The organism is Klebsiella sp. KE9456 (genome assembly GCF_043832615.1).
GTDB classification, from domain to species: domain Bacteria; phylum Pseudomonadota; class Gammaproteobacteria; order Enterobacterales; family Enterobacteriaceae; genus Klebsiella; species Klebsiella indica.
Genome location: NZ_JBDYQK010000008.1, coordinates 1 through 57,671 on the forward strand (window position 1 = coordinate 1; position 57,671 = coordinate 57,671).

General features: G+C 53.4%; 52 protein-coding genes and 1 pseudogene (1 of these 53 running past the window's edge). 29 read left to right on the forward strand and 24 right to left on the reverse strand.

Annotation, left to right across the window (positions count from 1 at the left end):
• Nucleotides 1–114, forward strand: a pseudogene (locus tag ABK821_RS09630) (IS5 family transposase); the annotation flags it as partial.
• A gap of 200 nt (nt 115–314) precedes the next feature.
• Here the strand turns inward: ABK821_RS09630 and ABK821_RS09635 are convergent.
• Nucleotides 315–2,381 carry a TonB-dependent siderophore receptor gene (locus ABK821_RS09635; RefSeq protein WP_241675627.1) on the reverse strand — a complete coding sequence of 689 codons (2,067 nt, stop codon included), beginning with the start codon at nt 2,379–2,381 and terminating at the stop codon, nt 315–317.
• A gap of 493 nt (nt 2,382–2,874) precedes the next feature.
• Here ABK821_RS09635 and ABK821_RS09640 point away from each other — a divergent pair, with 493 nt between their 5' ends.
• Nucleotides 2,875–3,093 carry a zinc ribbon domain-containing protein gene (locus ABK821_RS09640; RefSeq protein WP_138361061.1) on the forward strand — a complete coding sequence of 73 codons (219 nt, stop codon included), beginning with the start codon at nt 2,875–2,877 and terminating at the stop codon, nt 3,091–3,093.
• A gap of 6 nt (nt 3,094–3,099) precedes the next feature.
• Here ABK821_RS09640 and xseA read toward each other — a convergent pair whose 3' ends face one another.
• Complete coding sequence (gene xseA / locus ABK821_RS09645; RefSeq protein WP_343178893.1) at nt 3,100–4,470, reverse strand: exodeoxyribonuclease VII large subunit; 1,371 nt, start codon at nt 4,468–4,470, stop codon at nt 3,100–3,102.
• 158 nt (nt 4,471–4,628) lie between these two features.
• Between xseA and guaB the strand changes: the two genes are divergently transcribed.
• From guaB to ABK821_RS09675, 6 genes are all read left to right on the forward strand, one after another.
• Nucleotides 4,629–6,095: an IMP dehydrogenase gene (guaB, locus tag ABK821_RS09650; protein ID WP_138361063.1), complete on the forward strand. Its 1,467-nt coding sequence runs from the start codon at nt 4,629–4,631 to the stop codon at nt 6,093–6,095.
• A gap of 68 nt (nt 6,096–6,163) precedes the next feature.
• A complete protein-coding gene (gene guaA, locus ABK821_RS09655) occupies nt 6,164–7,741 on the forward strand; it encodes a glutamine-hydrolyzing GMP synthase (protein ID WP_138361064.1) in 1,578 nt (525 codons plus the stop codon).
• A 308-nt stretch (nt 7,742–8,049) separates the two neighbouring features.
• The gene (locus tag ABK821_RS09660) at nt 8,050–9,258 is read left to right on the forward strand and encodes a site-specific integrase (protein WP_045326133.1); all 1,209 of its coding nucleotides are present in this window, start codon (nt 8,050–8,052) and stop codon (nt 9,256–9,258) included.
• 285 nt (nt 9,259–9,543) lie between these two features.
• On the forward strand, nt 9,544–9,774 hold the full coding sequence (locus ABK821_RS09665) for an AlpA family transcriptional regulator (RefSeq protein WP_000410046.1): 231 nt from the start codon (nt 9,544–9,546) through the stop codon (nt 9,772–9,774).
• Nucleotides 9,775–9,854: 80 nt separating this feature from the next.
• On the forward strand, nt 9,855–10,913 hold the full coding sequence (locus tag ABK821_RS09670; RefSeq protein WP_395033932.1) for a replication initiator protein A: 1,059 nt from the start codon (nt 9,855–9,857) through the stop codon (nt 10,911–10,913).
• Between the two features lie 456 nt (nt 10,914–11,369).
• Nucleotides 11,370–11,480, forward strand: a complete 111-nt coding sequence (locus tag ABK821_RS09675) for a hypothetical protein (protein WP_230964502.1) — start codon at nt 11,370–11,372, stop codon at nt 11,478–11,480.
• Nucleotides 11,481–12,052: 572 nt separating this feature from the next.
• Here ABK821_RS09675 and ABK821_RS09680 read toward each other — a convergent pair.
• From ABK821_RS09680 to ABK821_RS09700, 5 genes are all read right to left on the reverse strand, one after another.
• Nucleotides 12,053–12,379: a hypothetical protein gene (locus ABK821_RS09680; protein WP_049108817.1), complete on the reverse strand. Its 327-nt coding sequence runs from the start codon at nt 12,377–12,379 to the stop codon at nt 12,053–12,055.
• Between the two features lie 2 nt (nt 12,380–12,381).
• A complete protein-coding gene (gene trbL, locus ABK821_RS09685) occupies nt 12,382–14,025 on the reverse strand; it encodes a P-type conjugative transfer protein TrbL (RefSeq protein WP_045325996.1) in 1,644 nt (547 codons plus the stop codon).
• Nucleotides 14,026–14,212: 187 nt separating this feature from the next.
• Nucleotides 14,213–15,004 carry a P-type conjugative transfer protein TrbJ gene (trbJ, locus tag ABK821_RS09690; protein WP_045325993.1) on the reverse strand — a complete coding sequence of 264 codons (792 nt, stop codon included), beginning with the start codon at nt 15,002–15,004 and terminating at the stop codon, nt 14,213–14,215.
• Between the two features lie 268 nt (nt 15,005–15,272).
• A complete protein-coding gene (locus ABK821_RS09695; protein WP_045325992.1) occupies nt 15,273–15,497 on the reverse strand; it encodes a hypothetical protein in 225 nt (74 codons plus the stop codon).
• A 2-nt stretch (nt 15,498–15,499) separates the two neighbouring features.
• A complete protein-coding gene (locus ABK821_RS09700) occupies nt 15,500–15,709 on the reverse strand; it encodes a TraC family protein (protein ID WP_000101767.1) in 210 nt (69 codons plus the stop codon).
• Nucleotides 15,710–16,445: 736 nt separating this feature from the next.
• On the opposite strand from ABK821_RS09700, the gene ABK821_RS09705 reads away from it, so the two are divergent.
• From ABK821_RS09705 to ABK821_RS09715, 3 genes are all read left to right on the forward strand, one after another.
• Nucleotides 16,446–17,522 (forward strand): SIR2 family protein, encoded by a 1,077-nt coding sequence (locus ABK821_RS09705; RefSeq protein ID WP_021241837.1) that lies wholly within the window; start codon nt 16,446–16,448, stop codon nt 17,520–17,522.
• Nucleotides 17,523–17,529: 7 nt separating this feature from the next.
• Nucleotides 17,530–19,320: an ATP-binding protein gene (locus ABK821_RS09710; RefSeq protein ID WP_109231292.1), complete on the forward strand. Its 1,791-nt coding sequence runs from the start codon at nt 17,530–17,532 to the stop codon at nt 19,318–19,320.
• A 61-nt stretch (nt 19,321–19,381) separates the two neighbouring features.
• Nucleotides 19,382–19,579 (forward strand): hypothetical protein, encoded by a 198-nt coding sequence (locus tag ABK821_RS09715; protein WP_023342664.1) that lies wholly within the window; start codon nt 19,382–19,384, stop codon nt 19,577–19,579.
• A 494-nt stretch (nt 19,580–20,073) separates the two neighbouring features.
• Here the strand turns inward: ABK821_RS09715 and ABK821_RS09720 are convergent, their stop codons facing one another.
• Both ABK821_RS09720 and ABK821_RS09725 read right to left on the reverse strand, forming a co-directional pair.
• Nucleotides 20,074–20,973, reverse strand: coding sequence for an SDR family oxidoreductase (locus ABK821_RS09720; protein ID WP_109231291.1), 900 nt, complete (start codon nt 20,971–20,973; stop codon nt 20,074–20,076).
• 60 nt (nt 20,974–21,033) lie between these two features.
• A complete protein-coding gene (locus ABK821_RS09725) occupies nt 21,034–21,771 on the reverse strand; it encodes an SDR family oxidoreductase (RefSeq protein ID WP_109231290.1) in 738 nt (245 codons plus the stop codon).
• Nucleotides 21,772–21,899: 128 nt separating this feature from the next.
• On the opposite strand from ABK821_RS09725, the gene ABK821_RS09730 reads away from it, so the two are divergent.
• Entirely contained in the window at nt 21,900–22,802 is a 903-nt protein-coding gene (locus ABK821_RS09730) for a LysR family transcriptional regulator (RefSeq protein ID WP_109231289.1), read from the forward strand.
• Between the two features lie 17 nt (nt 22,803–22,819).
• On the opposite strand, the gene ABK821_RS09735 is transcribed toward ABK821_RS09730, so the two are convergent.
• Entirely contained in the window at nt 22,820–23,713 is an 894-nt protein-coding gene (locus ABK821_RS09735) for a LysR family transcriptional regulator (RefSeq protein ID WP_395033933.1), read from the reverse strand.
• Nucleotides 23,714–23,918: 205 nt separating this feature from the next.
• Here ABK821_RS09735 and ABK821_RS09740 point away from each other — a divergent pair, with 205 nt between their 5' ends.
• The 4 genes from ABK821_RS09740 (at nt 23,919) to ABK821_RS09755 (ending at nt 28,158) form a co-directional block, all read left to right on the forward strand.
• Nucleotides 23,919–25,244: an amidohydrolase family protein gene (locus ABK821_RS09740; RefSeq protein WP_109231287.1), complete on the forward strand. Its 1,326-nt coding sequence runs from the start codon at nt 23,919–23,921 to the stop codon at nt 25,242–25,244.
• An 83-nt stretch (nt 25,245–25,327) separates the two neighbouring features.
• Nucleotides 25,328–26,479: an arabinose transporter gene (locus ABK821_RS09745; protein ID WP_395033934.1), complete on the forward strand. Its 1,152-nt coding sequence runs from the start codon at nt 25,328–25,330 to the stop codon at nt 26,477–26,479.
• A 57-nt stretch (nt 26,480–26,536) separates the two neighbouring features.
• On the forward strand, nt 26,537–27,331 hold the full coding sequence (locus ABK821_RS09750; protein ID WP_109231285.1) for an SDR family NAD(P)-dependent oxidoreductase: 795 nt from the start codon (nt 26,537–26,539) through the stop codon (nt 27,329–27,331).
• Nucleotides 27,328–28,158: an oxidoreductase gene (locus ABK821_RS09755; protein WP_218018297.1), complete on the forward strand. Its 831-nt coding sequence runs from the start codon at nt 27,328–27,330 to the stop codon at nt 28,156–28,158. Before ABK821_RS09750 ends, ABK821_RS09755 begins: the two co-directional genes overlap by 4 nt.
• 710 nt (nt 28,159–28,868) lie before the next feature.
• Here ABK821_RS09755 and ABK821_RS09760 read toward each other — a convergent pair.
• Together ABK821_RS09760 and ABK821_RS09765 are read right to left on the reverse strand one after the other, a co-directional pair.
• Nucleotides 28,869–29,090: a hypothetical protein gene (locus tag ABK821_RS09760; RefSeq protein WP_395033935.1), complete on the reverse strand. Its 222-nt coding sequence runs from the start codon at nt 29,088–29,090 to the stop codon at nt 28,869–28,871.
• 469 nt (nt 29,091–29,559) lie between these two features.
• On the reverse strand, nt 29,560–29,751 hold the full coding sequence (locus ABK821_RS09765) for a YfgG family protein (RefSeq protein ID WP_185929266.1): 192 nt from the start codon (nt 29,749–29,751) through the stop codon (nt 29,560–29,562).
• Nucleotides 29,752–30,123: 372 nt separating this feature from the next.
• On the opposite strand from ABK821_RS09765, the gene ABK821_RS09770 reads away from it, so the two are divergent.
• Entirely contained in the window at nt 30,124–32,379 is a 2,256-nt protein-coding gene (locus ABK821_RS09770; protein ID WP_343178900.1) for an EAL domain-containing protein, read from the forward strand.
• Nucleotide 32,380: 1 nt separating this feature from the next.
• Here the strand turns inward: ABK821_RS09770 and ppx are convergent, their stop codons facing one another.
• The 4 genes from ppx to purM form a co-directional block, all read right to left on the reverse strand.
• On the reverse strand, nt 32,381–33,919 hold the full coding sequence (gene ppx / locus ABK821_RS09775) for an exopolyphosphatase (protein WP_343178901.1): 1,539 nt from the start codon (nt 33,917–33,919) through the stop codon (nt 32,381–32,383).
• A 3-nt stretch (nt 33,920–33,922) separates the two neighbouring features.
• Nucleotides 33,923–35,983 (reverse strand): polyphosphate kinase 1, encoded by a 2,061-nt coding sequence (gene ppk1 / locus ABK821_RS09780; RefSeq protein WP_138361069.1) that lies wholly within the window; start codon nt 35,981–35,983, stop codon nt 33,923–33,925.
• A gap of 180 nt (nt 35,984–36,163) precedes the next feature.
• Nucleotides 36,164–36,805, reverse strand: coding sequence for a phosphoribosylglycinamide formyltransferase (purN, locus tag ABK821_RS09785; RefSeq protein ID WP_343178902.1), 642 nt, complete (start codon nt 36,803–36,805; stop codon nt 36,164–36,166).
• Nucleotides 36,802–37,839: a phosphoribosylformylglycinamidine cyclo-ligase gene (gene purM, locus ABK821_RS09790; protein ID WP_138361071.1), complete on the reverse strand. Its 1,038-nt coding sequence runs from the start codon at nt 37,837–37,839 to the stop codon at nt 36,802–36,804. Before purM ends, purN begins: the two co-directional genes overlap by 4 nt.
• A gap of 362 nt (nt 37,840–38,201) precedes the next feature.
• On the opposite strand from purM, the gene ABK821_RS09795 reads away from it, so the two are divergent.
• From ABK821_RS09795 to ABK821_RS09810, 4 genes are all read left to right on the forward strand, one after another.
• Nucleotides 38,202–39,632 (forward strand): 6-phospho-beta-glucosidase, encoded by a 1,431-nt coding sequence (locus ABK821_RS09795; RefSeq protein ID WP_308561020.1) that lies wholly within the window; start codon nt 38,202–38,204, stop codon nt 39,630–39,632.
• An 831-nt stretch (nt 39,633–40,463) separates the two neighbouring features.
• Nucleotides 40,464–41,090 (forward strand): uracil phosphoribosyltransferase, encoded by a 627-nt coding sequence (gene upp, locus ABK821_RS09800; RefSeq protein ID WP_138361073.1) that lies wholly within the window; start codon nt 40,464–40,466, stop codon nt 41,088–41,090.
• Between the two features lie 91 nt (nt 41,091–41,181).
• The gene (gene uraA, locus ABK821_RS09805) at nt 41,182–42,471 is read left to right on the forward strand and encodes a uracil permease (protein WP_395033936.1); all 1,290 of its coding nucleotides are present in this window, start codon (nt 41,182–41,184) and stop codon (nt 42,469–42,471) included.
• 95 nt (nt 42,472–42,566) lie between these two features.
• Nucleotides 42,567–43,268 (forward strand): DnaA inactivator Hda, encoded by a 702-nt coding sequence (locus ABK821_RS09810; RefSeq protein ID WP_213799324.1) that lies wholly within the window; start codon nt 42,567–42,569, stop codon nt 43,266–43,268.
• Nucleotides 43,269–43,307: 39 nt separating this feature from the next.
• On the opposite strand, the gene arsC is transcribed toward ABK821_RS09810, so the two are convergent.
• Complete coding sequence (arsC, locus tag ABK821_RS09815; RefSeq protein ID WP_138361076.1) at nt 43,308–43,667, reverse strand: arsenate reductase (glutaredoxin); 360 nt, start codon at nt 43,665–43,667, stop codon at nt 43,308–43,310.
• 9 nt (nt 43,668–43,676) lie between these two features.
• Nucleotides 43,677–45,140, reverse strand: a complete 1,464-nt coding sequence (gene bepA / locus ABK821_RS09820) for a beta-barrel assembly-enhancing protease (protein WP_138361077.1) — start codon at nt 45,138–45,140, stop codon at nt 43,677–43,679.
• A gap of 225 nt (nt 45,141–45,365) precedes the next feature.
• Between bepA and ABK821_RS09825 the strand changes: the two genes are divergently transcribed.
• Nucleotides 45,366–46,433 carry an AI-2E family transporter gene (locus ABK821_RS09825; RefSeq protein WP_343178903.1) on the forward strand — a complete coding sequence of 356 codons (1,068 nt, stop codon included), beginning with the start codon at nt 45,366–45,368 and terminating at the stop codon, nt 46,431–46,433.
• Nucleotides 46,434–46,511: 78 nt separating this feature from the next.
• On the opposite strand, the gene bcp is transcribed toward ABK821_RS09825, so the two are convergent.
• Nucleotides 46,512–46,982 (reverse strand): thioredoxin-dependent thiol peroxidase, encoded by a 471-nt coding sequence (bcp, locus tag ABK821_RS09830; protein WP_138361079.1) that lies wholly within the window; start codon nt 46,980–46,982, stop codon nt 46,512–46,514.
• 3 nt (nt 46,983–46,985) lie between these two features.
• A complete protein-coding gene (locus ABK821_RS09835; RefSeq protein WP_343178904.1) occupies nt 46,986–47,555 on the reverse strand; it encodes a glycine cleavage system transcriptional repressor in 570 nt (189 codons plus the stop codon).
• Between the two features lie 153 nt (nt 47,556–47,708).
• Between ABK821_RS09835 and dapA the strand changes: the two genes are divergently transcribed.
• The 6 genes from dapA (at nt 47,709) to ypfH (ending at nt 54,475) form a co-directional block, all read left to right on the forward strand.
• The gene (gene dapA / locus ABK821_RS09840; RefSeq protein WP_138361081.1) at nt 47,709–48,587 is read left to right on the forward strand and encodes a 4-hydroxy-tetrahydrodipicolinate synthase; all 879 of its coding nucleotides are present in this window, start codon (nt 47,709–47,711) and stop codon (nt 48,585–48,587) included.
• Nucleotides 48,588–48,603: 16 nt separating this feature from the next.
• The gene (gene bamC, locus ABK821_RS09845) at nt 48,604–49,638 is read left to right on the forward strand and encodes an outer membrane protein assembly factor BamC (RefSeq protein ID WP_138361082.1); all 1,035 of its coding nucleotides are present in this window, start codon (nt 48,604–48,606) and stop codon (nt 49,636–49,638) included.
• Between the two features lie 230 nt (nt 49,639–49,868).
• Entirely contained in the window at nt 49,869–50,582 is a 714-nt protein-coding gene (gene purC / locus ABK821_RS09850; RefSeq protein WP_138361083.1) for a phosphoribosylaminoimidazolesuccinocarboxamide synthase, read from the forward strand.
• A gap of 234 nt (nt 50,583–50,816) precedes the next feature.
• Entirely contained in the window at nt 50,817–51,686 is an 870-nt protein-coding gene (locus ABK821_RS09855; protein ID WP_138361084.1) for a neutral zinc metallopeptidase, read from the forward strand.
• Between the two features lie 12 nt (nt 51,687–51,698).
• On the forward strand, nt 51,699–53,699 hold the full coding sequence (locus ABK821_RS09860) for a GNAT family N-acetyltransferase (RefSeq protein WP_343178905.1): 2,001 nt from the start codon (nt 51,699–51,701) through the stop codon (nt 53,697–53,699).
• A 77-nt stretch (nt 53,700–53,776) separates the two neighbouring features.
• Complete coding sequence (gene ypfH, locus ABK821_RS09865) at nt 53,777–54,475, forward strand: esterase (RefSeq protein ID WP_138361086.1); 699 nt, start codon at nt 53,777–53,779, stop codon at nt 54,473–54,475.
• Nucleotides 54,476–54,551: 76 nt separating this feature from the next.
• On the opposite strand, the gene ABK821_RS09870 is transcribed toward ypfH, so the two are convergent.
• The 3 genes from ABK821_RS09870 to ABK821_RS09880 are packed head-to-tail and all read right to left on the reverse strand — an operon-like array spanning nt 54,552 to nt 56,263.
• The gene (locus tag ABK821_RS09870; protein WP_138361087.1) at nt 54,552–54,752 is read right to left on the reverse strand and encodes a YpfN family protein; all 201 of its coding nucleotides are present in this window, start codon (nt 54,750–54,752) and stop codon (nt 54,552–54,554) included.
• Between the two features lie 26 nt (nt 54,753–54,778).
• Complete coding sequence (dapE, locus tag ABK821_RS09875) at nt 54,779–55,906, reverse strand: succinyl-diaminopimelate desuccinylase (protein WP_138361088.1); 1,128 nt, start codon at nt 55,904–55,906, stop codon at nt 54,779–54,781.
• A 3-nt stretch (nt 55,907–55,909) separates the two neighbouring features.
• A complete protein-coding gene (locus tag ABK821_RS09880; RefSeq protein ID WP_138361089.1) occupies nt 55,910–56,263 on the reverse strand; it encodes an ArsC family reductase in 354 nt (117 codons plus the stop codon).
• A gap of 516 nt (nt 56,264–56,779) precedes the next feature.
• Between ABK821_RS09880 and ypfM the strand changes: the two genes are divergently transcribed.
• A complete protein-coding gene (gene ypfM, locus ABK821_RS09885; RefSeq protein WP_100181659.1) occupies nt 56,780–56,839 on the forward strand; it encodes a protein YpfM in 60 nt (19 codons plus the stop codon).
• 133 nt (nt 56,840–56,972) lie between these two features.
• Here ypfM and acrD read toward each other — a convergent pair whose 3' ends face one another.
• On the reverse strand, nt 56,973–57,671 hold the final stretch of the coding sequence (acrD, locus tag ABK821_RS09890) for a multidrug efflux RND transporter permease AcrD (protein WP_343178220.1). 2,415 nt of this gene lie beyond the right edge of the window; only the last 699 of its 3,114 coding nucleotides appear in the window; its start codon lies off the right edge, out of view; the stop codon is at nt 56,973–56,975.

Here is a 57,671-nt window from a genome sequence, read left to right on the forward strand (position 1 = left end):
GCATTGAAAGAAAACAGGCGAATCGCCACACGTTCGGAAAAAACAGCCAGAAACTACCTGAGCATGCTAAAACTGGGGGCGATCAGGTTATTTTTAAGGCGATTGTTAAGTTAAGGGACACAGCCTAATCCTTTTTATCTTGCTATATAAATAATTTAATTGGCAGGATCGCCCATGTCTATTTTTTTAACACAGCGTTATTCACCAATAGTGAAACGATGCCAGTGCCGGAGTGGTAAAACTGAGGTTTTCTTGTTTGTGAGACCGGGGTGAGTAGTAAAGCCAGTTCAAATATAAACTGGCTTTTATGATGGTTAGAATTTCATACTAACGCCAGCGGTAACCGAACGCCCCGGTGCGGGTTGACGTCCCCACGGGCTGGTGTCTATTCCGCGGAACCAGTAATCACGATTAAAGAGATTATTGATACCAATATAACCGTTCAAAACGGTGTTGCCGGATTTGTAGAGATCGCGGCTAACCTGTGCGTTCCATACCCAATAGGATGGCAGTTGTCCTGCTGAGCCGGTGCTATTTTCATCAAGCGTGTTTGCTGCATCGGAATAAGATTTACTGAAGTAGTAACCCGCGAGAGTAAAGGTTGTACCACGCCAGTCATAATTACCGTCGAGTGTTACCTGATTGCGCGAGGCGTATGGCACTTCTTTTCCTCGGTTGACGCCATTACGTTGTTCTGCCTGCAGATATGCGTACCCTGCATGCAATTTTAGCCCGCTAACCACGTCTGGACTCCAGAACCCTTCCAGCTCAATCCCCTGATGTCGGGTACGGCCTATATTGAGATAGCTGTCTGATGTGCTGTCGTAAGAGATTTGATCTTTATAGTCGATCCGGTAAATATCCGCATGCAGGCTGATATTTTTTGTCGGCGTATAGCGCACGCCGCTTTCATAGTTCCAGGCCAGCTCCGAGTTGACATCTCCGCCTTTTACAATTTGCGTGACCTGTACGGGGCGAAGGCTCTTTTGCATATCAGCATACAGGAACCATTGCGGCGTCATTTGATAACCTACGGTCAGCCCGGGTAACCACTGGTCGTCAGGGGAAGAGGTATGCAGACCCGTATTGTTGTCAGTGTACTTTTCGCTGACATGTTCGAAACGCATACCCGGAGTAATAGTTAATGAATCATCGAAGAGTTTTATGGCGTCGCTGATGTAACCGGCCCAGGCCTTATCATTAAAACTCCAGTCGCGGGTTACCGCGGTTGTACCTGTGGCGAGGGTTTTCTGGCGTACCTGATAATCAATTTTTTCACTGACAAAACGACCACCAATGATCCACTGTTGATTGACGTTATCGCCCGTAATATCCATGCTCAGACGTGGCTCCGTACCCCATACCTTAAAGTGTCGCGGAGAGTTTTGTACGATGTCTGCAGGTAGCGAAGGGTTCCATGTCTGCCCGGAGACTTTACTCATTCCGACATGAAAATCGCGATCGGAGTTATGCCCGAAAAATAGCCAGTTAAATTCGGCAGAGTCGATGATTCCCAGGGATCCTAATAGCTGGTTATAGACAGCGCTGTAGCGTTTGGTATGGCCATCATAATCGTCCCACGGACGAGTGCTCTGCCTGCGATCATGCTGATAGTCCTCAGCCGATAGCGCGCCGGCGAGATCTGCATGTGCATCGTAGTATTGGTATGAGAGGTTTAGGGTTGTGTCTTCATTGATGTTCCAGAGACCTCTTATGCGGAAATTTTGCACTTTACTGTCGCTGTGTTCGCGGAAAGAGTTACCTTTTACCTGATTGGCTTCAACCTGCAAGCCAAAATCATCGTTCAACATTCCGCCAGTTCTCAGGTAGGTGTCCCACAGGTTGCGGCCCTTACCATAAAAGGTGGCTCGCTCTGAGATCTCATTCTCCCATTTCAACGGGATGGGTTTACTGATCAGATTTATTACGCCGCCGACATTGTTGGGACCGTACTGTACAGCCGCACCGCCGCGAACCACATCGATACGGTCAATGGTGGCAAATGTCACCGGGAAAAGCGACATTCCCTCTTGTCCGTATGGTGCCAGCGCCAGGGGGATCCCATCTTCAAGGATTTGCGCTCGGCCGCTACGACTGTCGTACAAACCGCGGATCGCGATTTGTGGCAGAATTCCGGTCCCCGTTTCATCCTGAATTTTTACTCCGGGAACGCGCTGTAGGGCATCATCCAGTGTGCGATTCGCCCCTTTTTCTAATTGTTCATTGCTGATAACGGTCCGGCTTCCGGCCCATGTTTTTACCGCTTCAGCGCGAGAGTCACCGAGGATGTTGCCATTAACTACGATTGTTTGTTCAGCAGCGGCGCTGGCGTTTCCTGCCATCAGGAGTGTTATTAATGTTGCTATCTTCGAGTACTGCATTTTTATCCCTGAATAATGGTTGTTATTAATAATGATTTTAATAAACATTATCATTATTAATTGTGGGTCGGTATCTACCCGAAAATGAAATGATGTTGTCAAGGGTTGGTTTGGTGTCCTGGTTAAAGGGCGGATACGGTGTGTAATACGACAGGTTTCAGTGAGAAAAGCAGGAAAGACGCGCCACAGAGAGTGCGATTACTGTTGAACTTAAATAGAGACTTAACCTAAATCAAAATTTTTGATAAAGATGTTTAAAGTTTATGAATAAAACTATTTTATGGGGCAATTATTAGGTTGTTCCGGTCCACTGGACGAAACCGTCGGAAGTGTATCTCTCATCAGCAGGTTGCTGTGCGGTAACGGATACCAGGTGAAAACAAAAAATGCGCTATTTTCACCATATCAAACCGAAAAGGCAGTTATGTACGCAGGCTTTATCAAACCTGAAACATGATAAAATCGCGCAAGACCAACTTCATCAGGAGTCACTATGGAATTTGATTGCCCCGTATGCCGCGCCCGGCTTGAGGTACAGGCCAATAGCATTCATTGTGAGCATTGTGCGAAAGATTTTGCAGTGGAAGCTCGCTGCCCGGAGTGCCATAAGCCGCTGGACGTTTTAAAAGCCTGCGGCGCGGTGGATTACTTTTGTCAGAACGGACACGGGCTGATTTCGAAAAAACGCGTTGAGTGGGAAGCGGTAGAGTAACTGGCCTTACTTCTTTTTTACCCGGGTTTTCTTCACCGGCGTAACCGTTTTTACCTCGCTCTCTACCCAACCATCGTTCAGGCGAGTGGTGAGGAGATCGCCTTCGCGTACCTGTTTGGTCTGCTTCAGCACGGTACCGTTGCTGGCGGAAGTCACGCTATAGCCGCGGGCGAGGGTGGCCAGTGGACTGACGACTTCCAGGTGCGTGACCATATTACCGAAGCGTTCGCGCTGTTCAGCAAGTCGTGCACGGATGTTTTCCGCCAGTCGGTATTCGAGTTGCTGAATACGGCTCTGGGCACGGTGAATACGCGGCTGCGGGTTTTGCTGATTCAGGCGCTGTATGGCGCGCTGCTGGCGCTGGTCGTCGCGCTTCATTTGCGCCTCAAGGGCGAAACGCATGCGCTGACGCAATCTTTCCAGTTCCGTTTGCTGGCGAGCCAGCCGCAACTGGGGATGCTGCTGTTGCAGGCGGTGAAAAAGCTGGGTAAAGCGACGATGGCGGTTGGCAAGGAAGTAGTCCATCGCCATTTCCAGACGCTGCTGCCCGGATTGTATCTGGCGCAGCAGCTCCTGCTGGTTACGGCTGACAATCTCCGCCGCGGCGGAAGGCGTTGGCGCCCGTAGATCAGCGACGAAATCAGCGATAGTGACGTCGGTTTCATGGCCTACCGCGCTGACGATTGGAATTTGACTGGCAAAAATCGCCCGCGCGACCCGCTCGTCGTTAAAACTCCATAAATCTTCCAGTGAACCGCCGCCGCGCCCGACGATAAGCACATCGCACTCCTGACGTGCGTTGGCCAGCTCAATGGCGCGAACGATCTGCCCTGGGGCGTCATCGCCCTGAACGGCGGTCGGGTAAATAATAACCGGTAGCGAGGGATCGCGACGCTTGAGCACCTGCAAAATATCGTGCAGTGCGGCGCCGGTTTTTGACGTAATAATGCCGGTGCAGTGTGCCGGTGAGGGGAGGGGCTGTTTATGCTGCTGATCGAACAACCCTTCTGCAGACAACATCACCTTGAGCTGCTCATACTTCTGCTGAAGCAGACCTTCACCTGCTGGCTGCATACTTTCAACGATGATTTGATAATCGCCGCGTGGTTCGTAAAGGGTAACATTCGCGCGCACCAGCACCTGCTGCCCGTGCTGTGGGCGAAAAGTGACGCGGCGGTTGCTGTTGCGGAACATCGCGCAGCGCACCTGAGCGTTATCGTCCTTTAAGGTGAAGTACCAGTGGCCTGATGATGGCTGGCTGAAATTTGAAATCTCGCCGCTAATCCATACCTGCCCCATTTCACGTTCCAGCAGCAGACGAACCGCCTGATTCAGGCGACTTACCGTGTAAATTGAGGGTGACTGGGATGGAAACATGTGAGCAAGATCAAATTTTAAATCAGCAGGTTATTCAGTCGATAGTAACCTGCTCAGAGGGGATCGCAAGTATTATTTTCAAAAAAGGGTAGATGCAATCGGTTACGCTCTGTATAATGCCACGGCAATATTTATCCACCCTGGTCGAGATATTGCCCATGCTACGTATCGCTAAAGAAGCTCTGACGTTTGACGACGTCCTCCTCGTTCCCGCTCATTCAACCGTTCTGCCAAATACCGCCGATCTCAGCACTCAGTTGACGAAAACCATTCGTCTGAATATTCCTATGCTCTCCGCAGCAATGGATACCGTGACCGAGGCGCGTCTGGCAATTGCTCTGGCACAGGAAGGCGGCATCGGCTTTATTCATAAAAATATGTCCATCGAGCGCCAGGCTGAAGAAGTCAGGCGTGTGAAGAAGCATGAGTCCGGCGTGGTAACCGATCCGCAGACCGTCCTGCCGACCACCACGCTGCGGGAAGTGAAAGAACTGACCGAACGTAACGGTTTTGCGGGTTATCCGGTGGTGACTGAAGACAACGAACTGGTCGGTATTATCACCGGTCGTGATGTGCGTTTCGTGACCGATCTGAATCAACCGGTTAGCGTTTATATGACGCCGAAAGAGCGTCTGGTCACCGTTCGCGAAGGTGAAAGCCGCGAAGTGGTGTTTGCCAAAATGCATGAAAAACGCGTTGAGAAAGCGCTGGTCGTGGATGACAGCTTCCATCTTCGCGGCATGATCACGGTTAAAGATTTCCAGAAAGCGGAACGTAAGCCGAACGCCTGTAAAGATGAGCAGGGCCGCTTACGTGTTGGCGCCGCAGTTGGCGCAGGCGCGGGTAACGAAGAGCGCGTAGATGCGCTGGTTGCTGCGGGCGTTGATATTCTGCTGATCGACTCCTCTCACGGTCATTCCGAAGGCGTATTGCAGCGTATTCGTGAAACTCGCGCTAAATATCCTGATCTGCAGATTATCGGCGGCAACGTTGCCACCGGCGCGGGCGCGCGGGCGCTGGCTGAAGCGGGCGTGAGCGCGGTGAAAGTAGGGATCGGTCCTGGCTCCATCTGTACCACGCGTATCGTCACCGGCGTGGGCGTTCCGCAGATCACGGCAGTATCCGATGCGGTTGAAGCGCTGGAAGGTACCGGTATTCCGGTGGTTGCTGATGGTGGTATCCGTTTCTCCGGCGATATCGCCAAAGCGATTGCCGCAGGCGCGGCGGCGGTAATGGTTGGCTCTATGCTGGCCGGTACCGAAGAATCCCCGGGCGAAATTGAACTTTATCAGGGGCGTTCTTATAAATCTTACCGTGGTATGGGTTCCCTTGGCGCGATGTCCAAAGGCTCCTCCGACCGTTACTTCCAGAGCGACAATGCTGCCGACAAACTGGTGCCGGAAGGTATCGAAGGCCGCGTCGCCTATAAAGGCCGTCTGAAAGAGATCATTCACCAGCAGATGGGTGGCCTGCGCTCCTGTATGGGGCTGACCGGTTGTGGTACTATCGATACACTACGGACCAAAGCGGAATTCGTGCGCATCAGCGGCGCGGGTATCCAGGAGAGCCACGTTCACGACGTGACCATCACCAAGGAATCCCCGAACTACCGGATGGGCTCCTGATTTTCATCGCCCGGCCATGTGCCGGGCGATTTATTTAACCTGTATCACTTGCCTCGGAATTATCGTCAATGACGGATAACATTCATAAACATCGTATTCTTATCCTGGACTTCGGTTCTCAGTATACCCAACTGGTTGCGCGTCGCGTGCGTGAATTAGGTGTCTATTGTGAACTGTGGGCATGGGACGTGACTGAAGCTCAAATTCGTGAGTTCAATCCTAACGGCATCATTCTTTCCGGTGGCCCGGAAAGCACTACCGAAGATAACAGCCCGCGCGCGCCGGAGTATGTCTTCGAAGCAGGCGTGCCGGTATTTGGCGTATGCTACGGTATGCAGACCATGGCGATGCAGCTTGGCGGTCATGTTGAAGCGTCCAATGAGCGTGAATTCGGCTATGCGCAGGTTGAAGTTCAGACCGATAGCGCGCTGATCCATGGTATTGAAGATGCGCTGAGCGCGGATGGCAAGGCTATGCTGGATGTCTGGATGAGCCACGGCGATAAAGTTACCGCCATTCCGTCTGACTTCGTCACCGTCGCCAGCACCGAAACCTGCCCGTTTGCCATTATGGCTAATGAAGAGAAGCGTTTCTATGGCGTGCAGTTCCATCCTGAAGTGACCCATACTCGTCAGGGACTGCGTATGCTGGAGCGCTTTGTGCTTGAGATCTGCCAGTGTGAAGCGCTGTGGACGCCAGCGAAAATTATTGACGATGCCATCGAGCGTATTCGTCAGCAGGTCGGCGACGATAAAGTGATCCTTGGCCTGTCAGGCGGCGTGGATTCCTCTGTTACCGCGATGCTGCTGCACCGCGCTATCGGCAAAAATCTGACCTGTGTATTTGTGGATAACGGTCTGCTGCGCCTGAACGAAGCACAACAGGTGATGGATATGTTTGGCGACCGTTTCGGTCTGAACATCGTTCATGTGGAAGGCGAATCCCGCTTCCTGGCCGCGCTGGCTGGGGAAAACGATCCTGAAGCGAAGCGTAAAATCATTGGTCGCGTGTTCGTTGAGGTATTCGACGAAGAGGCGCTGAAGCTGGAAGATGTTAAATGGCTGGCGCAAGGCACTATCTACCCTGATGTCATTGAGTCTGCGGCCTCCACGACCGGTAAAGCGCACGTCATCAAATCTCACCACAACGTGGGCGGATTACCGAAAGAGATGAAGATGGGCCTCGTTGAACCGCTGCGTGAGTTGTTCAAAGATGAAGTGCGTAAGATTGGTCTCGAACTGGGTCTGCCGTACGACATGCTGTACCGTCATCCGTTCCCGGGGCCGGGTCTTGGCGTTCGCGTGCTGGGCGAAGTGAAGAAAGAGTACTGCGACCTGCTGCGTCGCGCGGATGCTATTTTTATTGAAGAGCTGCACAAAGCCGATCTGTATAACAAAGTGAGCCAGGCGTTCACTGTGTTCCTGCCGGTTCGCTCCGTCGGCGTGATGGGCGATGGTCGTAAGTACGACTGGGTGGTGTCCCTGCGCGCGGTGGAAACCATCGACTTTATGACCGCCCACTGGGCGCATCTGCCGTACGATTTCCTCGGCCGCGTGTCTAACCGCATCATCAATGAAGTCGACGGTATTTCCCGCGTGGTGTATGACATCAGCGGTAAACCGCCGGCAACAATAGAGTGGGAGTGATCCTGCGTCCGGCATCGACCGGCATCAAAGAGCACTAAAACACCTATAAGCCCGCGTAACTGCGGGCTTTTTTCATTATTGGCTTGGCACAGTCTGGCAAATTTTCGCATCGCCAAGCACCCGGTTTCTATGGCATGGTAGATGGTACGATTTGAACCTGATGCCATGTTCAGCAATCGATACCATGTTGCTCCTGATGGAGTAATCATGGTATTGAATTCATATAACGCATTGTTCTGTAATGGTTTTTTATGGAGTGTGCGGGGCTTTTTGAGCATGGTATTTTTGAGAGGAAACCCAACCCGACCATGCTGACTGATACCAAGCTGCGCAACCTCAAGCCAAAGGACAAGCTCTACAAAGTGAATGACCGTGACGGCCTCTACGTGGCCGTCACCCCTGCGGGTTCGATTTCGTTCCGCTACAACTACTCGATCCACGGCAGGCAAGAGACCATCACCTTCGGCCGCTACGGTGTCGGAGGGATCACGCTAGCGGAAGCCCGCGAACGGCTGGGCGAAGCCAAGAAGATGATCGCCTCAGGGAAATCTCCAGCCAAGGAGAAGGCCCGAGACAAAGCCCGCGTCAAGGATGCTGAGACATTCGGCGCGTGGGCCGAGAAGTGGTTGCGCGGCTATCAAATGGCAGATTCCACCCGCGACATGCGCCGTGGAACATACGAGCGAGAGCTAAAGCCGAAATTCAGCAACAGGAAACTGATAGAAATTACCCACGAGGACTTGCGGGCGCTTACTGATGCCATCGTAGAACAAGGCAGGCCATCAACGGCCGTGCTTTGCCGCGAAATTATGATGCAGGTCTTCCGCTGGGCTATCGAACGCGGACAGAAGGTTGAGAATCCGGCCGATCTGGTGCGCCCGTCAACTATCGCCAAGTTTGAGCCACGAGATCGAGCACTGACGCCAGATGAAATTGGCTTGATGTACCAGTACATGGAGCGCATTGGCACCACACCTTCGATCCGCGCGGCTGCCAAGCTGCTGTTGCTAACGATGGTTCGCAAAAGCGAACTGACCAACGCAACGTGGAACGAAATCAATTTCACCGACGCGCTCTGGACAATCCCCAAGGAGCGGATGAAGCGCCGCAATCCCCATTTGGTGTTCCTGTCGAGGCAGGCGCTGGATATTTTCATAGCACTGAAGACCTTCGCCGGCGGTTCGGAGTACGTTCTGCCATCACGTTATGACTCAGACTTGCCGATGAGCAGCGCAACGCTCAATCAGGTGCTTACCCTCACCTATCGGCTGGCCCAGAAGGAAGGGCACTCGCTCGGCAAGTTTGGGCCGCACGATTTGCGACGTACGGCCAGCACGCTGTTGCATGAGGCGGGCTATAACACCGACTGGATCGAGAAGTGCCTTGCGCACGAACAGAAGGGCGTTCGTGCCATCTACAACAAGGCCGAGTACCGCGATCAGCGCCGGGCGATGCTCCAAGATTGGGCCGACATGATCGACGAGTGGACAATCAGGAAGACCCGCCCCAAGAACTGATTCGGAGCCTTGAGACCTGTATTTTGTCGCGAAATGCCCACTTCGGTGGGCTTTTTTTTGTCCGCAAAACGTATGAATTCCCGGACGCGATAAATTGGCTTTAAGTGCCTATTGCAAACCTAATTAAAACAGCGGTTTGCGTTATCAAGATTGTCCGTCAAACGTTGGTTTTTTGGACGATAAGAGATTGATTTAATTGAAAAAATATGAATTTGGATGCTGGAATTTTCCGGGATTGTGTAGCAATAATTAAACCTCGGATGATGACAAAACGAGGTATTCGGTGTGGAAAAAGAATTAAGGAGAGCAAGTAAAGTTCTCATTAGCAAAAAGCAACTGCTGGAGATGATTCCGCTGTGCGAGCGCACGATCTACAACTTTGAAAAGCAGGGGAAATTTCCTCAGCGCATTGCGCTCAGTAGCCGCAAGGTCGTGTGGGATTTGGCGGAGGTCGAGGCATGGATTGATGCGTGCAAACATTCCAGCCCGGCCCCTCGTCCCGGAATGGGGGCCTGAATTGTGGCGGCCAACTTGCAGGCGACATTTACGAGTAGACCGCTTGTACTGGGCTTAATACAGCTCCGGTTGGGCCGTGCATGAGTAGCCGAAACAGCGGTCTTAATCCCATAGGCGCGGTAATAGGCGACTCTGGCGGGCTACTGGAACGCCTTGAAAATATCAGGAAGCGGAACAGTGACCGAACTCCGGCTGCTGAACGCGGTAGACCGTCTAACGTCTCGACCGTGCATGAACAGATGGAAAGGGCAAAAGAGCGGGACAAAGCGTTGTCACTTGTCCGCAAGCCTCCACAAGGCGACGCTCAGCCAGATTTTTTTGCGCCCAGCCTCTATGACGTGGGCGGCCGCGACAATCGCAGCGTCATGGATGTGGCCGTGTTCCGTTTATCCAAGAAGGACAAGCGAGCCGGAGAACTGATCCGCTACGACCTGCCGGATGGATACGTGGAAGTGTCCGCAGGAGCGCACGGAATGGCCTCCGTTTGGGACTACGACATTGTGCTGATGATGGTGTCTCACTTGACCGATGCTATGAACCGCTATCGAGAAGGAAAGGGTGGCAAGCCGGGGAGAGTGTTTCGGCTGCATGTTAGCGACATCCTCAGATTTGCCCGACGTGGTAACGGTAGTAGTCAGGTTAAGGGAGTGGAAGCTGCGCTAGATCGGTTGCGGGGCACTACCATCAAGACAGTGCGCGAAAGCGGCAAGTTCCGGACAACCGAAGCCGAGGGGCTGATCGCGCGCTATCGTGTTCTGTCACGCACGGACACCAAGAAGATAAGTTCTGTCGAGATTGAAGCCCCGGAGTGGATTTATCGAGAAGTCACCGAGGGCAAGCGGCCGGAGGTACTTACAGTACACCGGGACTACTTTCTGATCGAGCCGGGCATAGGACGCTTTATCTACCGACTGGCTCGCCGTGCCGCAGGCAGGGATAGCGCTAAATGGGCTTTCAAGACCCTTTACGAACGCAGTGGAAGCGGTGGCTCGTTCAAAAAATTCTGTTTCTTACTTCGCGGGATCATCAAAGCCGATGACCTGCCTGAATATGCCTTGTGCGAAGAAGCGGGGAAGGATGGCCCTCTACTGGTCATGAGGCACCGCAATTCCTCGTCGGAACCGCTGGGCGGTTCCTAATAGACGGTGAGTGAGATCGCAAAAGAGCCCCGTTGCGGGCTTTTTTCATTTTGATTGACGGACAGTTGACGGACAAAGTGGGAACAACCCGTCACGCTGTGGATAGAGTGTCTATTAGGAACCTGAAACCGTCTATTAGGAACCGTTTCGCCGTCTATTAGGAACCGGTATCCGTCTATTAGGAACCGGCGTCGCGCGTAATTCATTGAATTAAAAGATTAAACCTCCTTATTTTTACGCTAAATCTTTTAAAACTATATATAAAACTGTTTAAAACCCTTTTGCCTGTGCATAAGTCGATGGCCCCCATCCGTTAGTTCGGAACTCCTATTCGTGCGAAATCGCGCCACGATCCAAAAGCGTGGCCCCCTGCGGGGTTCCCACCACTTCGCGGCAGCTCCCCTCCCTCATGAAAGGCGTTCGCTCCGCCCCAAGGCGCTGGCCGAGCTTGCTGCCGTGGGTTGGAGGCTGGACGAGTACGCTAAGGGCAAATGGGAAACGGGCGACCCAAGGCATCCGACCGTAACGCTGCTCCCCCTGTTTAATGGCACCTCACCCCCTGTTTAACAGTACCCAACCCCCTGTTTAACAGTACCCAACCCCCTGTTTAACGGCACCCGGCCAGTTTCTGAAAACCCAGCAACGGCGGGCCTTTGCGGGCTGTTCGCAAATTCCATCCAAGATTCTCTAAGAATCTCCAACATCCGCGCTAAGCGCCGCGCCTTGATGGCGCAGCTCATCGCTTGCTGCTCTTGGTCGGCCTACGGCCGTTGGGCATCAAAAAAGGTAGGGCGGGCCTGCCGTCGTCGATGCGGTTAGTTCCGTGGATTACCCACCGGTCGTAGCACCTGGTCGAGCCGTTGAAACCGGCAAAAAGACATCAGGCACCAAAAAGGGAAGGGCAGGGCCAAAACCGGCATAAGGCCTCTAACGGCCTGCGAAAGCGTCCAAAATTCCTCCCGTATGGGCCGTGGCGGCGTTTTTTCAGTGTCGAAATGGGTTGTGGCTGTCATGTGTGAAAACTTCTCATAGGGCGATACAGGCCGTTTTTTCGGTGTGTAATAGACGGAGAAGCAACGGTAGGAAAACAAAACCCCGCACTCAGGCGGGGTTGTGGGTGATGGAGCTGGCTGTGCGCGTCAGCGATTGATGCCCCTGACTCGCTGCCGTTCTTCCTCTTCCATCTGAAGGATGGCCATTCTCACACGCTCTACCAGTACTACCTGATTCTTGCTGCCGAACAGTGGCATGCGATTAAGCATACCCATGCCGCCGTAAAAATGCGCAGCGGCAGGCAGAGCCAATCGGTTCACACGATGCTGTAGTGCCGTGTATTGCTTATCCAGAGCATCGAGCTGCGGACCGAAGCCTTTGCGTCGCAGCCATTGGCCAAGCGCCCACATACCAATACCGAGACCAAAAAAGCCGCCGAGCATCATCAGGCCAAAAAATATATCGTTCATCATGATTACGCCTCCGATTGAGAGTTAACATTAGAAGCCATGCCGGGCACATTGAGCGCGCCGACGTCTCCGGTGCTAGTGGTGTCCGATGTCGGACGAATAATGTTGGATTCCGCTTGTGCAGTCGGCTCAGCGCCGTCGTCAGGCGTTGGACTGTCACCGCCGGGGACTGGAGGGGGAGATCCGGTGCCCCCGAGCGAAAGCCCGTGGGAGCTTTCCATGCCGGGTACGCTGATAGCGCCCAGCACGCCAAGCGCCCGTGTGGCCACCTCGGCGCCCTGCGCAACAGCCTTGCCGTTGCCGCCAGTCCCTTCTTTTGGTGTCATCTGCCGTTGCTGCGCGACGGCTTGCTGATCCATATCGTCGTCACCACCCTTCGCAGCTTTTCCGACCTGTTTGGCGGCTTGCTTCAAGCCGCTGCCTGATTCTTGGCTAGCAGGCGAAGCGGCCGCCGACACTGGATTCGCCGATCCTGACGCGGCACCACCCCCGACGCGAGAACCTGCGGCCTTTGCGGTCGCACCGCTGCTCCCTCCTGTGGTTGCGCCAATTCCAGCACTGCCGACGCCCGTCGCACCACCGATGCCTCCTGCGGTACTGCCGCCTGCCATGCTGGCGTTCAATGCGGAGGCCAGTCCACCACCCGCGGCACTGGCAGCGCCTCCGCCAGTTCCCGCGGCTCCTAGTGCTCCAGCAGCCGGGGCTGCTGCCCCTGCTGTTGCAACAGTAGCGATTGCGGCCGCCGCACCGGCTGCACCGGCTGCGGCCATGCCCCCAATTGCAGAGCCGCCACCCATCGACGTGCCGCTAATCATGCCACCGATCAGTTCAGGGATGGTTTTGGTCAGGTAGGCGCACACCAAAGACAGGCCGACCAAGGTCATCAACGACGCTTCGTCGTTGGTGTAGGCTGCCGACCATTCTGCGGAAACCTGCATGATCAGCCCCACAATCAGAGTCAGGACAAACAGCTTGGCACCTACTGCAACGGCATAGCGAATGGGAGCCAGTGCATATTCGCGTGTCCATTGAGAGCCACCGAAACCCATGAACAGGACGGCGGCATTGATAATGACGTAGGCCTCTACGAGCGTCACGAACACCAGAGCCGCTATGAACGTAAAGCACATTAGAACGATCAATGCAGACACGGCCACTACAACCGATGTGATTGGGCTAAACATCGACACACCGGCCGTCAGCACCTGCCGTGAAAAGTCCACAGCAGTTGAGAACATATCCCCCGGCATCAGCTCCGCACTACCCAACCCTGCCGCGTGCGCCCCGGCCTGCCGGAAGCTGTTGACGATGGCCCCGCCCCACTCGGTCGCGTGCTCGAGCATCGCATAGAAGAACCCTATCACGAGGATGAATTTCACCAGCTCATGGAGGATGTCTCCCAGTTCAGCTCCGCGTATGACCAAAGGAGCAAAAGTCCAAACTAACTGGATGACGGCAAGGCATCCCAAGAGCCACAAGGCGTAGTCATGCAGGCGCGGTGCCCATTGGTTTGAAGCGTTCTGAATCAGCCGCAGAAGGCTGTTCATAGACGTGTTGCTCTGCGCCAAATCGACCCCGGCAGCCATCGCACTAGTTGCAGATAGCAAGAGCGCCGCGCCGACAAGTGCGAAAACGGTTGAACGTCGCATAGTCAGAACCCCTCAGACGGGCCGCGAGTGTTTGGGCGGCTGCGGAATTGGTCATCCTGATGGCCATTGCCGACCGCTGCGCATTCCGGCGCGGCGGTGTTCGTGACGACTACGGCCGTCATTGCCGACCCACCAAGGGCCGAGACGAGGCAGAGGGCGGCAATCAGCGCCTTAGAAATCATCATGGTTAGAACCCCTCAGACGGGCCGCGTGTATTTTCACGGCTGCGGAATTGCTGTTCGGAGGCATCGCTAACGGACTGTCGTTCGTTTTGCTGCGCCATGTAGTTGCCTTGCAGGGTGATTTGTGTGGCCACCAGATCGCGCAGCTTCTGGAGCTGCTGCACATTCTGCGCCGCAATCTCGTTCCCTGCTTGAATGGCCTGCTGCCGACCAACGGCCGACTGCGAACGGTTTACCAACTGATCCAGCATTGCGTTTTCATCGCCGAAAGTGCTGGTATTTACGCCTGCGGCCTGCAAGGCCGTGCGGGCGTTATCGAAGCCGGATTTCGACCAATCCCGATAGCGCTGCGGAATGTTGTTCTGTCCTTGGCCAATCGAGTTCAGATAGCTGTCATAGCCCTTGAACTGTTGGCGGAACTGTTCATCTAGATTGCTAATGTTACGGCCGAGCGATTGCGCCGAGCTATAGACGCTCACTACACGCTGAAGGTCGCCAGTGATGGTGTTGAACATGCGGCTGGGCAGTGACATGCCCTGCTTAATCATGTTGTCGTACTGCTGGATCTGCGTCTGCAACTGCTGCGCGGTGTTTAGTTGCGTGTTGACCGCTTCGGCGTACTCGTACATCTGCTGATAGAACGTCGAGCAGTTCGAGCAGTAGATGGCATAGGCCGGAGCCGGTGCCATGTAGAGACTTACACCAAGGCCTGCGCTTGCCATTGCCAGAGCGAGCGCCGCGCCTCGACCGAATTTTCGGGCGGCATAAGTCGACGTTTTTTGCGATTCCATTTCCATACCGAATACCTCATTTTGTCATCGTCCGAGGTTTGATTATTGACCGATATGGAGCGGTTTTAAATATGCGGATAATCTTGTATCCGCATAAAATTCAATGATTTATGTCCGTAAACTGTCCGCCAATCTTCACAGATTGTTTCTCAACAGTATGATTTTGATCGCGTTTTTCTTGACGAGCGGACGGGGCTTGGCTGTCCGTTTTGATACGTTTTGCGGACAAAAAAAAGCCCACCGAAGTGAGCTTTTGATAAGGCGGTGCACGGCGTCAGTGGGCCGTGTAATAGGGATTCTGTACGCGATAGAGGTCACGCTCCGGTTCAGGGATGTGTAGCGTTTCAAGGTGCCAATCTTCGAGTAAAGAAGCCAGCTCGGCCGCTATGCGCTGGGCTTCCATAACGCTCTTGCTAGGCCGCCCACTGGCTCGACCGAGGCAGGCTTGCAGTTCGTTGAGTTGATTGGCCAATGCGCTGATGCGGTGAGCTGTCTTCATGATCAATTCCCCTTGCTGATCCTTTCCACTATTTTGTCGAATTCTTCCCGGACTTGATCGTCCGTCAGCTCAAGATTAACCAATCCTGACTTTATTGCAATTCTTCCGATTCTTTCTGCTGCCTCATTGTCGAGTTTTGCCAATCTGGCTTTCGCCATTTCAAGCTCCGAAAGGGCATCAGAACGGCGCTCTGCGAGGGTTTTTCGTGCCATGATTACTCCGTTGTTTCTTGATGATCGAGTTTCGAAAAAAGCGCGTAAACGGAGGCTATGTTCTCACCCGAGTCGAGCAATTTACAAGACTTAGATTTGGCTGGTCTAGTTGATGGTCTCTCAAAGCCCCCTCATTTGGGTGTCAGTCCGTCCTTGATGCTCATGAACTCATTCGGAAACGCGTTTTTATGCGAATGTACGCGATTCTATGCGATTAGAAGAATTGATTAATGCGATGCTACGCGAATGTATGCGAATTAGCGCGAATGTACGCGATTACGCCATATTTTACTGGCGATTCTGCTCTAGTCGCATAGAATCGCATGAAGCAGTACGGCAAGATGTGTGTTGTAGGCCTACGCTGCTACGCAGCTAGGGCCTCCAACACCGCCCCTTACTCGCCTGCGGCTCGACGGCATCTTGCTCTGCGAGGCTGACGGTCGCTGCCGCGACAAAGGAGCCAAGGCACCGAAAGGAGTCATTTCTCACAGTTGTTGGTATGGCCCATTTTCAATTTACCTATGTGCAATAAGCTGTCTTTTTTTATTAGTTGCTGCGTGTATGATGAATATGCAGTAATGACAATTTGTTGGGGGGATTCTGTCCGTTCAGATTCTTGCTGTTGCAGATGCACGACGCTTATAGCTTCGTGATGATTGCGGATAAGGATTTTCTGTAATTAACCTTCGCTGCTCGAAGTGCCTCCGCACTTCGAGGGCTGTTGAAGTAGGTGGGTATGACGGCAGTCGAGCTACCAGAGGATTTTTTTGCAAATATACAAGGGGTTTTCCGCAAAACACCTGTTTTACTTATTGGGTCGGGGTTCTCATGTGGTTATGGCCTGCCAGGGATGGGGGCGTTGGCTGAGCATCTGGCTAATAACGTTTATGGCGCACTCGCGACGGATTCGGCACGGAATGCTTGGACCCAATCAATTAATGCGATAAAGGAGAATTTGGAGACAGGCTTAAATAATATTCCACTTGGAATGGCGGGGTGGGATGAGATTTTGTCGGCAATCCGTGGGGAAACAGCGAAGCTAATTCTTGATAAAGCAATAGCGGCAGAGGCGCAAATTCTTGTCGAAAAAATAGCGGACCACCATGCCCCCTCACGCCTTCTGAAGCGTCTATTTTTAGGATCTCCTCAGAATGCGGAAAGCATTCATGTCATCACGACAAATTACGATACCCTGCTAGAGCTCTTTTGCGACCTGGCAGAGTTGCCGTTAGACACTGGATTTATGGGGTTTCGACGGCGTAGGCCGCGACCTCATCCGCTTTTTCAAACTCAATACAGCCGAGTGTTAGTAGCCGAGAAGCGCCAACAGCAGGTCGATCACCGTCTATGTAAAACGGTGCGATTATACAAACCGCACGGTTCTATCAGTTGGTTGACAACAAAAGATGGACCAATTGAAGTACTAAATGACGTATCTGTTGCTGAGCGAGCTATTGTTGTGCCGGGCCCTTCGAAGTACCAAGACGCATTAGTCAACACCCTATTTGACGCAATGCGTACTGAGATGAATCAGGTACTTGCGGAGGCTCAAGCTCTCCTGTGTATAGGTTTCGGGTTCAACGATGATCATTTACAAGGCGTTATCAAACACCGTTTGGCGGCTGGAATGCCTGCAATCATAGTTACTCGTGATTCAACCTCCAGCATTGATCGGTTGCTCGGTGAACATCCTCACGTGATCGCTTTGTTTAAGGATGGTGATGGAGCTATTTGTCATTGGAATGGTGAGCAGTTCAGAGTGTCCGAGCCTCTTTGGCAACTTGACGATTTCCTCAAAAAATTTCTGGAGTGAGAGCGCGATGAGTATTTTTAATTTTTCAGAAGAGCAATCCTTGGGCGAAGTTCGCAGTGTTGAAACCTCAAGAATAACTGTGCGAGTGACTGACGGCCAGCGTTTACAGAAAGCACGAGTTGGAAGATTAGTAGCTATTCAATCTGTAGGAGATGAATGGTTAATTGGAATTATCGAAAGAGTTTGGCGACATCCAGTAGAGTTGCCTTCGTTTCCAGAAGTAGATGAAACAATTGATTTGTCAGCAGTGCCGCAAGAAGAAAATGGAATTTCTATAAGTTTGGTAGGAACTTATCGTTCTCGTGATGGCCTGCGAAAGGATGTATTTACGCGTGCAGTATTTATATTGCCAGAGATTAATAGGTCAGTGTTCCCTATTGAGGAAAAGTCACTCGAAGATTTTATGGGCATATTAAGCGCGTCATCTAAAGCTGATGCAGTCGCGCCGCTCAAAGTGGGTACTTATACTTTAGATGGCAAAGCTAGTGCTTATATTGACGGTGATAAACTTTTTCAACGTCATGCGGCGTTATTGGGTAGCACCGGTTCAGGGAAATCTTTCACTGTTGCTTCCATACTTGAACAGTCTGCGCAGCTAGCTCACGCCAATATTGTTGTTCTTGACTTACATGGCGAATATTCCAGTATGAAGTTCGCTTCCCATTATCGTATCGCGGGCATTAGCGATATTAAGGCGAAGGGGGATGGTGCAATTTTTCTGCCGTTCTGGTTGCTGACCTATGATGAGATGCAATCGGTATTTGTTGATCGTTCGGGAGATAATGCACCTAATCAGGCTCTGGCCCTTATGGATTCCGTGGTAGAGATGAAGCGTGCTGCCATAGCGGCGCTTGGCAAACATGAATTACTTGAAGGTTTTACAGTCGATACGCCAGTACCTTACAAATTAGATGACTTGGTTGAATCCCTTGATAAGAAAAATGAAGAAGTTATTCCAACTGGGGAAGAATACGTCACTGGGGCGAAGAAGGGGCAGCCTAAGACTGAAAAAGGTCCATTGAACGGCAAACTCTCTCGATTCCTCATTCGGTTGAGGACAAAAATGAATGATCGACGTTATGCCTTCATGTATCAATCTCCCAAGGAATACGAAACTTATGAAGCATTGCACGAACTAGCGAGTAAGTTACTCGGTACGGGAAATGTTGCAGATGGCGTAAACTCAGGTATCAAAATTATCGACTTTTCAGAAGTTCCCTCAGATATTTTACCTGTTGTAGTAGGTTTGGTTGGGAGGTTGATCTATCAAATTCAGTTCTGGAGCGATCCGGGTAAAGATGGTGATGGACGTCATCCAGTAGTGATCGTTTGTGATGAGGCACACTTGTACCTTCCCAGCAGTGCAGCCTCTACTGGACCATTAGAAAAGCGGGCTTTGGAGAACTACGAGCGCATCGCGAAGGAGGGACGTAAATACGGTGTTGGTTTAATGGTGGTTAGCCAGAGGCCTTCTGATGTGAGTACAACCATTTTGAGTCAATGTAGCAACATTATAAGTTTGCGTCTCGCTAATAAGACAGACCAATCTGTGGTTAAGCAACTTTTGCCCGAGAGCTTGGAGGGGTTGATGGAGGTGCTGCCGACGCTGGACGTAGGTGAAGCTGTCGTTGTGGGAGATGCAACATTGCTACCCACACGGATTAAAATGTCTAAGCCCAAGCATGAACCTCGTAGCGCAACTATTCCGTTCTGGACGCGCTGGGATAAGCCAAAGGCCGACGTTGATTTGATTGCTGCCGTAGAGAACATGCGTCGACAGTCGCGGACCAACGATTGAGTTACGATTTAGTCTGAGCTGATGTGGGCTATTTGCTAACGTATCGAAAAGGATACACGGAATGAAAGATAGACCGCATGACGTGGCGATGGCCGAGCACTTCCGCGCCCATCCGACGTATGCAGCGGAGCTGCTTGCTGAAGTCTGCCGCGAAGGCAACCCTGCTGAGCTAGCCATTCTGTTGCGGCAGATGGCCACAGCCTCGGAAGGTTGCGCGAGGTCGGATGACGCCGATACAGGGCGCGCTTTATTTCGCTGATTTGAACGTGGTATTTTTCATGGTTCAGTAAACAGGGCGGTTGGTAACTTGCTGTTTTATAAGTTTTTTATATAATTTATAATTGAGTGGGAGTATGTGTTTTATAGGTTGTTTATTTAAATAGAAAAATTAAATATTAACACTATATGATCCACATCATCAGTGTTGTTTTCGATGGCTGGCAGGAAGCTTTCCATGGAAAAATCACCGATACTACATTTGAGCCGCACTTCTTGCGCGTAAACGTCTGTCTAACCGGACCTTCCGCCTGTTACGTATGGCAAACTATGTAAGCCCTACTTCTGGTCACGCTTTCTCGAGCACAGGGTTGAGAAGGTCAATCATCCTTCCTTAAGGCGGGAGGACGGGTAGTCAGTTGCCGCAATACTTCGCTGCGGTGGGCTGTTTGGAGATTAGGTGACAGCGCGTCTCATCAATTGGATAGCGGTGATGGAAAACGCGGGCTAGTTTATGGCCCGCGTCATTGCATTGATTCAGGCGACGTGGGGAGGCAGCAGATCAGACAGGCCAACCCGCTGCAGCATTTCGGCACGTACCCGGTCCAGCACGGCAAAGCTGACGTCAGCACCGTCCTGAGTCGGATCAACATGCACGCGGAATGGTCGTTTGCCAAATGGTGCGTTTACGACTCTGGTTATCGCGTCGGCCACCAGACTCGCATCTGCATCGAAGGGGACGATGTCCGCGAATGCGCGTTGCACCTGTGCTCCGAATCCGGCGTAAGGACCGTTTGTATCATACTCGGCCGCGCGCGCAGTATCGTCAGGATACCCAGCGTGGGCAAAGTGATTGGTGCCGCTGGTGAATGCACCCGGAACGATGATCGAGGTTTCGATGCCCCAACGGACCAGCTCCCTGGCGTACTGGACGGCGATCGCGTCCATAGCAGCCTTGGCACCGAAGTAAGGGGCCAGATATGGAGGCGTACCGCCTGCTACGCTGCTGCTCGAAACCCAAACCAGCAAGCCGGAGCGGTTGCGGCGCAGGTGCGGCAGCACAGCGCGGTTCACGCGCTGCGTGCCCAGCACGTTCACGTCGTACTGGTGTGCGTACTGCTCGGCCGTAAAGGCTTCCGCCGGACCAAATACCATGTGACCAGCGTTGTGTACCACCACGTCGATCTTTCCAGCGTCGTCGAGGATCGTTGCGATAGCAGCATCGGCGGACTCCTGGGATTGCACGTCCAGTTCCACGGTACGCAAATCCACCCCATGTTCTTTGGAGTACTGCTCCATCTCTGCGACGGCTGTTGCATTACGGGTGGTGGTGGCACGCATGGAAGCGTAGACAGTATGGCCCGCTTCGGCAAGGGCTTCCGCAGCCAACCGACCGAAACCGCTGGATGCGCCAGTCACGAGAATGATGCTATTCATGATGTTTTTCCTTTTTTGGTAAGAGAGGAAAGGGGATATAAGGAGGATGAAGTGGTCGGGTCAGATCATACCGCCGTTGGCACGCAGTACCTGGCCATTGATCCAGCCGCCATCCGGACCAGCGAGAAACGCCACTGTGTTGGCGATGTCAGCCGGCGTACCCAGCCGCTCCAGCGGGTTCATTTTCGACATGTGCGCAATCAGTTCTGCTGACTTGCCATTCAAAAACAGATTTGTGGCTGTAGGACCAGGGGCGACCGCGTTGACAGTGATCGAACGCCCGCGGAGTTCCCTGGAGAGGATTGCTGTCATGGTTTCGACCGCGGCTTTGGTGGCGGCGTAGACACTATAGTTCTCCAGCTTTAGCCCCACGACACTAGTGGACAGGTTCACTATGCGGCCACCATCGCGCAGTCGGCGTGCGGCCAGGCGCAACGTATTGAATGTGCCCTTGAGGTTGATGGCTACCTGGCTATCGAATAGTGCGTCGTCGCTTTCGGCCAGCGGGGCCAGCTTCATGATGCCGGCATTGTTCACCAGTACATCCACCCCGCCAAATGCCGCCTCCGCAGCATCGAACAGTCGGGCGACAGCAGCAGGATCGCTTACGTCAGCTTGTGCGGTGATCGCCTGCCCACCAGACGTCTCGATTTTGCGGACGAGCTGTTCGGCCTCCGCTGCGTTGCCTGCGAAATTGATGGCGACGGTGAAGCCGTCATTGGCCAGTCGTTCGGCGATAGCGGCACCGATGCCGCGTGAGGCCCCCGTTACGATGGCCACTTTCTGTTGAGTCTTCATTGCTGTTTCTCCTTTCGTTAGCACCGCGGGAATTGCGGCCTGGAGTAACTATGGCAGTTTCTTTTAAGTCGATAATCGAATTAAAATGAACTGCACTGTTTCCAAAAAACGAACAAAAGGTCGCCTGCATGGATCGATTTGACGCCATGAGTCTGTTTATCCGCATAGTAGAGCGTCGCAGCTTCACCCTGGCGGCTAATGATATGCAGATTCCGCGCTCGACCGCTACGAAGGTGATTGCGGAGCTAGAAAGCCGCTTGGGCGTGCGCCTGTTACAACGAACCACGCGTGTCGTGCGACCAACCCTGGAAGGTGAAGCGTTTCACCAGCGCTGCCGCCGTATCCTTGACGATGTGGAAGATGCTGAGGGAGCATTTCGTGGTGTACAAGCCAGAGGCTTGGTGCGCATCGAAGTACAAGGTACCCTTGCCCGCCATTTTCTGCTGCCACACCTACCCGAATTCTTAGCTCGGCATCCGGGGATCTCGTTGTCGATGAGCGAGAGCGATCGGTGGGTAGATCTCGTGGAGGAAGGTGTGGATTGCGTATTGCGCTATGGGCACCTGCGTGATAGCGAATTGATCGCACGCCAGGTAACGACTCTGCAACGGCTGACTTGTGCGGCTCCCGGCTATCTGGAACGGTATGGAGTTCCAGCCAGTATCGACAACCTGGCCAACCACCGGATGGTCGGTCTGCGTTCGCTCACGTCGGGCCAGGTTACTCTTTTGGAGTTTCAGGAAGGCAAGGACACGCGTACGTTGTCGCTCCCCAGTGTCCTGACGGTTACCGGCACCGAAAGCTATCTTTCTGCCATCCGGCTTGGTCTTGGGCTAGCTCAGGTGCCGCGTTTCCACGTTGAGAACGACCTGCGCACTGGCCATCTGGTGGAGATCCTTGAGGCCACACCGCCACGTTCCATACCGGTGTCATTGGTCTTTTCCAAAGGTCGTCAGTTGTCCCCACGCGTACGTGCGTTCATTGACTGGGCTATAAGTGTGTTCAAACGCGCGGAGCAGACGGGGGGCTAATGCCAGCCTGTTCTCGGTTAGTTACCCCCGTTGGCAACATGATCGGCGCAAATCTCAGTACAAAAGTCCAGAAAAGCTTCAACAGCTGCGGGTGCCAGGCGACGTGATGGGCGAGTGACATACAGCGGATAAGTCTCGCCTGGCCACTCCGGAAACAGTTCGACTAATGCCCCGGTGGCTATCAGTTGTGCGACATTGAGTGCAAGTGCCTGGGCAATGCCTGCGCCGCTTACGCAGGCCTGAATCATGAGATCCGCATCGGTCGTGGTCAGATGCCCGTGAGTTTCCACTGGCAGAACTTCCCGGCCGCGGCGGAACTCCCATGAAAACGGCTTTCCATCGCGTGGGTCTATATATTGGATGCACTCGTGTTCGGCGAGTTTTTCTGGTCGCTCAGGTCGACCATGTTGCGCCAGATACTCCGGAGACGCTACTGTCAGTACCCGTGTCTTGAGCAACAATCTTGAGGTCATGGTTGATGATGGCTGCGGCCCGAAGCGCACTGCGACATCAATACCCTCTGCCACTAAATCTCCGACGTCAGGCTGCTGCACGACCATAAGCTCAAGATTTGGATGACGTTCACGTAATAGCGACAGTTTCGGAGCCAGGACATAGCGTGCAAAAATTGGATTCACGCTGACCCGCAATACTCCCCGCACGGCGATCGCGGCACCGGATACATAGCTGGCTGCTACCTCAATACCTTCCAGGTGCGGTACCGCTCGTTCATACAGGTTTTTGCCCTCGCTCGTTAGATGCAGGGTGCGCGTTGTGCGATTTAGCAGACGCACACCAAGTCTTTCCTCCAGCCTGTCTATCGACCTGCTCACGCCAGATGCCGACAACCCCAGGATTTCACCTGCACGGCTGAAGCTACCAGCCTCAACCACTGCGGCTAACACACTCATGCCTGAAAGCAATCGTCCATCGAAACTCATCACGCCTCAACCTTTGAATTTTTGCAAAGATAATTTGATTAAACCTACCTTTATCAAAAGTCGTATGCAACCTATTGTGTGCACCATGACGTTACGCACCCCGGATTCCTTTGTGGCAACCAACACAGTTCGGGCCTCGTAACAACATGAGCACTCAACCACTAAGGAGTATTCCATGACTACGCAGCGCACTCTTTTTAAAGGCGGCACCATCCTGACGCTGGATGCCAACGTTCCCAATCTCGCCGTGGGCGATGTGCTTGTCCAGGATGGACGCATCGCCGCAGTTGGCCCTGCTTTACAGGCTGATGACGCGCAGATCATCGATGCCGCTGGCCATATTGTCATGCCAGGCCTGGTCGATGCCCACCATCACATGTGGCTCGGCGTGATGCGCCGCATGCTGCCAAACGTGGATGACTTGTTCGCTTACATTGATGTCGTCGCCGAACAACTGGGCGCGCACTACCGCCCCCTGGACATGTACCTGAGCACTAAGCTTACGGCCGCGGCCTCCCTGGATGCGGGCATCACGACCATCATCGACGCTTGTCATAGTTCACGCAGCCCGGAACACACTGACGCGGCCCTCGATGCACTGCAAGACAGTGGTATCCGTGCATTGCACATGGTGGGGGCGGCGATGGACAAACAAGCCTCTTCAGCTCATCTTCCCGGTGACCTGCAGCGCCTGGCCCAGAACTGGAACACAACGGATAGTCGTGTGCAGGTTGGTCTGTTCGGCCAGCTCAACCTGGACTGGTGGAAAGTGGCGCGCGAACTGGACATGCGCATCCTGACTGAGTTCATTGGCGACCTGGCCAGCCTGGGCCCCGAGTTTGCCAAACCTGGTGTGCTGGGCACCCACAACATCTTCAATCACTGCACGCGCGTGCCGCAGGAGACCTGGAAGCTGCTGGCGGATGCCGGTGTCAACATCACGGTCAATCCGCGCTCAGATGCGCTTTTCGGCTTCGATGACGAGACCTTTGCCTATCAGCAAGCCGTGGACCACGGTTTAACCCCGGCACTGGGCATCGACCTGGATACGGCTTTCGGCAGCGACATGTTTGGCGAGATGCATGCCCTCTTTGGCCAGCAGCGTTCCGCCATGCGTTATCGCCGCTTCCGCGGCGAAGCCGACGCGCCTGCGCCAATTTCGGTTGAAGCGGTGCTCCAGGCCGCTACCGTGAACGGTGCTCGTGCCGCTGGCCTGGAAGACCAGATCGGTACACTGACCCCCGGAAAACAGGCGGACATCATCATGGTGCGCACCAATAGTGTAGCCGTTTTCCCTGTGACCAATGCCATCGGCACCATTGTGCAGGCGGTCGAGCGTGCCGACGTGGACACGGTGATGGTGGCGGGTCAGTTGCGCAAGCGCGCGGGCAAACTGCTTGATGTGGATTTGGCCAGGCTTAGCGCGGATGTCACCGCTTCTCGTGACTACCTGATCAAAGCCAGCGGTTATCGCGCTGACCTGTTCGGTACTACTGCATAAACCAGGTTGTGAAGCGGCCGCTTTACTTCCGTAAATACCAGGAGATTCCCATGTCAACACCTGTCAACTCACAGGCCTCGCCCGTGCACCTGCCCCGCCCGGCACCGGGCGTTATTGCTGCACTGTTCTGTGGATATCTGGCTGTCGGTTTACCTCTCCCCGTCATACCGCTTTTTGTTCACGGTCATCTCGGTTACAGCAATTTTGTTGTAGGTCTCATCATCGGCATCCAGTTTCTGGCAACGGTACTGACCCGTGGGTATGCCGGCCGGGTAACCGATCAACAAGGGGGCAAACAGTCTGCATTACAGGGGGCGGGCATTTCGGCACTGTCCGGCCTGCTTTATCTGGTGGCGGCAATGCCCGGCCTGTCACCAGCGGTAAGTCTGGCCCTGGTTGTGATCGGGCGTCTGGCCGCTGGTCTGGGGGAAAGCCAGTTCGTCACCGGTTGTGTGTCCTGGTCAATCGCATCAGTGGGACCACAACGCGCCGGCATGTCGATGTCCTGGACTGGCATCGCGATGTTCGCTGCGTTGTCGATCGGTGCGCCAGTAGGCATGGTGCTATATCAGAGTTATGGTTTGGCAGCGGCGATGATCGCCTGTATCACATCGCCGCTTGTGGCTGCTTGCATTGCCTGGGGCACGACTTCTTACTTGTCTCCCAGCGGCGTGCGCCTGCCGTTCTACCGCGTGGTTGGCCGTATCTGGCGCGAAGGACTGGGATTGATGTTGCAGGGTGTAGGTCTGTCCGGTCTCACTGCATTCGCCTCGTTGTACTTTGCGGCGCGCCACTGGGGCAATGCGGGACTGGTGATGACCGCCTTCGGCATTGGTTTCATCTTCGTGCGCGTTGTCCTGGGCGATCTGCCCGATCGCATAGGTGGCTACCGGGTCGCGCTGTGGTCACTCATCGTTGAAGCAATTGGCCAGGCCATGCTCTGGTTTGCGCCGAGCGAGGGGATGGCACTGGCCGGAGCCCTGGTAACTGGCCTGGGCTGCGCGCTGGTATTCCCGGCGCTGGGCGTCGAAGCGCTCAAGCGCGTGCCTCCCGCGAACCGCGGCAGCGCGATGGGGGCATTCGTTGCCTTTCTCGATATCGCCTATGGAATCTCTGGTCCTGTAGCTGGCGCTATCGCCGGGCAGTTCGGCTATGCGTCAGTTTATCTGTTTGGTGCTGTGTGTGCCTTATTGGGTGCGGCACTCGCCGCAGTATCCCGGGCACCGCAAGATTAATTCATTTCGATAGCCGGCAGAATATTGTCTGCCGACTTACTTTCCAGGAGAAAAAGTATGTCCCGAATCTTCATCTCCGGTTCTTCTACCGGCCTGGGGCTGATGGCTGCCAAATTGCTGATCCAACAAGGTCATCAGGTCGTGCTGCATGCGCGGAATGCCGAACGCGCACATGACGCGCAGAGAGCGCTACCGCGAGCAGAAGCCGTCGTCGTGGGTGATGTGGGCAGCATCGCTGGCGCCAAAGATCTTGCCACACAAGTCAACGCATTAGGGCGCTTTGACGCGGTAATCCATAATGCCGCAGTGGGCTACCGGGAAGGCCATCGCCTTACCCGAGACGGGCTGCCGCACGTCTTTGCAATTAACACCTTGTCGGCCTACATCCTGACGGCCTTGATCGAACAACCACAACGGCTGGTCTACCTCAGTTCGGGCATGCACCACCATGCGGATGCCAATCTGGACGACATCCTGTGGCAGCAGCGCCGTTGGAATGGCGCAGATGCCTATGCCGAGAGCAAGCTGCATAACGCGATGCTGGCCTTTGCGGTCGCACGACGCTGGCCTAACGTGTATTCGAACGCGCTGGAGCCGGGCTGGGTGCCGACCAGGATGGGCGGACCGGGAGCGCCAGATGACATGGATCAGGCGCACCTGACCCAAGCCTGGCTTGCGGCGGGAGAGGATGTGGGGGCGGATGTCTCTGGGCAATACTTCTATCACCTCAAACTCATGGCTCCGAATCCACAGGCGCGCGATGTCGCTTTGCAGGAGCGGCTACTTGCGCTGTGCGAACAGATGTCTGGCATCACGCTGGCAGATACTTTCAAGGAAGGAAATCAATTATGAAAACCTGGATGGTGACTGGAAGTTCGCGCGGTTTTGGCCGTGCCCTGTGCGAAGTGATCCTGGACTCCGGAGACAACGTTGTGGCGACGGCAAGGAATCCAGCGGATCTGGCGCCCTTGTTGGAAAAATTTGATGCGAGTCGCGTGCTGGCCATAGCGCTAGACGTGACGGATGAATCGGCGGCATACCGCGCCGTCGATCACGCAATCGACACGTTTGGCAAGATCGACGTGCTGGTCAATAACGCCGGTTACGGCGACATCGGCTCTGTCGAAGACACCCCCCTGGCTGCATTCCGCCAGCAGATCGAGACTAATCTGTTCGGCACGATTATGATGACCAAGGCGGTGATTCCGCATATGCGGGAACGGCGCAGCGGCTATCTTGTGCAGTTCTCTTCGGTGGGCGGTCGGATTGGTGCGCCGGGCCGGGCGGCCTATTCTGCCGCGAAGTGGGGAGTAGAAGGCTTTTCCGAATCTCTGGCTCGTGAAATGCGGCTGATCGGTGTACACGTCACGATCGTCGAGCCGGGCGGTTTCAGGACTGATTTCGCCGGCACATCGACCACGTTGGACCCAGGCCAACTTGACTATGACGCGGTGGTGGGTTCCGCCGCACGGATGCAGCGAGAATACAATGGGAGACAGCCCGGGGACCCGCGAAGGGGGGCCTCGGCGATCCTCCAGGCTGTGGCAGCCGAAACCCCGCCGTTGCGCCTGGTATTGGGCAGCGATGCAGTGCGCGTGATTGAACAGGCCGATCATGAGCGCCGTGTCGAGTTCGAAGAATGGAAGGCGGTCAGTGTCTCGACCGATTTTCCGGATTAGATCTGAAGAGGCAATGCCATGGAAGGCTATTGGCTGCTTTCTTTGCCTGGCCCGGTGCTCTAGTCCCGCCTCACTGCGCTGCCATAAACTCCACGACCATCCAGACACAGGGCAATTGTTTTGTGAGATGCGGCAGGGGGAAACGGTCTGGAAGATGGCCATGTTGTCAGCAGATGATGCGGGTGTGCACTTCATTTCTCTGATTTGAACATGGCATTTTTCATGGTGCTGTAAATAAAATGCTCTTAAACATACTGATTTATAATGATTGTTCTATCTAATTTATAATCGAGTGGGAATGATTTCCCTCAATTTTCTATGACTGATTTTAATGGCTGAATGAAACCCTCTGTTTTGCAGAGGGTTTTTTACGCCTGGTCTTCAGGGGCCAGAAGAATAGTTTTAAATCCAGCTGCGAACACAGCTGTCGCGGGTAATGGCATGGAGATGCTCAAGTTTCGCTTTTTGTTGGCCAATGATGAAATCTTTTATGGCAGGTAATATGATCCTCTGCCGTTGAAAATCAAGTATTTTCAATGAGCATGGGGATAAGCGGAAAATGACCAAACAGGATATTTATCAGTCAATAATAGTTATGCGCCAGATATTCGAGTTGCAGAACAAATTGTTCAGGCACGAATTATAACGCTGTTCATGGTGTCTGTCAGGATGAAGCTCTGGGATGAGCTGAGTTATTTCTAATGTATTGATTAACCGGTAATAAAAGATAACCACGCCATAATGGTTACTGCTGATGTCAGAGTATAGCCTACGCCTTCTCCTGCCATATAACGACGCATGGTCATATTCATATTACCTACCTGAATTTTCTCATATTTCTCTTCGTTCGTGGCCTTGATGATCGTTAGAAATGCAGCAATTCCATTGGTCAATAAAAGCGAACAGAAGGCAGCAACGGCAAAGGTTAGCATGTTATCCATGGTCATCGATTTCAAAAGGTCTGTCAGTTGAAGTTGAGAGATATTTTATTTCAGATATCGGCAGATTTCAGATTAAAATTAGCTATCAATTCCATCGTTCCAGACTTTAATGCACACCGTCGGGATAAATGTGACCATGCCGGAGAAAATAAAAGGCAAGGAATCGCACCACTGTATTCAGTCAAAAAAACGTAATGCTCTCTGTCCGGAGGCGGCATAGTCAACAATTGCCGCCTGGTGTTCGATAATGTCACCCTCACGGTCGGACACTTTGTCATCCATCATCCATCATCCATCATCCAGCCCGATTTTATGGTCCAGCTGTCAGTTTGTAACCGTATCTTCGGAGTACCATTCTGGTTGTACTGTATTGACGGTTTACAGTCTTCTGCCCGGTATCGCGAGGAATCAATGGCATCATTGCCGCCAGACGTGATGCGGCATCAGGACAGCTGCCCGTTTATTTTTGCGCGGGTGCTTTTGCTGGATCGGAAGGTTCAACGGTGATGGTTGATTGCTGTGATTGCTTTTTGTCCTGATGATGATACCAGGCACCGATAGAAGAGTAGACAAAGCGTCCAAAGAAGAAGATAAAGCTGATAAGCAGTACGATACGGGTCATGCGACGGTTAAATCGATGTCGTTTACGCATACTGGGTGCCTGACTCACAAAAGGTTCCTTCAAGTATACCCGGCGAATGGGCGATGTGCGTATTAAGGCACAGGAAAGCGGAAGGGTCAATTGATGAGAAGGCAAAAATCCGCTGTTCAATATATTACCAAATGTTATATAAGAGAATTGTTGTATTGACATATTTTCTGCTTATAGCGAGCAGATGCTAAAAAACAGGGCGTTATCAATATAGGCCAGGCGATTTATTGATTTATATCAATCGTCTGTCGTCGTTGATAACTAAAATCACCAGCCAGTTCCGCGTTGTTAACCCTGGTATGATTATGATGGCTGGTTAGATGCCCACCCGACTATTTTGAGGTGGGATTTAGGGATATCCGTATAACATCAATGAAGATAATTAAACTTTACAGGCAATATCGTGATAAATGGTGGGCGCTGCCGTTCGTCTTACCCGTTGTTCTGCTCCCCATGTCAAGATGGGCCAATACCACCGTATTGCTGGAGGGGAGAGACGTCTATCTTTACTATTTACCCTTGGCAATGGTACTCAGCCTGATGATGTTTTTTGGCTGGGCTTCGTTGCCAGGCATTATTCTCGGTTTGTTACTTTCCATTACGCACGGTATGACGCTGGAAAATTCCATTTGCGTCATTTTCCATTTTCTTATTCCGGCAGTTTTATGCCGGGGCGGATACCATATTTTTGTGCCACGCAGGCAGCAAATTTCACTTTGTCACCCAGGAGCAATGCCTCAGCGGCTTTTCTGGCAGGTGTTTATGCCATCTGGTATCTTTCTTATTCTCTGGCAACTCGCTGAGTGTCTTGGTATTCAGCCGCAGGCGATGCACCTGATGGAGATAAACCCTTTAAGTTTGCATTCGCTCATCACGTTTCAGGCTTTGATGGTGGGGTGTTTAACCGGGGGAATATTGTGTTATTTTTTAATTCGTATCATCCGGCATCCACCGTATATCCGCGGGGTTATTTCTCAAATCAGGTTGCAAAGTGATCCGAAAGTAACGTTCCCGGAGATCTTTTTATGGGCTGCGGCGCTATGCATGTTATTCATTCTACTATTAATGCCGTTAAGTCGTGCGAGTACTATTCTTAATACATATTATACGTTGTCATGGCTTATGCTGGTCATACTATGGGGGGCAATACGCTTCGGCTGTTACGTTATTTCGTTAATTTGGTTGCCAGTTCTCATTGTTCTTATTCACTTTCATTATCAATACCTGCCGTTATCTCTGACTTATAATAACCAATTGGCTATAACTTCTTCCAGCTATCTGGTGTTCTCTTTTATTATTATTTATATGTCGATGCTGGCGACGCGACAACGAACAATTTGCTCGCACAGGCGGCGGATGGCTTTACTGGATCGGACGATTAACTTGCCTAATTTGCGCGCATTGAGCCGCGAACTCAATTACACACCCCGGTCGGTACTGTGCCTTTTACGTATTCCGGGGCTGGAAATACTGGGGCATCACTACGGCATTCTGCTGCCCGTTCAGTACAAACAGCAACTGGCCGGGGTGCTCAGCAAGTTATTACAGCCGGGGGAAGATATCTATCAAATGACCGGGCATGGGCTGGCGATCCGCCTCAACAGCGAAGGTCATCATCAACGAATCCCCTTGTTATATGAGCGGATTCAAACGTTTCGCTTTGTCTGGAATGATATGCCATTACAACCACCAGTGGGAGTGAGCTATTGCAGCGTCAACTCTCCGGTGAGCCGTCTGCATTTGCTGCTTGGTGAACTCAACAGCGTGACCGATCTCTCGCTGGCTACCGGGGAGCCGGAAAATTTACAGCGCAGTGGCGCGATCAATTTGCAGCAGCAGCTAAAAAATAAAATCACAATGATGAATCAACTGATGAAAGCGCTGGAACAGGATCGATTTCTGCTGATGGCCCAGCCGATAGTTGGTATCCGCGGCGACAGTTATCATGAAGTCCTGCTCAGGGTGCGGAATGACAATGATGAGATCATTATGCCGGAGACTTTTTTGCCGGTAGCAGAGGAATTGGGTCTCTCAGCGCGTATTGATAGCTGGGTTCTGGAGCGTACTCTGGCATTTATGGACAGGCAGCGTAATACTCTGCCGGGAATACGCCTGATCATGAATGTTTCGCCTTTTTCCGTGAACAATAGCCACTTTCATCGGCAGGTGAAAATGCTGCTGATCCGCTACGATATTGAGCCCTGGCAGCTTATTTTTGCACTGACTGAAAACCATTTTCGGGGCAGCCCGGAACGGGCGCGGAATACGCAGGCGTACTTGCAGGAGATGGGCTGTCGCGTAGTGATGGATGAGTTTGGCCACGGTTATTCCAGCGACGCGCAACTGAAAATGATCAATGCGGATCTGGTGAAAATTGACGGTGGTTTTATTCGTAATCTACTGAGCAGTAGTCTTATCTATCAGACCGTCGCATCCATTTGCCTTGTTGCGCGAATGCACAATATGCAGGTGGTGGCTGATTATGTCGACACGCCAGAAATTCGTCAGGCGGTAATTTCGCTGGGGATTGACTATATGCAGGGTGATGATATTGGCAAGCCTGTCCCGCTTGAGAAGCTGGTGATGCCTGCTGATAGCGATGGGCCGGGGGCGGCCCATCGGGGATGACTTAACCCTCTGGGTCAGGTTTTTCTTCGCTGATCTTCAGCAACCAGTCCGGAACGCCTTGCCAGTATTCCTGCTCTTTCTCCAGATCGAGCAGTACCAGCGCATTCTGGCTGAACCAGTCATGGGGGAACACCAGCGTCCAGTGGTTGGCTTCGGTTTTTAGCGTGAGGGTCGGCGGCGTTGTCGTCGCCTGACGCTGGTTATTCAGCAGGACGCCAAGGCGCAGAAGCTGAATTAAAGGCAAAAACTGCTTTTTCTTAAACAGCGTAAAACGCGGCAAATCATCCAGCTTAATGGCTTTCCGATGGTAGCGGACCAGCGTCGCCATCAGCATTTGCTGTTCCTGATTAAAGCCCGGCAGATCACTGTTTTGCAGGATATAAGCCGAGTGGCGATGCATTCCGCTGTGATTAATATTTAAGCCGACTTCATGTAGCATGGTTGCCCATTTCAGCAGCGCCTCCAGATGCGGATTAGCCAGCTTAGGATTTTGCTCCTGCCACTGCTCAAACATATGGGTGGTTGTCTCCAGTACCCGCCGCGCCTGCTCACGATCGATATTGTACTGGTTGGCCAGACTTTGTGCGGTGCGGCTACGAATGTCCTGATGACGGAACCGGCCCTCCATCTCGTACAGCACGCCTTCGCGCAGCGCGCCATCGGACAAACGCAGCTCTTTAATCGCCAGCGCGTCGAATACGCCGCAGAGAATTGCCAGGCCGGGAGCAAACACGGCCTTACGATCTTCCGATAAGCCCGGCAGGTTCAGCGAGTCGTAATTTTTGTATTTCAATAGCTCATCGACCAGCATTTCGAGGCGTTCCGGGGTAATAACGCCATCTTTCTCGCCCATCGCCACCAGCACTTCATGCGCGGCTTTGATGGTGCCGGATGCGCCGAGGGCGACGTTCCAGCCCTGAATACGGAACTGCCAGGCCAGCGTTTCCAGCTTTTGCACGGCTGACAGGCGTGCGCGCTGGAAATTTGCTTTACTGATAACGCCGCCAGGAAAATAAACCTGGGAGAAGCTCACGCAGCCCATCCGGCGGCTTTCCACCAGACGGGGTTCAAAATCTTCGCCGATGACCAGTTCGGTAGAACCGCCGCCGATATCAATAACCAGCTTACGGCCTCGCTCCGGTTGCGTATGCTCCACGCCCATAAAAATCAGACGCGCTTCTTCGTTGCCGGGGATAATTTCAATCGGATAGGGGATGACCTGCTCGGCGCGCTTGAGAAATTCCGCCGCGTTGGTTGCCTGGCGTAGCGTATGAGTGCCGACAATGCAGACGCTTGAGGGATCGAACCCCTGCAAGCGCTCGGCAAACAGCGACAGACAGTTCAGCCCGCGTTTGATGGCCTCTTCGCTGAGGAGAGAATTTTCATCCAGACCGTCAGCCAGGTGTACACGCTGCTTCAGACGACCGATGATCTGCATTGCTCCGTCGACGACACGGGCGATCACCATATGAAAACTGTTCGAACCGAGGTCGACCGCAGCAAACTCTTGTGGCCGGGGGGCATTTTCGTTTATTGGCATAGGTTAATCGGGCTGTTCAAGTGATTTGAGGTAGTCGTATATCGCCATCTGTGCGCGAACTTTACGGCGGTTGCCGCGCGGCACGTAGCGATTACTCAGTTCTTTATCAAGATAGCGCGCTTTTACCGTATCGCTGAACAGAATATCTAAAATATCCAGCACGCGCTGTTTGAGTCGGGGATCCAGCAGCGGCGTGGCGACTTCGATACGATAGTCGATATTGCGCGTCATCCAGTCCGCGGACGATAACCAGACCTGCTTATCGCCGCCGTTTTCGAAGCTATAGATCCGGTCATGCTCAAGGAAGCGGTCAACGATGCTGATCACGCGAATATTGTCACTGATGCCTTCCAGACCGGGGATCAGCGAGCACATGCCGCGAATCAACAGGTTCACCGGGACGCCGGAACTTGAGGCCGCGTACAGACGATCCACCAGCCCCTTATCAACCAGGTTGTTCAGCTTCAGCGTAATGCCTGATGGCCGGCTATTCTGCGCGTTAGCGATTTCACGGTCGATCATTTCATACAGCAGTCGGCGCGAGTTTTGCGGTGATACCAGCAAATAGTCGAAGCTTACCGGGCGATAGGGGTTTTCGATAAAGTTAAACACCCGACGAACTTCATTGGTGATCCGCGCATCGGCGGTGAGCAATGAATAGTCGGTGTAGAGACGGGCGGTTTTTTCGTTGAAGTTGCCGGTACCGATATGCGCATAACGGACGACTTCATCCCCTTCTTTACGGGAAACGAGAAACAGCTTGGCGTGGATCTTCAACCCTGGCGCGGAGAAGATAACGTGCACGCCGGCTTCGGTCAGACGTTTGGCCCAGTGAATGTTGGCTTCTTCATCAAAACGCGCCTGCAGTTCCACAACTACGGTTACTTTTTTACCGTTGTGGGCGGCGTGGATCATCGAATCAATAATTCGCGAATCTTTAGCGACACGATAGATGTTGATTTTGATAGCCAGCACGCTCGGGTCGAAAGAGGCCTGACGCAGCAGTTCCAGCACGTGCTCGAAGGTGTGGTACGGATAGTAGAGCAGCACATCGCGTTCGCGAATCGCATCAAAGCCGTTACGGAACTTATCGAACCACAGATGGCGCAGGCGCGGCATCGGTTTGTTAACCAGGTTGGCTTTGCCAACATTCGGGAAACTAATAAAATCTTTAAAGTTGTGGTAGCGTCCGCCCGGCAGCATCGAGTCGTAGTTGGAGATAGAGAGCTTATCGCGCAGCATTTCGACCATCGCGTCAGGCATATCGCGCTGATAGACGAAGCGCACCGGTTCGGCGGTCAGACGCTGTTTCAGACTGGAGGACATCAGCTCCATCAGGCTCGATTCCATCTCGTGCACCAGGTCGTATTCGGCATCACGCGTCATTTTCATTGAGTAGGCGTTGAGCGTGTCGTAATCAAAGAAGCCCTTAAAGATATCATCGAGGCAATAGCGCAGAATATTATCTAAAAGAATCATTGGCTTACGGCGACGTGGCGCTTCCGGCGGAAGGTTCACAAAACGGGGTACCTTGTCTGACGGAATCTCCAGCAGCGCGTAATTGATCGTTTCTCCGCGGATGATCTCAACGGCCAGATAGGTGTAATCATCCTTCAGAAACTGTACCAGATCCGTTTCGTGGTTGATCAGGATTGGCGAGATATGCTGGCGAAGGTAGACCTTGAAGTAGTTACGCAGCCATGACTGCTGATTAACCGAAAGCTGACGCTCGTTAATCAGGAAAATCTGGTTACGCGCCATTTCCAGTAACAGCTCGTTATATAAACTGTCAAACTCCTGATCGGCCTTCAATACGCGCGTCTGAATTTTACCCAGCAGGTGGCGAGAGTGGGCGGTAATACCTTGTTCTTCACTAATGATGATGCGCCGCTTCAGCTCGGCAAAACGGACTTTATAAAATTCATCGAGATTGTTGGAGTAAATGCCTAAAAAGCGCATGCGCTCGATCAGCGGATTGCTTTTGTCCGCCGCTTCCTGAAGTACACGCTCGTTAAAGGACAACCAGCTGAGTTCTTTTTCGATGTATAGCTTTTCCTGGCCCATTACAACTCACACTCCGTTTAACTCACAGGACGTAGACTATTATGACGAAATTTTCCGCATAGCGATCCACTGTGTCACAATAATATGACAGTAAGAAGAACAATACTCTTCAATATGATTGATTGTTAAGCGATTTTAATCAAAAAAAAGCCCCGCGTGGATAAAGCGCAGGGCGGTGGGTTACTCGTCAGCGGCGTAGCCTTGCGGTGGCAGTTTGACCTTATCAAGCCAGGCTTCATTCCCTACCGCGCGAAGGCGACCATCGACAAACCAACTGATGACCAGCGGATAGATGTCGTGTTCCTGAGCCTGTACACGGGCGGTAATCTCGTCTTCGGTATCCTCAGCAAAGACCGGCACTTTCGCCTGCAGCACCACCGGGCCTCCGTCCAGCTCATCAGTCACGAAATGCACCGATGTCCCGTGCTCCTCATCACCGTTTTCCAGCGCCTGACGATGGGTGTGCAGCCCCGGATATTTCGGCAGCAGGGAAGGATGGATGTTCAGCAAACGCCCCTGATAGTGCGCGACAAATGCCGGGCTCAGAATACGCATATAGCCGGCCAGCACCACCAGATCCGGCGCGTAAGCATCAATTTCGTGCATCAGTTCACGATCGAAGGCTTCACGACTGGCAAACTGGCCGGGAGAGAGCGCATGAGCCGGAATATTCGCCGCGCGAGCGCGCTCCAGGCCGAAGGCTTCGGCTTTGTTGCTGAAGACTGCACGCAGGGTGCCGTTGATTTTTTTCCGGGCGCAGGCGTCAATAATGGCCTGCAGATTACTGCCGTTACCGGAAATCAGCACCACGATGTTTTTCATTCAATAACCACACGCTGTTCGGAATCTGAGGTTTTGATATAACCTATTTTCCACGCGTTTTCACCTTTGTCGTTCAGGAAAGCGATTGCGTTATCGGCCGCTTCCGCCGGGAGAGCGATAACCATGCCAACGCCGCAGTTAAAGGTACGATACATCTCATGGTTGCTGACGTTTCCGGCCGTTTGCAGCCACTTGAACACCGCCGGCCACTGCCAGGAGGACTCATCGATAACCGCCTGAGTGTTGTCCGGCAGAACGCGCGGGATATTTTCCCAGAAGCCGCCGCCGGTCAGATGGGCGATGGCGTGCACGTCAACGTTGGCAATCAGGTCGAGTACCGGTTTCACATAAATACGGGTCGGTGCCAGCAGGTGATCGGCCAGAGGCTTGCCGTTGAGATCGGTAGTTTGCGGGTCAACGCCGCTGACTTCGATAATTTTGCGCACCAGAGAGTAGCCGTTGGAGTGCGGGCCACTGGAGGCCAGTGCGACGAGAACATCGCCATCGGCCACTTTGCTGCCGTCGATAATTTCCGCTTTTTCTACTACCCCAACGCAGAAACCTGCTACGTCGTAGTCTTCGCCATGGTACATGCCCGGCATCTCCGCCGTTTCACCGCCCACCAGCGCGCAACCTGATTGCAGGCAACCTTCGGCAATGCCGTTGATCACGCTGGCTGCGGTATCGACATCCAGTTTTCCGGTCGCGTAGTAATCAAGGAAGAACAGCGGCTCTGCGCCCTGAACCACGAGATCGTTCACGCACATGGCGACCAGGTCGATACCGATAGTGTCGTGACGCTTCAGGTCCATCGCCAGACGCAGCTTGGTGCCAACGCCATCGGTGCCGGAAACCAGTACCGGCTCGCGATACTTCTGCGGCAGCGCGCACAGTGCGCCGAATCCGCCCAGTCCACCCATCACTTCCGGGCGACGGGTTTTCTTCACCACGCCCTTAATACGGTCGACGAGAGCGTTGCCTGCATCAATATCCACGCCGGCATCTTTATAGCTGAGAGAGGTTTTATCGGTCACTGCGAAGTCTCCACGCGTTTGCGGTAGCAATAAAAAACGGCGCAATTCTAACAGGGAAAGCAAACGTTTGCGAGCCTGCTTTGCAGTCAATACAAAACGACGGCTAAGTGTACAAATTTGATACTGTTCACGAAAATGAAACCGGGTACATTCTTCCGCTTGCTACGGTGTACACGAATGATCATTATGCCACTGAAACCGGTTTCTGTTTTTGTCGCATGCCGTATGACGCAGATAAACCGCGAATGCGATATCAGCGATACGGCGTTAAAAATGGCGTAATGAGGCGCTCAGGCGGATGTCAGTTACCCTTTTAATCAGCAGCAGAGGCGCATAGCGGCCGCTGCGCATAGGGAGAGAGCATGTCTGGATTTAAACAAGGTTTTCTGTGGGGCGGGGCGGTTGCCGCGCATCAGTTGGAAGGCGGATGGAAAGAGGGGGGGAAAGGCGTTAGCGTCGCCGATGTCATGACCGCGGGCGCGCACGGTGTGCCCCGCGAAATCACCGATGGCGTGTTGCCCGGGAAAAATTACCCCAATCATCAGGCAATTGATTTTTATCATCGTTATAAAGATGACATTCAGCTGTTTGCCGAAATGGGCTTTAAATGCTTTCGGACGTCTATTGCCTGGACGCGTATATTCCCGCGAGGAGATGAGCTGGAGCCCAACGAAGCCGGGCTACAGTTTTATGATGATCTGTTCGATGAGTGTCTGAAGCACGGCATTGAGCCGGTGATTACGCTCTCCCACTTTGAAATGCCGTACCATCTGGTGACGGAATACGGCGGCTGGCGTAATCGTCAACTGATTGATTTCTTTGTTCGTTTTGCGCGGGTTGTGTTTACCCGTTATCAGCATAAAGTGAAGTACTGGATGACCTTTAATGAGATCAACAACCAGGCTAATTTCCATGAAGATTTTGCGCCGTTCACCAACTCGGGACTGAAGTTTCTGCCGGGAGAAGATCGTGAGCCGGTGATGTACCAGGCGGCGCACTATGAGCTGGTCGCCAGCGCGCTGGCGGTCAAAGCGGCTCGCGAGATTAACCCGTCACTGCAGATTGGCTGCATGATCGCCATGTGTCCGATTTACCCGCTGAGCTGCGCGCCAGACGACATGATGATGGCGATGAACGCCATGCATCGTCGCTACTGGTTCACCGATGTTCACGTGCGCGGCAAATACCCGCAACATCTGCTGAACTACTTTGCGCGTCGCGGTTTTGCGCTGGATATGAGCGAAGAGGACCGCGTGGCGCTGACCGAGGGCTGCGTCGACTATATCGGCTTTAGCTACTATATGTCGTTCGCCACCAAAGCGACCGATGACAATCCGCAACTGGATTATGATGAAACCACCAGCCTGGTTTCTAACCCGTATGTACAGAAGTCAGACTGGGGCTGGCAGATTGATCCTGTCGGCCTGCGTTACTCTCTGAACTGGTTCTGGGATCACTATCAACTGCCGCTGTTTATTGTTGAGAATGGCTTCGGCGCCATTGATGTGCGTGAAGCGGATGGTTCGGTGGATGACCAGTATCGTATTGACTATCTCGCCGCGCATATCGCTGAGATGAAAAAGGCGGTTGTTGAAGATGGCGTAGAGCTGATGGGATATACCCCGTGGGGCTGCATCGACCTGGTCTCCGCCGGTACTGGCGAGATGAAAAAACGCTACGGTTTTATCTATGTCGATAAAGACAATGAGGGCAACGGTACGCTGGCGCGTAGCCGCAAGAAATCGTTTGCCTGGTATCAGCAGGTTATCGCCAGCAACGGCGAGAGGTTGTAAATCGTCGCAAAGCCTTATACGGCCCCGCTTTTGGCGCAATGCTGGTCAGTTAAGGGCTGTCAGTTGTATTTATGGCTGGCTGAGCGGTTCCGTTAATCGGTGGTTCTGGCGAACATGACGCATTTTTCATTTTCACCCATTTTGGCTTAGTGGCCTGTTCCGTTCACTATAAATTCGTGGATATTTGTTATATCCACAGCGTGTGAACGGGCAGGGGGACGTTTCGCCCGTCCCCCTGCACCCCCGGCATGGCGCTGAAAACCTGCCGCTGCGCGGTTCGCTCCACTCCGGCTTCATCTGGCGGACCGGGCGGGACTCGCCCTTCCAGGGCCAGCGCAAGCGCTGTTCAAAATTGCTCCCGGCAATTTTGTCCTGTCTCGACCCGCCCTCTGGCCACCGTCCTGGCGGCCAGTCATGGATGCGCGCCTGCGTTCTCGCGAGGCTTTCCTTGATGCGCCCAACCCCCATGCGGTGAGTCCGTTATTCGTCAGGGGCTTTTCAGAGGCTGAAAATCATAAAAAAAGTTATATCCTTTATATTTCATTCAGCCCGTATCAGCTCAGTAAGTGAATCAATCGAATCAGATTTTCGTTTAAACCACCGATAATGCGATTGCCACAGGCAAATAAAACAAAAGGCAACACCAATGGTTTGCTTAAGTGAACGGCATTGCCGCTTTTGGCGGGGCTTTTTTTATTTCGTTTATACTGCCTCAGGCAGCGTAAAGCATTTTGCTTGATCGGGGTCAAACATATCGGCTATGGCGCAAAAGGGAAAAAGCGGTATAATCCCGCGATTTTTTTTGTGGTTGCCCTTCAGAGGAGAAAGAGAATGAAGATTGTGGAAGTGAAACACCCACTCGTCAAACACAAGCTGGGGCTGATGCGTGAGCACGACATCAGCACCAAACGCTTCCGTGAACTCGCCTCAGAAGTGGGCAGCTTACTGACTTATGAAGCGACCGCCGATCTGGAGACGGAAAAAGTCACCATTGAAGGCTGGAACGGCCCGGTAGACATTGAGCAGATCAAAGGCAAAAAAATTACTGTGGTGCCGATTCTGCGCGCAGGTCTGGGCATGATGGACGGCGTGCTTGAGCACGTCCCAAGCGCGCGCATCAGCGTCGTGGGTATCTACCGTAATGAAGAAACCCTTGAGCCGGTGCCCTATTTCCAGAAGCTGGTGTCCAATATCGACGAACGCATGGCGCTGGTGGTTGACCCTATGCTGGCAACTGGCGGCTCAATGATCGCCACCATTGACCTGCTGAAGAAAGCAGGCTGTAACAGCATTAAGGTGCTGGTTCTGGTGGCTGCGCCGGAAGGCATTGCCGCGCTGGAGAAAGCTCATCCGGATGTGGAACTCTACACCGCGTCGATTGATCAGGGCCTGAACGAGCACGGATACATTATTCCGGGGCTCGGCGATGCCGGTGATAAGATCTTTGGTACCAAGTAAATGATGAAGTAAAAAAAGCCGACTTTGATAGTCGGCTTTTTTTTGAATAAAACACACAGCAACTAACAAACGACTCTCAGAGGAAAATGCTATGACGCGCCGTGCTATCGGGGTGAGTGAAAGACCACCACTTTTACAGACAATCCCGCTTAGTTTGCAACATCTGTTCGCCATGTTTGGCGCAACGGTACTGGTGCCCGTTCTGTTTCATATAAATCCGGCCACGGTACTGCTGTTTAACGGCATTGGTACACTGTTATACCTTTTCATCTGCAAAGGTAAAATCCCGGCTTATCTTGGATCGAGCTTTGCGTTTATTTCTCCGGTTCTGCTTCTGCTGCCGCTGGGCTACGAAGTCGCTCTCGGCGGCTTTATCATGTGCGGCGTACTGTTTTGTATTGTCTCCTTTGTGGTGAAAAAAGCCGGTACCGGCTGGCTGGACGTGATGTTTCCTCCGGCTGCGATGGGGGCAATTGTCGCGGTTATCGGCCTGGAACTGGCGGGCGTCGCGGCAAATATGGCCGGTCTGTTGCCTGCCGAAGGGCAATCGCCGGATAGCAAGACCATCATTATTTCACTGGTGACGCTGGCCGTGACGGTCTTCGGTTCGGTGCTGTTCCGTGGCTTTCTGGCGATTATCCCGATTTTAATCGGCGTACTGGTCGGCTACGCGCTCTCTTTTGTCATGGGGGTAGTCGATACCACGCCTATCGCTGAGGCGCACTGGTTTGCGCTACCGACCTTCTACACGCCACGTTTTGAATGGTTTGCGATTTTCACCATTTTACCTGCCGCGCTGGTGGTGATCGCCGAGCACGTTGGCCACCTGGTGGTGACGGCCAATATCGTCAAAAAAGATCTTATCCGCGATCCGGGTTTACATCGCTCGATGTTTGCCAACGGTCTGTCTACGGTGATCTCCGGCTTCTTTGGTTCAACGCCGAATACTACATACGGCGAGAATATCGGCGTCATGGCGATTACCCGTGTATACAGCACCTGGGTTATCGGTGGGGCGGCGATCATCGCCATTTTGCTCTCCTGCGTCGGGAAACTGGCCGCAGCGATCCAGATTATTCCGCTACCGGTCATGGGCGGCGTCTCCCTGCTGCTGTATGGTGTGATTGGCGCATCAGGTATTCGCGTGCTGATTGAATCCAAAGTGGATTACAATAAGGCGCAGAATCTGATCCTCACCTCCGTTATCCTGATTATCGGTGTCAGTGGCGAGAAAGTGCATATTGGCGCCGCCGAACTGAAAGGTATGGCACTGGCGACCATTGTCGGTATCTGTCTGAGCCTGATCTTCAGGCTGATCGGCGTTTTGCGCCCGGAAGAGGTTGTCCTCGATGCCGCGGACAGTGAAGACGCAAAACCGTGATCCTTATACCGGGCGGTGAGCCTGCCCGGTTCTCTCCTTGCGTATTTCTGTGCTAAACTCTTCGCGTTTTTCTGCAAGCCTATGTTGAGGTCCATCTGAACGCACCGGCACAGCTCTCTTTGCCACTGTATCTTCCCGATGATGAAACTTTCGCAAGTTTCTGGCCGGGTGATAACCCTTCTCTTCTTGCTGCCCTCCAGAACGTGCTGCGGCAGGAACATAGCGGATATATCTATATCTGGTCGCGCGAAGGGGCGGGGCGCAGTCATTTATTACACGCCGCCTGCGCGGAACTCTCCCAGCGTGGCGATGCAGTGGGCTATGTTCCTCTGGATAAACGGACGTGGTTTGTGCCGGAAGTGCTGGACGGAATGGAGCAGCTATCGCTGGTTTGCATCGACAACATTGAATGTGTGGCCGGTGATGAACTGTGGGAAATGGCTATCTTCGACCTCTATAACCGCATTCTTGAATCAGGGAAAACCCGGCTGCTGATTACCGGCGATCGGCCGCCTCGCCAGCTTAAGCTGGGGCTGCCGGATCTGGCCTCGCGTCTCGACTGGGGGCAAATCTACAAACTGCAACCCCTGTCGGATGAGGATAAGCTCCAGGCACTGCAACTGCGCGCCAGACTGCGCGGTTTCGAAATGCCGGAGGACGTCTGCCGTTTCCTGCTTAAGCGACTGGATCGCGAAATGCGTTCGTTGTTTATGACGCTCGATCAGCTCGATCGCGCCTCGATTACCGCCCAGCGCAAACTGACGATTCCATTTGTGAAAGAGATCCTGAAGCTTTAACTGCACGGCGACGTTCTAATCCGCCGCCGTGAAAGCGCGTTAGCCAATGATTTCCAGCACTTGCTCCGGTGGGCGACCGATACGCGCTTTGCCGCGGCTGACGACGACAGGCCGTTCGATCAACTTCGGATTATCGATCATCGCCTGGATCAGCGCTTCTTCGCTGAGCTGCGGATTTGCCAGCTCCAGTGATTTATACAGATCTTCTTTCTGGCGCATTAATTCGCGTGCGCTGGCCATTCCCAGCATCTTCAGCAACTGGCGCAGCGTTGCGGCATCCGGTGGCGTCTCCAGATAAAGCACCACTTCGGGGTCGATACCGTTGGCCTTCAGCAGGCTCAGGGTGTCGCGGCTCTTGGAGCAGCGGGGATTATGATAGATTTTGACCGTCTCGGACACGAGATCTCCTTACATTTTCTGGTACGGTTTGAAGCGTTCCTGCAACTGTCGCAACTGATCGATGCGCGCGTCGTAGCGCGCTTGTTGCAAGCTGCCTAATTTCACTTGCGAACTGGCGCGGCTAAGTAATGAGATAGCCTGATCGAGTCGCCCGACCAGCGCCATGCTTTCTGCACGCGCCGCCAGTTCCTGATCGCGATTGCCGAGTTTGGCTTCCGCCTGGGCCAGTAAATCCCAACCGTTGACGTCCTCTTTATTATTAAAGGTGTAGCGGTTAAGAATAGTTGCGGCTTCCGCCGGTTGCCCGCCTTCCAGTAACGCGTTGGCAAGGTTTATCTGTAGAACCGGATCGGTACGAAGTTCACGGGCATTTTTCAGGCGCCTGATCGCATCAGTTGCTCTCTTTTGCCCGAGGTCGATATCGGTTGCCAGATCGAGATACCAGGCGTTTTGCGGATCGGCGTTTAACAGCGGTTGCAGCGTTTTGCGCGCCAGATCGTAATTATCGCTGCCCATTGCCAGCAGGGCGCGTCCGTATCGGGCGGCGTGTTGTTCGCGGATATTGCCTTTTTCCCAACTGCTCAGTAGATCATTATTGAGCTTATTGTCTCCGGAAGCGTACATCCCGAGGGTTCTGGCCTTTGCCAGATAGAAGTTTGCGGAAGATTGCACGACAACCGGGCGCATCTGATTCGCCCGGTTGCGGGCGTCAGCGAGGCGGCTTTCCGGCAATGGGTGAGTCAGCAACATTTCCGGCAGACGGGTCGAATAACGTGATTGGTCAAGCAGTTTTTCCATAAATGCCGGCATGGCCTGAGGATCGAACCCTGAACGCTGAAGCACCTGAATACCAATACGGTCCGCCTCTTCTTCGTTTTGTCGGGTAAAGCTGATCATCCCCTGCTGAGTACCGGCAAGCGTGCCGGTGAGCGCCGCCATCCCGGCCTGCGGGCTGGCCATCGCCAGCAGAATAGACCCCAGCGCGCCGACCCAGGTCAGTGGGGCATTACGCTTCTGATCTTCCATTGCGCGGGCAAGGTGGCGTTGGGTGACGTGTGAAATTTCGTGCGCCATGACGGATGCCAGCTCGCTTTCGTTATCCACGTAACGGAAGAGCGCCGAGTGCAGCACAACGTTGCCGCCGAAGAAAGCAAAGGCGTTAATTTCGTCATTATTAATCAGATAAAAGTGGAATGGCGTACGCACTGAATTGGCGTGCGAGACCAGCCGCATGCCTAAGCCATTAATATATTGCACCAGAAGAGGGTCGTTGATTAACGGCGCGCTGCCGCGCAGCTGACGAACATAGTAATCTCCCATCTGCATTTCCTGACCGATGGAGAGCGTGCTTCCTGCGGTGGTGCCCATGTCTGGCAACGTATCTGCGGTATCGGCAAAAGCAGGTAATATCGACCCCAGCGTCAACGACGCGATGACGGCTGCCACCAGCGTTTTCTTCAACTGCCTGAACATAACCCCTGTCCTGTAATGTGGATGTGCCAGTTTGACCGATTGTGCGGCGTAATGTTCCCTGACCGCAACTCCAGCGAGTTTAGCTGGGGTGAACCGCATTGAAAATATGATATTCACCCGGTCATTAATGTTTGTCGTTTTACCCATAAAAAGCGAAGTCTTTTTTGTGACATTTCGATACAATTCCTGAGATTGTTACAGCTTCGCTCTTCAGGGAAGGGTTTTATGCTTCAGATGTTAATGCAGTGGTATCGTCGCCGGTTCAGCGATCCGGAGGCAATAGCGCTGCTGGTCATTTTGTTGGCCGGGTTTGGCATTATGTTTTTCTTTAGCGGCCTGCTGGCGCCGCTCTTAGTGTCTATCGTACTGGCTTATTTGCTGGAATGGCCGACCATCAGACTGGAGCGCATCGGTTTTTCACGGACCTGGGCCACGTCAGTTGTTCTGATTCTGTTTGTTGGTATTTTGCTCCTGATGGCTTTCGTGGTGATGCCGGTTGCCTGGCAACAGGGTATTTATCTGATTCGCGATATGCCTGGCATGCTGAACAAACTTTCTGACTTTGCCGCCACCGTGCCGCGTCGTTATCCCGCCTTAATGGATGCCGGAATTATCGACGCGATGGCGGAAAATATGCGCAGCCGGATGTTAACCGTCGGCGATTCGGTGGTGAAATACTCCCTGGCTTCACTGGTCGGGCTGCTGACGCTGGCGGTCTATCTGGTACTGGTCCCGCTGATGGTGTTCTTCCTGCTGAAAGATAAAGCGCAGATGCTGAATGCCGTGCGCCGTGTTCTGCCGCGTAATCGCGGTCTGGCCGGGCAGGTATGGGAAGAGATGAACCAGCAAATTACCAACTATATACGCGGTAAGGTGCTGGAAATGATTGTCGTCGGCGTGGCGACATGGGTTGGCTTTATCCTTTTTGGGCTCAATTATTCGCTATTGTTGGCAGTGCTGGTCGGTTTTTCGGTATTGATCCCTTACATTGGCGCGTTTGTGGTCACCATTCCGGTGATTGGCGTGGCGCTGTTTCAGTTTGGCGCGGGCACCGAGTTCTGGAGCCTGTTCATGGTGTACCTGATTATTCAGGGGCTGGATGGCAACCTGCTGGTTCCGGTATTGTTCTCAGAAGCGGTTAATCTGCATCCGCTGGTCATTATTCTGTCGGTGATTATCTTCGGCGGTTTGTGGGGATTCTGGGGCGTGTTCTTCGCGATTCCGCTGGCGACGTTAATCAAAGCGGTAATGCATGCCTGGCCGGATGGCCCTGTTATCGAAGACGGGAAGTAGCTGAGAAGCTGAAAAATATGCGCTAAAAAAGACGCCGGGTGGTTGGGTAACGACCCGGGTCTTGCATTTTTCTCAGCGTCAGGCGTTTTCTTTCAGCCAGTTCAACACCACTTCGTGGTGATTACTGGTTTTGAAATCATCAAATACATGCTCGATTTTGCCATCGGCATCAATGAGGAAGCTGATGCGGTGAATGCCGTCGTAGGTTTTCCCCATAAACGTTTTTTCACCCCAGATACCAAACTGTTCGCATACCTGATGATTTTCATCAGAGAGCAAAGTGAAGTTCAGCAGCTCTTTTTCGGCGAAACGGGAGAGTTTTTCTGGTTTATCCGTACTGATGCCCAGTACTTCAACGCCTGCTTTTTTCAGGTCGTCCATGTTATCGCGCAAACCGCACGCCTGTACGGTGCAGCCCGGGGTCATGGCTTTCGGGTAAAAATAAACCAGAACACGCTGTCCCTGGAAGTCGGTCAAATTTACTTCCTCGCCGTCCTGGTCCGGTAAGCTAAATTTCGGTGCAATATCACCGGCTTTCAGTGGGTTCATTACTCAAACTCCATCCTGTTCATCATGCTGTGAATAATTAACGATATTAATACTGCCTTGTGCCTTCAGTTCTGTACATAGTGCTTTAAATGCTTGTTCGATATTTGACGCATTTTGCGTTGTTGGACTATGGGCGGTGATTTGGATAAAAAGCTGAACGGAATCGTCGTTTGCGCCCGATTGGGTGCGGGAAACCAGTTCGGCAATATTCATTTTCCATTTATCACACAGGGCGGTAAATCGCTCAATAATATGCGGTGAATCCGGCACCTCAACCTGAATCCAGACGGTATTCTGCATCGCCTGAGGCGGTCTTGCGGTTGTACGCTTCATCACGATAAGCAGTTCCAGCTCGGCGCCTTTCAGCGGCAGAGTGGATTCAATCAGGTTAATCGCATTCCACGAGCCGGAAAGCAGCATGATAAACGTAAACTCGTCGCCAAGCATAGCCAACCGGCTGTCTTCGATATTACAGCCGCAACTGCTGACGTGGCGAGTGATTGTATTCACGATGCCCGGGCGGTCTGCGCCCAATGCGGTAATAACCAGATAGTGTTGTAATGAGGCGGTCAAACCTGTTCTTCCTTTAAAAAGGTGAGGTAACGTTAGGAAAGCATAAAAAAAACCGGCATACAACATCCCTGATGGCATCGGGTCTCTTGCTTTTATTACAGCACCAAACGTAACATTGAATATCTTATCCCACTTCTGCTCTGAGGATGGCCCATGTTTACGGGAAGTATTGTAGCGCTTGTCACGCCGATGGATGAAAACGGCAATGTCTGCCGATCAAGCCTGAAAAAACTGATTGATTACCATGTCGCCAATGGAACCTCGGCGATCGTTTCGGTAGGGACTACCGGAGAGTCCGCAACCCTAAGCCATGAAGAGCATGGTGATGTGGTGATGCAGACGCTGGAACTGGCTGACGGGCGTATTCCGGTGATTGCCGGTACCGGTGCGAATGCCACCGCCGAGGCGATTAGTCTGACTAAACGCTTTAACGATAGCGGTGTGGTAGGTTGTCTGACGGTAACGCCTTATTACAACCGCCCGACTCAGGAAGGGGTGTTCCAGCATTTTAAAGCGATTGCCGAACATACTGATTTGCCGCAAATTCTGTATAATGTGCCGTCCCGTACGGGGTGCGATATGTTACCGGAAACCGTTGGCCGTCTGGCGGAAATCAAAAATATTATCGGTATTAAGGAAGCAACGGGGAACTTAACGCGTGTTCATCAGATCAAAGAGCTGGTTTCAGATGACTTTATTCTGTTGAGCGGCGATGACGCGACCGGAATGGACTTTATGCAGCTTGGTGGTCATGGCGTGATTTCCGTAACGGCAAACGTTGCGGCGCGTGAAATGGCCGAAATGTGCCGACTGGCGCTGGCGGGTCAATTTGCTGAAGCGCGTGCGATTAACCAGCGTCTGATGCCGTTGCATACCAAATTATTTGTCGAACCCAATCCTATCCCGGCCAAATGGGCCTGTAAGGCATTGGGTCTTGTGGCGACCGATACGCTACGTCTGCCGATGACACCAATTACCGAAAATGGTATTAAGGCTGTCACCGCCGCGTTGAAGCATGCCGGTTTGCTGTAAAGTTTAGGGAGATTTGATGGCTTACTCAGTACAGAAGTCGCGCCTGGCGAAGGTTGCGGGTGTTTCGCTGGTTCTACTCCTCGCGGCCTGTAGTTCTGATTCGCGCTATAAGCGCCAGGTGAGCGGCGATGAGGCCTATTTGCAGGCAACGCCGCTCAGTGAACTTCATGCGCCAGCAGGCATGATCCTGCCGGTTCAGGTGGGTGATTATAACATTCCGGTTGCGACCAGCACCGGTAACACAGGTAAAGCGCTGGACATCCGTCCGCCTGCTCAGCCTCTGGCCCTGCTCAGCGGCGCGAGCACCCAGTTTAAGGGGGATACCGCGACGCTGATGGTGGAAAATGGCCGCAGCGGTTCGTTGTGGGCACAGGTGGCAAGCATCGTGCAGGCGAAAAACTACACTATTGCTAAGCGTGATGATGCCAGCCAGACGCTGAATACCGACTGGGTCGACTGGAATCGCCTTGATGAAGATCAGCAGTACCGTGGTCGCTATCAAATCTCAGTGAAGCAGCAGGGCTATCAGCAGGCAGTGATCGTGAAGCTGGTGAACCTGGAGCAAGCGGGTAAACCCGTTGCCGATCCGGCGTCGCTGCAGCGCTACAGCACCGCGATGCTGAACGTCATTTCCGAGGGGCTGGATCTGAACGCCACCAACGCACAGAACGCCGCGCAGAAAAATGCCGGAGCGACTTTCGACGTGCAGAGCGCGGCTGATGACACCGGCCTGCCGATGCTGGTGGTGCGTGCGCCGTTTAACCTGGTTTGGCAACGTCTGCCGGGCGCGCTGGGAAAAGTGGGGATGAAGGTAACCGACAGCTCTCGTTCTCAGGGCAGTCTTTCTGTGACTTACAAACCGCTATCTGACAGCGGCTGGACCGATCTGGGGGCTCGCGACCCGCAGCTGGTATCCGGCGATTATAAACTGCAGGTCGGGGATCTCGATAACCGCAGCAGTCTGCAGTTTATCGATCCGAAAGGGCATACGTTGACGCAGTCGCAAAATGATGCGCTGGTCGCCGTATTCCAGGCGGCATTCAGTAAGTAATAAACAGGGCTGGAGCAATCCGGCCCTTTTTAATGTATAGTGACGCAAACGTGTGCGTATGCGCATCATCCTTCAAATTGCGTCGTTGTTGGTTGCCTTCGTTCACCCCAGTCACTTGCTTATGTTAATGACCGGGGATTCGCTCAGTTGCCGCCTCAATGCGCTTTGAATGATGTTGTGTACAGGCGGGAATGTATTTTTTGGGCTTAATATCACTGGAGTGGTGAAAGATGAAAAAGCAAGCTGAGTTGTATCGTGGTAAAGCGAAAACGGTATACAGCACCGAAAATCCGGATCTGTTGATACTCGAATTCCGTAACGATACGTCAGCAGGGGATGGCGCTCGCATTGAGCAGTTTGATCGTAAAGGCATGGTGAACAACAAGTTCAACCATTTCATTATGAGCAAGCTGGCGGAAGCGGGTATCCCGACCCAGATGGAAGCGCTGCTGTCCGATACCGAATGTCTGGTTAAAAAGCTGGATATGGTGCCGGTGGAGTGCGTGGTGCGTAACCGCGCTGCCGGTTCTCTGGTAAAACGCTTAGGGATTGAAGAAGGTATTGAACTGAATCCGCCGTTGTTCGACCTGTTCCTGAAAAACGACGCCATGCATGACCCAATGGTCAACGAATCCTACTGCGAAACCTTTGGCTGGGTGAGCAAAGAGAACCTGGCCCGGATGCGGGAACTGACCTATAAAGCTAACGATGTGCTGAAAAAGCTGTTCGACGACGCAGGCCTGATCCTGGTGGACTTCAAGCTGGAGTTTGGTCTGTTCAAAGGTGAAGTGGTGCTGGGTGACGAATTCTCTCCGGACGGCAGCCGCCTGTGGGATAAAAAGACCATGGATAAAATGGATAAAGACCGCTTCCGCCAGAGCCTTGGCGGTCTGATTGAAGCCTACGAAGAAGTGGCGCACCGTTTAGGTGTCAAACTGGATTAAGCCTTCCTCTCTGCCGGGCTGACAGGCCTCGCTCTCCATGCCGGATGCACCGTTTACGTCGCCATCCGGCATGTCACTGATGACGTTATGCTCATCAGGTCGACAATAACTCTCCGTATTCCGGTCAGATAACGTGAGGCCGGGGACATGCCCTCCGACATATTTCCAGTGGTAATCCCGTTCATAACCGCCTACGATCGTAGGAGTAATTTATAGAAGAAGATAGAGGTAGTTATGCGTTGGCAAGGACGTCGCGAAAGCGACAATGTTGAAGATCGCCGTGGTCAATCTGGTTCGTCAATGGGCGGGGGCGGGGGTTTTCGTCTTCCCAGCGGGAAAGGCGGCATTGTGCTGCTGATTATTATTCTGGTGGCGGGCTATTACGGCGTAGATTTAACCGGTATGTTGACCGGCGAACCGCTCTCTCAGCAGCAGACCACCAACCAACGCTCCATCAGCCCGCAGGATGACGAAGCCGCGACATTCACGAAAGTGGTTCTGGCGGATACGGAAGATACCTGGGGCGCGATTTTTAACGATATGGGCAATCAGTATCGGCAACCGAGGCTGGTGATGTATCGCGGTTCGACGCCAACCGGCTGCGGTACTGGCCAGTCGGTGATGGGGCCATTTTACTGTCCCGCAGACAGCACTGTTTATATCGATCTGTCGTTCTACGATGACATGAAAACCAGGCTCGGCGCGGGCGGCGATTTCGCCCAGGGTTACGTTATCGCCCATGAAGTGGGCCATCATGTGCAAAAGCTGCTGGGGATTGAATCGAAAGTGCGCCAGCTACAGCAGAATGCTTCACAGGCGGAAGCCAATCGCCTGTCGGTAAAAATGGAGCTACAGGCGGACTGTTTTGCGGGCGTCTGGGGCTACAATATGCAGAAGCAGGATTTACTGGAGGCCGGCGATCTGCAGGAGGCGCTGAACGCCGCAGAGGCGATTGGCGATGACCGCTTGCAGCAGCAGAGCCAGGGGCGCGTGGTGCCGGACAGCTTTACCCACGGGACGTCACAGCAGCGCTATACCTGGTTTAAGCGCGGTTTTGACAGCGGTGACCCGGCGCAGTGCAATACATTTGGCAGTACGTTATAACCTCGGCCCGTCATGGATGAACTGCTTCATCTGACCACACAAATGGCGCGTGAAGGCATCCGTCGTCTGCTGGTCCTCAGCGGCGATGATGCCTGGACTTTGCGTCAGGCGCAAATACTGCGAACGGCGCTGGCCGGTGACGGTCTGTGGGTCGGCCCGCAGCCGATGCCGGCACCGTACACCTCACCTGGAACGCTGAAATCCCTGCTGGGACGCGAATTTCAGCATGCCTTTTTTGATGCCCGCGAGGGCTTTGATGTCGCGGCGCTGGCTGCGCTCGCCGGTACGCTGCGCGCCGGAAGCTGGCTGATCCTGCTGACGCCTGATTTCGCGCAGTGGGCCATGCGGCCAGATGCGGATTCTTTGCGCTGGAGCGACACTCTCCTGCCTGTGGTTGCGCCGAATTTTGTCTACCGCTTCTGTCAGCAAATTATTGCCGATAGTGAGTCCATTCTCTGGCGGCAGAGACACAAACTGGTTGTGCCGGACTTTTCAGCGCGCGTCGCATGGCATCCTGCTGATGGTCATCCGCAGGCGGAGCAGGCCACCGTTCTTGCCGAACTGGCCGATTTTTCCCCCGGTATTGCCGCGCTGATCGCAGAACGCGGGCGAGGAAAGTCCGCTCTCGCCGGAATGCTTATTCGCCAACTGGCGGGCGATGCCATTGTTACGGCGCCTGCACGTGGAGCAACCGATGTGATGGCGGCTTTCGCCGGAGGGGATTTTCGTTTTATGGCTCCCGATGCATTACTGGCGTCAGAATGCAATGCTTCATGGCTGATTGTCGACGAGGCCGCCGCCATTCCTGGCCCGCAGTTGCGCCAGCTTATCGCCCGCTTTCCGCGAACGCTGTTGACCACGACCGTGCAGGGGTATGAAGGTACCGGACGCGGCTTTCTGCTTAAGTTTTGCGCCAGTTTTACGCATTTGCGGCAGTTCAGTTTGACGACGCCTGTCCGTTGGGCGGCAGGCTGCCCGCTGGAAGCGATGATTGCGCAACTGCTGCTGTTTGGCGACGAGACTTTCTGCCAGCAGCCAATTGGCGATGTGATGCTGGAAAGCGTCGATCAGGCCCTCTGGCGGCAATATCCCGGGCTACCGGAAGCGATGTACCAGTTGCTCTCCGGCGCGCATTATCGTACCTCTCCGCTGGATCTGCGGCGTATGATGGATGCGCCAGGACAGCATTTTGTCTGCGCCCGCAGCGGCGACCGCGTTGCCGGGGCGCTGTGGCTGGTGGAAGAGGGCGGGCTTGAGCCCTCGCTTAGCCAGGCTGTGTGGGCCGGGTTCCGTCGACCGCGTGGTAATCTGGTTGCCCAGTCGCTGGCGGCGCACGGCGGCAGTCCGCTGGCGGCAACGTTGACCGGGCTGCGTATCAGCCGTATTGCCGTGCATCCGGCCCGCCAGCGTGAGGGACTGGGGCAACGGCTGGTGGCCCGGGCGATATCTCTGGCGGCGGACCGGGATTATCTTTCCGTCAGTTTTGGTTACACGCCGGAGCTATGGCGTTTCTGGCAGCGTTGCGGTTTTACGCTGGTACGTTTAGGAACCCACCGGGAAGCCAGCAGCGGCTGTTATACCGCGATGGCGCTCTATCCCCTCAGCGAGTCGGGTCACCAACTGGTTAATAAGGAAGCGCAGCGACTGTTGCGCGACGAGTACTGGCTACGTGACTGGCGGGATGGCGCTTTTCCGCTGACAATGCAGGAAGCGACTATCCTTACGGAGGAGGACTGGCTGGAGGTGGCGGGCTTTGCTTTTGCCCATCGTCCGTTGCTGGCGTCGGCGGGCAGCCTGAACCGCCTGCTTATGCAGGTTGATTTACCGCTACCGGCGCTGCGGGCGCGTCTGCGGCGGCAGGACGAGTCGACGCTGTGCCGGGCGCTACAGATATCCGGGCGCAAAGCCCTGCTGGTCAGGCTACGGGAAGAGGCGGCCCAGGCGTTATCCAGCCTTAACGCAACCCGTGCCGATGCCCTGCGCCAGCAGGTGACAATTCTGCAATTTTTTTAACTAACTCCTTCAGTTAAATGACATGGTCATATTCCGCCTGTGGCGTAAACTTCCTTGCAGACATTAAGGAGACAGCCATGAAACACGATCATTTTATTGTTCAAAGCCCTGCGACACCTGCACAGCAACTGCTGCTGCTGTTTCATGGCGTCGGCGATAACCCGGTTGCCATGGGGCAAATTGGTAGCTGGTTTGCCCCGCTCTTTCCTGATGCGCTGATTGTCAGCATCGGCGGCGCAGAGCCGTGCGGGCCGCCGCCGGGGCGCCAGTGGTTTTCCGTGCAGGGCGTTACTGAAGATAACCGCCAGCAGCGCGTGGATGCCATTATGCCGACCTTTATTGACACGGTTCGCTACTGGCAGCAGCAAAGCGGCGTCAGCCCGCAGGCGACGGCGCTGATCGGCTTCTCGCAGGGCGCGATTATGTCCCTCGAAAGTATTAAGGCGGAGCCGGGTCTGGCCTCGCGGGTGATTGCCTTTAATGGTCGCTATGCGACGATGCCCGAGTCGGCGAGCACGGCCACGACCATCCACCTGATTCACGGCGGCGAGGATCGTGTCATCGATCTGGCATGGGCGGTAGCGGGACAGGAGGCGTTACAACAGGCAGGCGGTGACGTGACGCTGGATATTGTTGAGGGGCTGGGACACGCGATTAATGAGCAAAGCATGCAGTTTGCCCTCGATCATCTGCGTTTTACCGTACCGAAGCACTATTTCGACGAAGCGCTCAGCGGCGGCAAGCCGCAGGACGACGATATTATCGAACTGCTGTAATAAAAACCCCGGTAGTGAAAAACAGATACCGGGGTTAATGTTTAAAAAGCGCGGCTGGTCAGGCTGAACAATACGCTTATTTCTTTGACTGGTCGTTTTTAGGCCAGTCGTCATCATCGTCCCACTTGTCGTTGAAGTCACGATGCGGCGGCAAATCCGGCTTATTGTTGAGAAATTTTTTGTGGTCAACGCGGTTAAGATCTTTAATCACGTTGATGATCACCCCCACTAAAAAGACTAATACCAGGATCCACCAGTGTTTGATGAGCCACTCCATGCGCTACTCCTTTTCCGGCAATGCCCTCAGGCGATCAGTTGTTCCATAATGCGTTGATACATCCGCGCCAGCAGCTGGAGGTCGGCGGCATTTACGCACTCATTGATTTTATGAATGGTGGCATTCACAGGCCCCAGTTCAACCACCTGCGCGCCCATGCGCGCGATAAAGCGCCCGTCGGAAGTGCCGCCATTAGTCAGCAACTGCGGCTTTATTTCATTATAGTGCTCAATGGCGTTTACGACGGCATCCACCAGCTTACCGCGGCTGGTCAGGAATGGCTGGCCTGAAAGCCACCACTCAACGCTGTAACGTAGCGCGTGCTTCTCCAGCAGGGCCACGACGCGCGCTTTAATCATTTCGTCGGTGAGCTCGGTGCTAAAACGGAAGTTGAACTGCACAAACATATCGCCGGGAATCACATTGTTGCTGCCGGTTCCTGAGCGCACATTAGCGATTTGCATACTGGTTGGCGGGAAAAATTCGTTGCCTTGATCCCACTCAATGTTCACCAGTTCAGCCAGCATCGGCGCAGCGCGGTGTACCGGGTTATCGGCGAGATGCGGATAGGCAACGTGCCCCTGAACGCCGTGAATGGTCAGGTTACAGGTCAGCGAACCGCGACGGCCATTTTTGACCACATCGCCGACGACTTCGGTGCTGGACGGTTCGCCGACGAGGCAGTAATCCAGGCGTTCGTTGCGTGCCATCAGCGCTTCAACGACCTTGACGGTGCCATTTTTCGCGCTGGCCTCTTCATCAGAAGTGATCAGAAACGCCAGACGGCCTTTATGGTCAGGGTGATGAGCGACAAAACGTTCGGCGGCAACCACCATCGCGGCCAGAGAACCTTTCATATCCGCCGCGCCGCGGCCAAACAGCATGCCGTCACGAATGGTCGGCTCGAACGGTGGGTTAATCCAGCGGTCAGCGTCACCTGAGGGAACAACATCGGTGTGGCCGGCGAAGGCCAGCGTCTCTCCGTGCCCACGCCAGGCCCAGAAATTTTGAGTATCGCCGAAATCCATCGGTTCGACGGTAAAGCCAATCGCCCGCAGACGTTCAATCATTAATGCCTGACACCCCGCGTCATCGGGGCTGAGGGAAGGGCGGCGAATAAGCTGCTGAGCAAGCTCAATGACCGGGCAAGACATAGACTACACCTCGTTAAACTGCTGATAACTTGATTCACTGAAACCCAGCAGCATAGGCTTACCAGGCGCACAGAGCAATGGGCGCTTGATGATTGCCGGCATTTCCAGCATCAGATCCGCTGCGGCGTCGGCGTTATTGATACTGGCGCGAACCGTTTCATCCAGTTTGCGCCAGGTGGTCCCTCGGGTGTTGAGCAGGGCTTCCCAGCCGAGTTCGGCGATAAAGGTGTCGACTAATTCGCGACTCAGGCCATCAGCACGATAATCATGAAAGCGATATTCAAGCTGATGGGCGTCCAGCCAGCGGCGGGCCTTTTTTATGGTGTCGCAGTTTTTAATTCCGTACAGGGTTAGCATGATTAAACCTTTCTCTTTGAATTAGAGCCTGTCCCATTAGGGCTATTTTGCTTGTCATTTTGAACCTGGGCAGTGCTCAGAATCCTCACGTACTACGTGTACGCTCCGGTTCTTCCGCGCTGGCCGTGTTCAAACTGTCTGCGCCAATAACGCCTGGTGGGATAGGCTCTTAATCTTTGGATTGAGATACTCCGAATAGATACCCTAAATAATACGCGAATGACTGTAATAAATATCTTTTTTTCCCGCAGGATAGTTTGAATGTAATATTTTTCGTCTGTTTTTTAACCTCTCGTTTGTGCTTATCCCGACCCGGGGTCAGGGCTGGCGGATTGAGCAGATGAATGAATGTTGCTATTGGTCACATTAAACCGCCACAAATAGGCTCATAGTACTTACGAATGAAAGGGGAACATGTCGGAGACGATAGTAAAGCAATGAGAGCGATAGCAAAAACAAACTTTTCATTAACAACAAATTTGCATAAAATTACCCATAATAATAAGAGAGGTTAGTATGATTGAGCATGAACTGGGGAACTGGAAAGATTTTATCGAAGGTATGCTTCGTAAATAAGTTTCCACAATGAGAGCAGGGCGATTCCACGAGCAGGATAATAATGCAGTTGAAGCGGCCACATGAAAAAGGCGACACCATATGTCGCCTTTTCTGTTATTTGCCCCGGTGAAAACTGTCACCATCGCTTCTGCTATTGTGGCCGTTCCTTGAGCGGAAAACGGCGTCGCACAAGCGTGAAGAACAGCGGCACGAAGAAGATAGCCAGTAGGGTGGAAGAGAGCATGCCCCCCATAACACCGGTGCCGACGGCATGCTGGCTGCCGGAACCCGCACCGGTGCTGATGGCCATTGGCAGTACGCCGAAGATAAACGCCAGCGAGGTCATCAGAATTGGCCTCAGACGCTGACGGCAGGCCGATAACGTCGCGGTAAGCAGATCCTCGCCTTTCTGGTTTAACTCATTGGCAAACTCGACGATAAGAATAGCGTTTTTGGCCGACAGGCCGATAACCGTCAACAGGCCCACCTGGAAGTAGACATCGTTGTTGAGCCCGCGCGCCCAGGTTGCCAGTAGCGCGCCAATAACCCCCAGCGGCACCACCAGCATCACCGAGAACGGCACCGACCAGCTTTCATACAGCGCCGCCAGGCATAAGAACACCACCAGCAGAGAAATCGCATACAGGGCCGGCGCCTGCGCGCCGGAGAGACGTTCCTGCAAGGACATCGCCGTCCATTCAAGGCCAAAACCGTTCGGCAACTGCTGAGCCAGTTTTTCCATAATCGTCATGGCGGTGCCGGTACTGACACCGGGCGCGGCTTCGCCGATGATTTCTACCGCCGAGTAGCCGTTGTAGCGCTCCAGGCGCGGCGAACCGGTCTCCCAGTG

Coding starts and splice junctions, on each gene's coding strand:
- ABK821_RS09635 (WP_241675627.1), bottom strand. CDS start 2,381: ATGCAGTACTCGAAGATAGCAACATTAATAACACTCCTGATGGCAGGA.
- ABK821_RS09640 (WP_138361061.1), top strand. CDS start 2,875: ATGGAATTTGATTGCCCCGTATGCCGCGCCCGGCTTGAGGTACAGGCC.
- xseA (WP_343178893.1), bottom strand. CDS start 4,470: ATGTTTCCATCCCAGTCACCCTCAATTTACACGGTAAGTCGCCTGAAT.
- guaB (WP_138361063.1), top strand. CDS start 4,629: ATGCTACGTATCGCTAAAGAAGCTCTGACGTTTGACGACGTCCTCCTC.
- guaA (WP_138361064.1), top strand. CDS start 6,164: ATGACGGATAACATTCATAAACATCGTATTCTTATCCTGGACTTCGGT.
- ABK821_RS09660 (WP_045326133.1), top strand. CDS start 8,050: ATGCTGACTGATACCAAGCTGCGCAACCTCAAGCCAAAGGACAAGCTC.
- ABK821_RS09670 (WP_395033932.1), top strand. CDS start 9,855: ATGAGTAGCCGAAACAGCGGTCTTAATCCCATAGGCGCGGTAATAGGC.
- ABK821_RS09680 (WP_049108817.1), bottom strand. CDS start 12,379: ATGATGAACGATATATTTTTTGGCCTGATGATGCTCGGCGGCTTTTTT.
- trbL (WP_045325996.1), bottom strand. CDS start 14,025: ATGCGACGTTCAACCGTTTTCGCACTTGTCGGCGCGGCGCTCTTGCTA.
- trbJ (WP_045325993.1), bottom strand. CDS start 15,004: ATGGAAATGGAATCGCAAAAAACGTCGACTTATGCCGCCCGAAAATTC.
- ABK821_RS09695 (WP_045325992.1), bottom strand. CDS start 15,497: ATGAAGACAGCTCACCGCATCAGCGCATTGGCCAATCAACTCAACGAA.
- ABK821_RS09700 (WP_000101767.1), bottom strand. CDS start 15,709: ATGGCACGAAAAACCCTCGCAGAGCGCCGTTCTGATGCCCTTTCGGAG.
- ABK821_RS09705 (WP_021241837.1), top strand. CDS start 16,446: ATGACGGCAGTCGAGCTACCAGAGGATTTTTTTGCAAATATACAAGGG.
- ABK821_RS09710 (WP_109231292.1), top strand. CDS start 17,530: ATGAGTATTTTTAATTTTTCAGAAGAGCAATCCTTGGGCGAAGTTCGC.
- ABK821_RS09715 (WP_023342664.1), top strand. CDS start 19,382: ATGAAAGATAGACCGCATGACGTGGCGATGGCCGAGCACTTCCGCGCC.
- ABK821_RS09720 (WP_109231291.1), bottom strand. CDS start 20,973: ATGAATAGCATCATTCTCGTGACTGGCGCATCCAGCGGTTTCGGTCGG.
- ABK821_RS09725 (WP_109231290.1), bottom strand. CDS start 21,771: ATGAAGACTCAACAGAAAGTGGCCATCGTAACGGGGGCCTCACGCGGC.
- ABK821_RS09730 (WP_109231289.1), top strand. CDS start 21,900: ATGGATCGATTTGACGCCATGAGTCTGTTTATCCGCATAGTAGAGCGT.
- ABK821_RS09735 (WP_395033933.1), bottom strand. CDS start 23,713: ATGAGTGTGTTAGCCGCAGTGGTTGAGGCTGGTAGCTTCAGCCGTGCA.
- ABK821_RS09740 (WP_109231287.1), top strand. CDS start 23,919: ATGACTACGCAGCGCACTCTTTTTAAAGGCGGCACCATCCTGACGCTG.
- ABK821_RS09750 (WP_109231285.1), top strand. CDS start 26,537: ATGTCCCGAATCTTCATCTCCGGTTCTTCTACCGGCCTGGGGCTGATG.
- ABK821_RS09755 (WP_218018297.1), top strand. CDS start 27,328: ATGAAAACCTGGATGGTGACTGGAAGTTCGCGCGGTTTTGGCCGTGCC.
- ABK821_RS09760 (WP_395033935.1), bottom strand. CDS start 29,090: ATGCTAACCTTTGCCGTTGCTGCCTTCTGTTCGCTTTTATTGACCAAT.
- ABK821_RS09765 (WP_185929266.1), bottom strand. CDS start 29,751: ATGCGTAAACGACATCGATTTAACCGTCGCATGACCCGTATCGTACTG.
- ABK821_RS09770 (WP_343178900.1), top strand. CDS start 30,124: ATGAAGATAATTAAACTTTACAGGCAATATCGTGATAAATGGTGGGCG.
- ppx (WP_343178901.1), bottom strand. CDS start 33,919: ATGCCAATAAACGAAAATGCCCCCCGGCCACAAGAGTTTGCTGCGGTC.
- ppk1 (WP_138361069.1), bottom strand. CDS start 35,983: ATGGGCCAGGAAAAGCTATACATCGAAAAAGAACTCAGCTGGTTGTCC.
- purN (WP_343178902.1), bottom strand. CDS start 36,805: ATGAAAAACATCGTGGTGCTGATTTCCGGTAACGGCAGTAATCTGCAG.
- ABK821_RS09795 (WP_308561020.1), top strand. CDS start 38,202: ATGTCTGGATTTAAACAAGGTTTTCTGTGGGGCGGGGCGGTTGCCGCG.
- upp (WP_138361073.1), top strand. CDS start 40,464: ATGAAGATTGTGGAAGTGAAACACCCACTCGTCAAACACAAGCTGGGG.
- uraA (WP_395033936.1), top strand. CDS start 41,182: ATGACGCGCCGTGCTATCGGGGTGAGTGAAAGACCACCACTTTTACAG.
- bepA (WP_138361077.1), bottom strand. CDS start 45,140: ATGTTCAGGCAGTTGAAGAAAACGCTGGTGGCAGCCGTCATCGCGTCG.
- ABK821_RS09825 (WP_343178903.1), top strand. CDS start 45,366: ATGCTTCAGATGTTAATGCAGTGGTATCGTCGCCGGTTCAGCGATCCG.
- bcp (WP_138361079.1), bottom strand. CDS start 46,982: ATGAACCCACTGAAAGCCGGTGATATTGCACCGAAATTTAGCTTACCG.
- dapA (WP_138361081.1), top strand. CDS start 47,709: ATGTTTACGGGAAGTATTGTAGCGCTTGTCACGCCGATGGATGAAAAC.
- bamC (WP_138361082.1), top strand. CDS start 48,604: ATGGCTTACTCAGTACAGAAGTCGCGCCTGGCGAAGGTTGCGGGTGTT.
- purC (WP_138361083.1), top strand. CDS start 49,869: ATGAAAAAGCAAGCTGAGTTGTATCGTGGTAAAGCGAAAACGGTATAC.
- ABK821_RS09855 (WP_138361084.1), top strand. CDS start 50,817: ATGCGTTGGCAAGGACGTCGCGAAAGCGACAATGTTGAAGATCGCCGT.
- ABK821_RS09860 (WP_343178905.1), top strand. CDS start 51,699: ATGGATGAACTGCTTCATCTGACCACACAAATGGCGCGTGAAGGCATC.
- ypfH (WP_138361086.1), top strand. CDS start 53,777: ATGAAACACGATCATTTTATTGTTCAAAGCCCTGCGACACCTGCACAG.
- ABK821_RS09870 (WP_138361087.1), bottom strand. CDS start 54,752: ATGGAGTGGCTCATCAAACACTGGTGGATCCTGGTATTAGTCTTTTTA.
- dapE (WP_138361088.1), bottom strand. CDS start 55,906: ATGTCTTGCCCGGTCATTGAGCTTGCTCAGCAGCTTATTCGCCGCCCT.
- ABK821_RS09880 (WP_138361089.1), bottom strand. CDS start 56,263: ATGCTAACCCTGTACGGAATTAAAAACTGCGACACCATAAAAAAGGCC.